The organism is Allomuricauda sp. TY007, from assembly GCF_010468565.1.
In the GTDB taxonomy this organism is placed as follows: Bacteria; Bacteroidota; Bacteroidia; order Flavobacteriales; family Flavobacteriaceae; genus Flagellimonas.
Genome location: NZ_WUEG01000005.1, coordinates 1 through 57,671, shown reverse-complemented (window position 1 = coordinate 57,671; position 57,671 = coordinate 1). Strand labels below are relative to the sequence as shown.

The window sequence follows — 57,671 nt, the reverse complement described above, 5'->3', positions numbered from 1 at the left end:
TAGCCTAAAGATGGATGTATCTGGTTTTCAGATGCTATCGGTCAATGGATTAGTTTTCTGGCAATAAAAATTTCCCTCCTGGTATTGCCAGCAACCAACCTAACACCCCTAGCTATGTATGTACCAACCTATGTGGCCGTATGCGTTTTTTCCTTTTTTGCGGTATTGCCACAACAACGGACTAAAAAAGGATCCGATACCATAATGCACAAGAGCTATGACGTGCTGTTTGATACCATCAGGACTACCAAGGACCCTACCCGTGAACAACGCTATCTCAAGGCGTTTTTATTAAAGGCCCAACAGGAAAACAATGTTGAGGAGATTGTCAATGGGTACAAGAATTACCTGCACCATTCCGAAGAACGGTTACGGCATACCTATGCGGACAGTATGATCCATGTGGCCCGTAAATCCGGGGATTCTGCATTGATCGGGTCCGCCTATCTCACGAAAGGTTTCGTCTATTACGGGGAAAAGGACCATACCAGTGCCCTGGACCATTATATCATGGCCTATGATTACCTGAAGCATACCGATGACGCCTACCAGAAACATAAGGTGCAGTACATGATAGGCCATATCAAGTATTATCTGGGCTATTATGAGGAAGCCATCCGGCTGTTCCAGGACTGCATTGCGTATTACCAGGATCGCAATACCCGTCCCTACCTGAACAGCCTGCATTCCCTTGGGCTGTGCTATAACCGGATGGGCAATTACGGGTTGTCCTCCGAGACCAATGCAAGGGGACTGGAAGAGGCCGACCGTTCGGGCAACCACAGCATGGATGTCTATTTCAAACATTCCGAAGGAGTCAACCATTATTTCAGGGAAAATTACAAACTGGCCATTGAGACCTTGGAAGAAGTGGTTCCCCAAATAGCGGACAAGGGCGACTTTGGCAACGAATCGGTCGGATATTTCTATTTGGGCCGGAGTTATTGGGCCCTGAAACAACCGGACCGGGCCATACCGTATTTCAAAAAGGTGGACAAGATCTTTAACGAACGGGACTATTTGCGGCCGGACCTCCGGGAAGGTTATGAGCTGCTCATTGACCACTATGAGGAATTGGGCAATAACGAAACCCAATTGTACTATATCAAACAGCTCCTAAAAGCCGACAAGTCCCTGGCCAAGACGTACCGTTACCTTTCCGGGCAGATCCATCGGGAATATACCGAGCGGGAACTCCTGCAAAAGGAAAGCAAAATAGAGGAACTCCTGGCCGAAAACGAGGCCAGTGACCTGCGTTGGGGCTTGGCCACGGGCTTGTTGGTCATTGCCGCCTTTGTTTTGGTCTATCGCCGGCGCATGGACAAACGGAAATTCAAAAAGTTAATGCAGGAGATCAAGGATGGAGTCCCCAGGGCAAAGGTAGTGGAGGCCAAACCAGAAGCACTGGAAATCAACCCAGTGGTTGCTGAGGACCTCTTAAAACAGCTCCAGAAGTTTGAAGAGGGCAGGGGCTTTTTAAAGGAAGACCTGAACCTGGTCAAACTGGCTGCCTCCTTCAACGCCAACAACAAATACCTGTCCAAGATCATTACCCATTACAAGGGCAAGGGAATCGTGGAGTACATCAATGACCTGAAAATCGATTACATAATCGAACTGTTCACGCACCAAAGGATATACCGTAAGTATAACTATAATTCCCTGTCCAAAGAAGCGGGGTTCAGCAGTGTGCAGCGTTTTGTACGGGCCTTTAAACACCGTACCGGCAGTTCCCCGGCAAATTTTTGCAGGGTCCTGGATGAGCAGGAAGCATACCAGGAAGGGGGCAGTGAGGCCCTGAGCAATGCTTAATCGTGGTTTTGGTGGGTTCGGGGAACCATTAAGGAAGTCCACCCGTCAAAAAGTTGAAAATACCAATATCAGATGATGTATTCTCTTTCCCTGTTACGTAAGAAAAAACAAATTCTAAACACATTCCACAAAAGTGGTGAAACTGGCAACCAGGTCGCCAAAACATTCTTTTGTATTGTGGGAATGGGATAACCATTTGTTTTACAGTGTACAAGGTTTTTGAAATTCACAATACCCCCTTGGATTTTATCCCTATTGTCATATAATATGCCATTAAATTTGATTAATATTCATAACTTTGGACTATTCCATACCATATTAATGATTTTGGGCCCCAAGGGTTGAAATCCATCGGAGTCCATGACCAAAACGTTTTTCCGGACCATCATTGGAACCGGGAAGAGGCCCTTCCCCAAAAGGGAAATCCGCGAACAGTGGATACAGTCATGGTCCCATGTATCTATATAAAGACGCTTCTTGTTTTTGCATTGTGAGGAACCGGAGTATGTCCTACTGGTACCTATCCAAATCCTTTCCCTTTGCAAAAAATGTGAACCGGCAGCAGCACTGCCGTACCAAGATGTGCCAACATTGATCAACACCGTTTCGCTTCCATCTTATTCCACCTACCGCTCTGTACCACGGCACACCTGGTCATTCCTGCGTTGAAAAACGCAGGGAACAATACTTGTTTCACCCATTAATAGGATAGCCATGGAAGACATTGTATGGAACAACAGTATGTCCGGTACCGGGAAACCCCGGGAGCACCACACGGACAGTGATGCGGAACTCTGGGCGGCATTCCTGTCCGGAAGTGCGACAGCCTTCGAGACCATTTATTCCCAAAACTTTGAGTCGTTGTATTACTATGGCCTGAAACTGGTGCCAGACGTGGCCCTTGTGGAAGACTGTATCCAGGAGCTTTTTATCCTGTTGTGGGACAAAAAGGAAAGATTGGGCAAAGCCAAGAGCATCCGTGGCTATCTGTATACTGTATTGCGCCGGAACATCTTTGAAGAAGCCCGGAAGCGGGGCAAGATGCTTTCCCTGGTGGATGGCGGTGAACGACAGTTGGCGGGGGAAACCCCTCCAGAGGAACCGATGGGGCAGGAGGAAGGCGAGGAACTTTCGAAAGCCTTGGACATGGTCATGAAAACCCTAAGCCTAAAACAACAGGAACTTCTCCACCTTAAATACCACGGTCAGATGAACAACAGGGAAATCGCCCGCATCACCAAAATGCCCTACAGTCAGGTGTGCTACCATCTGAAGACCGCGATAGAACAGCTTTATGGAAATTTAAAGCGATTTCGGCCGTGAGACCGACTACTACTAAACCCTTTCACATACTTCAGAGGACTTTGGAAGAGACAAAATAAAGTTTGTAATTCATTGATAAAAAGCGACTTAGGGATTATTTGTAAAAATAATGACATTTTTTTTCTAAACATTTAACGATTTCCCCTCTATATAGTTAAAGAGGCGTTCTTTTTATCAGAAGTAATATGGTTATGGAATATCAGCATTATAACGAAGAGGATTTTATCCGGGACGACTTCTTTTTACAATGGGTCCGGGAACCTGATGAGGACAGCAACTCATTTTGGAAAGAATTCCAGGAAAAATACCCAGAACAACGAGAGGTGATGGACAGGGCCAGGGAGATGGTCCTGTTGCTGACCACAAGGAAAAACGAGCCCAAGGTCCGAATGGCCAAGGGCAGGATATGGGACACCATACAGGAACAGACGGCGGTGACGGAGGCACAACAAGGTGTGCGCAGACTAAAGAAAGATACCGGGTTCCGGCCTTTGTATATGGTATCAGGGTTAATAGTTGTAATGGGCCTCGCCATACTGGGGATGTACACTTTTGGGGTATTTACAGACCATAAGGTGGCGGGCCCTCCCAAAATTACCCTGCAATTGCAGGACGGTAGCCAGCAAGTGATCGATGAAAGCGATACCCGCACCATCACCACCAAGGAAGGTCAGACACTGGGCAACCAGGATAAGCACATACTGAAATACAACAATACACAACAGGACGCAACAGAAGAGCTGGCATATAATGAGCTTAAGGTGCCTTATGGGAAAAACTTTGAATTAGTGTTATCCGACAGTTCTCATATATATTTGAATGCCGGCTCCACGTTGCGTTTTCCGGTACAGTTCCTGCCCGACCAACCCAGGGACGTGTACCTGGAAGGGGAAGCCTTTTTTGTTGTGGCATCGGATAAGGAAAGGCCTTTTACGGTAGTCACGGACAAAATGAACACCAGGGTGTACGGCACCCGCTTCAATGTCACCAGTTATAAGAACGAAGGCAATACCTATACCGTACTGGAAGAAGGGAGCGTGGGAGTGTACCCACCCGAAGCGGATGAATACGTACCTGTGAAAATAGTTCCCGGTCAAAGGGCCGTGATGGAAAACGGCAGGGTAGCCGTAGAGGAAGTACGAGTGGAAAAGTTTGTGGCCTGGACCCGGGGCGAGCTCTACTTTAAGAACGACCCTTTCCAGCTCATCCTCAAAAAACTGGAACGACACTATAATGTGGAAATCGAAAACCGATATCCCAAACTGAACCCTTTGGAATTTACCGCAACCTTTAAGGACAAGACCGCAGAAGTGGGAGAAGTTCTGGACGTTTACCGGAAACACACCCCATTCAACTATGTCAGGGAAGGAAACAAAATTACCATTACCCCGCCGCATTAGACACCGAGAAAAAACTCACTTCCCCCATATCGGAATACCCCAATAACCCTACTCAAAGGTAGGGTAGGGCAAACCCACCCCAAAACGGACCTGTCAACTATAAACAAACCGCTTTGGTACTGTAAACGATTGTTTAATAGTAAATCGATTGTATGAAAAATATCAGGTACATACTGTTCATGGTTCTAGTGTTTTCGCTCCGTATGGAAGCGCAAAACGGAGACCCTGTGGAATGGGAATTTTCTACCAAGGCAGTGGACAAGGATACCTATGAGGTAATTATGACGGCCATTATGGAGCACCCGTGGCATATCTATTCCCAGTATATGGAAGACGGAGGCCCTGTCCCCACAACCATCACTTTTACCGAGAACCCGGCCATCCAATTGGTAGGGGAAGCCAAAGAAGATGGTATTCCCATAGAAAAGTACGAAGATGTCTTTATGATTGATACCCGCTACTACGAGGGCGTGGTCCATTTTGTACAGACCGTAAAAGTAAATGCGGGTGCCAAAACTCCGGTAACCCTGAATGGAACGGTCTTGTTTATGGCCTGTTCGGATGAGCAGTGCCTGACACCGCAGGAAAGGCACTTTAAAGTGACCCTTGGCCAGAACCAAAAGCAAGGATGAACACTTGAGGTTGGATTCCCAAATTCAGCCACGGCAAAATGATTTAAGATTTAGGCATGCCCTTCTTGGCATAAAGCGGAAAGCACAACGGGAAGTGCGCTCACACTCCCCGAAGTTGTTGATTAAGATTTTAGCGTTAACCAAAACCACACAAATTTATGAAAATTTTTACCAAACCCTGGGACGGGCCTTTTCCTGTCCCCAAACCAGACTTGAAGATGAAACTCACAGTACTCCTTTTGGTCGTCACTTTGTTCCAGCTACGTGCAGCAACGGGCTATGCCCAGAAAACAAAGATCACTCTCAACATGCAGGGGGTGTCCGTATTGGAGGTGATTGAGGAAATAGAAGCGATCACCGAATTTGATTTCCTGTACCGAGAAAAGGAACTGGACCTGGAACGGAAAGTCAGCATCAAGGCCCGAAAGGAAAAAATTGAAGACATACTACGAACCGTTTTCCAGAATGCTTCGGTGGACTACCATATCAGTGGTAAACATATCATCCTGACCAAAAAGGGAAATACAGCTAGTCCTAATAGTGCCCCAACACCCAAGGAAAAAACTGAGGTAAAACAACAGCAGGTTGAAGTGAGTGGTACTATCACCGATCCTGAGGGAAATCCTTTGCCCGGAGTGAACATTATTATAAAAGGGACCAACCAAGGTACGATGTCCGACCCTGATGGGAAATACACCATCCGTGTCCAAACCAATGACATCCTTACCTTTTCCTATGTAGGGTTAAAAAGAGTGGAAATGCCAGTAAATAGCTCGGATACTTTAAATATCCAAATGGAGGAGGATGTGATGTCTTTGGAAGGTGTGGAATTGAACGCTGGCTACTGGAAGGTAAAAGATAGGGAGCGTACTGGAAACATAAGTCGTCTTAGCTCGGAAGAAATAGCCAACCAACCCGTGCCCAATGTAATGGCCGCGGCCATAGGTAGGATGCCTGGGGTAAATATTCGGCAAAATTCAGGTCTTCCCGGTGGAAACTTTAGAATAAGTATTCGTGGGCAAAATAGTTTGAGAAGTAATGCCAACGAACCTCTTTACGTGATAGATGGTATTCCTTTTACTTCTACTTCATTGGATGTTTTGGCATCTGCTACAGATGTATTTGGAACAGGCAATGCCATTAGTCCATTAAATGCAATTAATCCTACTGATATAGAAAGTATTGAGGTATTAAAAGATGCGGATGCTACGGCCATTTATGGATCCAGGGGAGCAAATGGGGTCGTTTTGATTACTACCAAAAAAGGGGGTGTGGGCGAGACAAGGGTAGATGTTAATTTTCAACACGGTATTGGGAAGGTTCCCCATTTTATGGATCTGTTGAACATTGACCAATATTTGGAGATGCGTCGAGAGGCCTTTGCTAATGATGGTGTTGAACCCCGCTCTACTGATTATGACGTCAATGGTATTTGGGATCCGAATCGGAATGTGGACTGGCAAAAGCGCTTGCTGGGAGGAACGGCGGAAACCACTAATGCCAATATATCTATATCCGGGGGAAGCCAGAATACACAATATGTATTCAATGGTGGATACTATCGGGAAACCACAGTGTTTCCAAGGGATTTTGCCTACCAACGGGGGTCGGGACAATTGAATGTCAACCATATTTCGGAAAACCAAAGGTTTAAAGCAAATTTCTCAGCTAATTTTTCGAAAGATGAAAACAATTTACCTGGTCAAAATTTTACTGATACAGCATTAACGTTACCCCCAAATGCTCCTGAGCCCTTTAACGAGGATGGAAGTATAAACTGGGCTAATGGAACCTGGGGATCTTCAGGGTCTCCATTTGCAGTGCTAAATCGCCCTTATAAGGGTAAAACAGATAATCTAATTTCTAATGTGACATTAAGTTATCGATTATTATCGGATTTACAATTTAAAACTAGCACGGGATACACATCGATCCAGTTTAATGAAAAGTTTTTATGGCCAATAAGTACCAATGATCCGACCACAGGTAGTACAACAGGGCAAGCGCGTCATTCTGATAGTAGTATTTATACCTGGATTGTGGAACCACAAATCACATATCAAAAACGGATTAGTAAAGGAAGTCTAAACTTATTGTTAGGAGCCACTTTTCAGAAAGACATAAGGGAGTCTCAAGAGGTTAGGACTTATGGAATAGGAAGTGATGCACTTTTGGAAGATATTAGTGCAGCAACTACTATTAGAGCTTTTAATAGCTTTAAGGAGTATAGGTATAATGCTTTTTTTGGGAGAGTTAATTTTAACTGGGATGAAAAATATATAATAAATCTTACTGGCAGGAGGGATGGTTCCTCCCGTTTTGGACCAGGTAAACGCTTTGGTAACTTTGGAGCAATTGGGATGGCCTGGGTGTTTTCCAACGAAGGTTTTGTCAAAAAAAACGTCCCATTCCTAAACTTTGGAAAGTTGCGTGTCAGTTATGGTACAACAGGGAATGACCAAATCCCGGATTATGGGTATCTGGAAACTTATAGTTCAGAACGTTCATATTTTAATGGGACTACATTGCTTCCCAGCCGTATTGCCAATAATAATTATAGTTGGGAGATCAACAAAAAATTTGAGACCGGATTAGAGCTTGGAATATTAAATAACCGAGTAAACTTAACGACAAGTTACTACCTAAATCGCTCTTCAAATCAGTTGGTGGGTTTTGCACTCCCCACTATAACAGGTTTTAATACGGTACAGGCCAATTTGCCCGCAACTGTTCAAAATATGGGGTGGGAACTAGGTCTGATCTCAAGAAACATAGAATCACATTCAGGTGATTTTAACTGGATTACTTCTATCAATTTTACAATTCCGCAAAACAAATTATTGAAATACCCCAACTTAGAAGGTTCCCCATATGCTAATACATATGTTGTAGGAAAGCCATTATCTATCCAAAAAAATTATAAATACCTCGGTATTGACCCAGAATCCGGGGTATATCAATTCCAAGATGTAGATAAAGATGGGGTTATTTCTTCTCCAAATGATGCACAAACAATTGTGGAATTGGGCCAACACTATTATGGTGGAGTTAATAATTCAGTTTCTTTCAAAGGCCTACAATTAGATTTCTTTTTCCAATTGGTAAAACAAACAAGTCATTCGCATAGGGGAGCTTTTTTATATCTCCCAGGTTTTGTTTTTCCAGGTCTAGGAAATCAACCGGTTGAAGTATTAGATCGATGGCAACAACCTGGTGATCAAACAGACATTCCTAAATTTTCAGCAACCGACTTTTCTCAATATTTAACACATGCCTTTAATTGGAATAGTAGTGATATGGCTAAAGTAGATGCTTCCTTTATCCGATTAAGTAATATTTCCTTGTCATGGAGCTTGCCGAAGAGTATAGTACACACATTAAGACTCCAACAAGCCCGTTTCTATATACAAGGGCAAAATTTATGGACCATAACCAATTATCGAGGTTTGGATCCAGAGACAGGTTCTTTGATGCCACCTTTAAGGAGAATTACTACAGGCGTACATGTAACCTTTTAATTAATTCAAAAACAATAAACAATGAAAAGTAAATTTAAATATTTGAAGAAAATCAAAATTCTTTTCTTTAGATTTTCATGGATTTCTTCATTTGTAGCAATAATACTTTATGCCTTTCCTTCCTGTGAAGGCTTTGTGAAAATAGAACCTCCCATAGATGAATTGGTCACTGAAACCGTGTTTACAAATGATGAAAATGCTACGGCTACTGCTCGAGGAATTTACCTAAAACTAATAGAGAGTTCTGTTTTTACAACTGGCGCTTCAAGCATTACTTTTCTAGGGGGGATGTCCGCAGATGAATTGATCGATTTTGAAGGAATAAATAATTTAGGTTTTTATCATAATGAATTGAATGCGGAAAATGATAAAGTTAATAGTAACTGGCAACTTTTATATGAAACTATTTATCGAGTAAATGCCATGTTGGAAGGTCTCTCCAATTCTACAGGAATCACTCCAGAAGTAAAGGATTTGTTGGAAGGTGAATCAAAATGTATAAGAGCTTTTTGTTATTTCTATCTGGTAAATTTATGGGGAGATGTGCCTTTGATTACTAAAACAGATTATGAAATGAACCGTCTAGCTTCTCGAAAGCCAGTTTCTGAGATTTATGAATTGATACTAAGCGACCTTAAACAGGCACAAGAACTACTCCCTGAGGACTATGCCCATGCAGATGGCGAAAGGATAAGAGTGAACGAAGGTACTGCAACAGCTTTGCTTGCCAGGGTCTATTTATACCTAAAGGATTGGATCAATGCTGAAGAACAGGCATCTAGAGTTATCGAAAATCCTAAGTATGCCTTGACGGAAGATTTGAATAATGTATTTCTAAAAAATAGTGTGGAGACCATTTGGCAATTAAAGCAGACGGTTGGACATACCCAAGATGGCAATATTTTTATTCTCATTGATTCTCCAAAATTTACTGCACTATCAGAATCCTTAATGACAACTTTTGAATTAGGTGATAAACGGAAGACAAATTGGATTGGAAATTTCTCAAATGATATTGGAACTTGGAATTATCCTTTTAAATATAAAGTTAAAACTGAACCCGACCCAGAAAAGGCTACTGAATACTTCATGGTAATGCGTTTGGCAGAACAATATTTGATTCGTGCTGAAGCAAGAGTTCAACAGGGTAATATTTCTGGTGCACAAGAGGACTTGAATATCATACGTTACCGAGCTGGGTTAAGTAATACTCTTGCTTTAACTCCGGAAGAACTTCTAACAGTTATTTACCATGAAAGGCAGGTTGAACTCTTTGCAGAATGGGGACATCGATGGCTGGACCTTAAACGCATAAATCTTTCGAACGAAGTACTTGGTCCTTTAAAATCAAGTTGGGGACCAACTGATGTACTATGGCCCATACCCCAATCTGAATTAGATAATAATCCAAATCTATTTCAAAATAGTGGGTACTAACATATTTTAATATTTGAAGAATGAAAACAGTCTATTTGATCGTCTTTGTCACAATATGTTGTCCTATCTTTTTGGTAGCGCAAGAAAGCACAGAGTTAGAGGTAGGGGAAATTGCCCCTAAGTTGGTTATTAGTGAATGGCTCCGAGGAAAGCCAATAACCGCATTTAAAAAAGAGGACAAGAAGATATATGTTGTTTACTTTACAGGAACATGGTGTCCACCCTGCGTAAAATCCATTCCACAATTAAATAATCTTCAAAAAAAGTATATAAACAATATTACAGTCATTAGTGTTTATATGGAAAATAGTACTTCAAAAAAAGAAAATATAAAGAGAGTAACAAATCTTATGGAAGCATTGGACAATAAAATGGAATTCACAATCGCTATCGACGAGCCAAGCAGCAGTAGGAAGGCATGGGGGCTTAAGGGACCAGCCATATATATGGTTCAATCAGGTAGAATATCATGGGCTGGTGATAATCTGGGCGAATTAGAACCCGCATTGGAACAAGTTGAGGCTGGAACCTTTAACTCGTTAGCGGTTCACCGTGAACAGCTAAGATATAGAGAACGTTTAAATAACATTAATGAGGCAAAAATAAATGGGAACTTTCAATTTGCTTTGGAAGGTATAGATCGATTGATTGATGAAAGCGAGAATTATCCTGCAAGGTTAGCTTCACTATACTATCAAAAATTAAGAATATTGGCAGGAGATGATGATAAAGAGGCATATAAATGGTTACAATGGTTATTGGAAAGGAGAGTGGAAGGCTTTGTTTGGCCCCGCATTGAAGCAATTTTTTATCAAATATCTCCAGAAAACCGTGACTATAGATTGGAATTAAGGGCAATGAACAGAATCATTGAAGAATCAGAAACAAAGGGTAAAACAGTTTATCCATTACGGCTTAAGGCAGAAATCTATGGTCGGATGGGTGATTATGAAAAAGCGGTTGAAATGATTCGTAAGGCAATAAAAGTTGCCGAAAATGAAGGAATAAACAATGAAAATAATGAAAAGTTGTTGAAAACATATTCAAACAAATTCCGAATAATGGATAATCCTTAATCAGATATTAATCATTGAAAACCAGTAAAATAGGTGTGTATCGCAAATCCTTTATAGGTTTTGAAGTTTTGTATCAAAGGCACCAATAAATAAAGAAAAGGAGGTAGCCCAAGTAACAAAGGTTACCTCCTTTAGTCTTACTTAATTTTACAAAATACAGGATTACTGATAACTAAGGTAATTCTGGTTTAGTTGACCTTAATAAGGTACAATCTTCTTCCACATCAGTATATGCATTTTGTGGGGCCATTGAGCATAGACAGGGTTGACCTGAGTTACTTACTTGGCAATCAGAGCCTCCACCCGGTTCAATAGCGACACCACAAGAATCGCATTGCAAATCATTGGCGCTTACAAACATAAGTTCTGATGCTTCGGAATCAGAATTTGAAGCAATTTCTGTAGGGACTGCAAATGCCAGGGTAATCGCCATAACAAATGCCAAAATGGGCAGAATAAATTTGAACTTTTTCATAATATTAGAATTAAAATTTTAATACCTACTCTGTTCCAGGTTTTCGGTGTTCCCCTGATTGTTGCAACAATATCTTTTTTGGCTTGCATTTATTTCTATTCAATTAAAGGGCGGTTAGTAAATTTTTTGTTTTAAAGGGTTTAGACATCTTAAAGGTGACCATTTCATGTTCGTACAAGCCCAATAGGGTGCTGTTTTCGACAATCCTAAACGCTTTAATTTTTTTCTTTTTAAGGGATGGTATATAGAAACTAAATTGATAACTCCCATCCTTGAGGTGATATACATCAATAACCGAGGCCTTTTCAAACAGGTCTGGGTCTTCATTTCCTGCCAGGAGGTTTGAATTGTTGAACAGGAAACCTTTATAAACACTGTTTTTAGGATTCACGGTTAAAGGAGGAGATGACATGGTCAGGCTGTTCTCCGAGGCAATTTTGTCCACTACAATTTTTACTTGGCTTATGGTGTCAATGGTATTTCCCCGGGAGAGTAGGTTGAAATTGGTGTCCATGGTAAAATATTCATTGCGGTATAGATAGACATAGACCAATTGGTCATTGGTTTTGTCATAATGTATAGTTCCATACGTGCTAAAAACCCCTTCCCCTCCCTGTTCTTCCAACAGGTCCGGAAAGATTTCCGGTTCTTTATTGCCTTTAATTATTTTGTGAAACGAGGTCTTGAAATTGGTGATTTTTGTGAGGGCAAATGTGCTATCTGAAAGGGGTAGCGCATTGACAAAATAAGTGCTGTCAATATAAGAGGTAGCCACCCAGTTCGTAGTGCTTCCGCGGTATATAAAGGGCATGATCCCATCCATTAGGAAAAAGTAAGGTGGGTTTACTTTTACGTCCAGAGCCTTGTATTTAAGGTTGTCCGCATTTATGATATGGTAGGTGGTGTCCCTGAGATTTTGGGTATTGATTTCCAGTACGTACCCTACGGCTGAGCGGTTGGCCAGGAATACCTTGCCTGCATCAGTTCCGGCAAAATAGTACCCATGACGACCAAGATCCAGAGTGTCTATGGGCTGTATAAACCCTTCCGGAGCAAACAACCGTTCAAAACCGGCATGCTTGTGATTTTCCTTTTTGGGTGCGGCTATATGTAGTGCCAGGACTATACAAATCCCAAATAGAAAGGTGATGAGCATTAAGATGGATGGGCGTTTCATGGGGCTATGGTTTCAGTTAGCATGTTATGAATTGCTGGTTTGTCCATTTTCGTTAAGATTTTCCACGAGAGAAATAAGTGGTCATTTTGTTCCTTTAGCAATTCAAAAATGCAATTGCTAATCTACTCCCGCGGATGGGGAGAGGGCTCAGTGTGAATATCCCTGTTCCCCGAGGGGTGTGAAGTCTTCCCGTTGATATCGGGGAGGGGTCAGTAAGAGGATGCCTATGGCCGCAAGGGCTATATATACTATATTAAAAATGAGATGTTCCGTCCAGCCCAGTTTTTCCAATACCCCGCCGCAAGAGCAGGGGATATGTTCGCTAAAACTGAGTATGGCAATAATGTAAGCAGTGAATATCACCATAAGGGCAAAGGCCCCGTACAACCCATAGAGTCGGAGCCTTGGCCATGCCAACAAAAGCGCTACCACAATTTCTATGATAGGGATAAACCAGGCCGTAAAGCCCGCTATGTTGGTGAGTAATGGAGATTGTCCTATTTGTACCTGGAATTTCTGTACATCGGCCAGCTTACTCACAGCTGCATACACGAAGAGCAGGATAAAAAGAAAACAGATGACCTCAATAACTATACCCTTGTGTCGTCTAAAGAAGTTGGGAAATGCTGTTAGGATCGGTTTCATCTGCTTTCTGTTTTTGGTCTTTATATCTTCATGTTGTCATCAAGTGTAACGGGGTTTTCAATTCGTATGGAAGTAAAATTCTGTAATTCAGTTGGAAGAATGTGTAGCCTATAGAGAGTATTTTGTACACAAAAACGGCTGTTTTTCATTAAATCCCGGCTATTTTGCCCCAAAATCCAGCTATTTCTGTCCTCATTACCGGAAAAATGTGACCTAAAATCTCCTTGGATTGTGTACGATGCATCCTAAAAACCAGCAAAATCGGCATTTTTATGTCCAAAATCCGATCTAATTAAACCTTTCGTACACTGGACTGTTTTTGGTTGAAAAATAATTTGAAGTAAAATGAGGCAATCTGCTTAAAATGACATCAAAAAACAACATCCTGTGACATTCCAAACCAAAAAAAAGCATTTGGAACAACAAAAAAGGGGCAGTTCGGATTTAGGACGTAGTTTGTACGGATTTAGGTAACAATCGGTCCATTACAATCCTTTAATTTAGCTTTTGTAATTACAGACAACCGACCCTCTTCAAGGAACTACCCGTTCCCGATGCCCTGTTTTATACCCAGATTGTATTACATAAAAAGCTACCCCATGAAATGGCTGACCAAACACCGTACTTCGGTCTTATATACTATTGCCGTATCGCTTTCCATGTTGTTTATGTACACGGGCCTTACCAAGATTTGGGAAGGTGACCTCTTTTATCATAATGTTATTGATTCTCCCATATTTGGTGGGGAGACCACGGCCCTTGTAGTTTCCTGGCTCTTTCCATTCCTGGAAATATTGACGGCAGTGGCCCTGTTATGGCCTAAGGCCAGAAGACTGGGCCTATTCATGGCCTTGGGCCTTTTTTTGGCCATTACCACTTATTTGACGGCCAATTTATATTTCAGTGAATACATACCCTGTACCTGTCGCACATTTTTCTCCATGTTGGATTGGCAGGGACATTTGTACCTGACCCTGGGATGCCTGGTGATCACTGTATTGACCATAATCCTATACCCGAAAAAGACGAAAAGAGCTTCTACATATAAAACCCGTTTTGTTGCGCAGCAAAGCCAGGAATAAGCTGAAAACCTGTATAAAAGAGTAGGCACCTTTCATTAACTTAAAACAATTTGATATGAAAACTAAATTTTTATTGCCTGTACTGGCACTGATATTTGCCACAGGAATGTCCTTTGCGACCGCTGATCTGAATGCGGATCCGGAAAATGATTACATCTTTAGGAATGATGATTGGGAACCTATTGACGAAGTGGAATGTGATCCTCAAGGAGGAGATTGTTTAGCGTATTCCGTCTCCGAAGATGAGACATATCCCATCTATGATTCAGAAAGTTTATCTGATCCTAAAGATGGTAATAATACTATCGTGATTAATGTTCCTTAAAGGTAGTTAGGAATAGGATGAACCTGAATTCAGGTTCATCCTATAGTTTTTATTACTTGCCCATAACGAATTCATATCGATGTTTTTCATTAAGAAACTTTTTTGCTGTATGGTTTATGTCCTTAAAAGTAAGAGATGAGAAGAACTTGTCAACCTCTTCCTGGGTTAACCATGGAACATTATATCTATACTTTTCATACAATCGATTTGGTAAGTTGGACTTATGGAAATACATCTTGGAAGAATACTTTGTCTGAACCTCCTCTAAAGCCGTGTTAAACATCAATGGTGAAAGAGAGTAATCTTGGATGGTTTCCCTAAATAATTGAAATTTCTGTTCTTTTTCAAGAGCGTTACCAGTGGGAGTAAATATTGTTGAAATGTAAATCTCGTACCTAGAGCAATCAAAATTATAAAGACCTGCAGCTTGTGGTGTATATACTGGAAATCCACCGTTTCGGAGGGTTTGAAAAATTTGGTGCCGAAGCATCTTCCCCAAAATGTCCACTTTAATAAATTCCTTCCATCCAAAAGTATCAGTTACAATGTACCTTTTTTTATATTCCATCCCTTTCATGTCGTATGGTGGTGGAACCTCATATAATAGAGGCCCGCTTTTCAATACCATGTTTTTATGAGTCTTGGGATTGATTTGAAATTCAAATGCCCTATTAGGTAAATTGCCCAAATATTTATTTATAATAGGTAGGATAAGTTCAATGTTGAAATCCCCGTTCACTATAAAAGTAAAATCTCCTGTTCTTCCAAAAAGAGCGTTGTAACATTCATAAGCCTTATCCAAATCTACCTTTGGTAAACCATTTATCATTTCTATAGTAGCTTGATTATTGATAGTGGGATCACCAGTCAATAATTTTATGGAGTTGTTTAAATCCCGGATAGCACTGTGCCAATCATTATATTCTTGATATTTGCTCTTCATCCAATCCAAAAATGCATCTTCATCCTTGCGAGGTTTGGTAAAATACATATGAATTAGTTGGAATAAAACTTCTAATTTTTTTGATGAAACTTGCCCTCGTATACCTGTTTCTACTGCATTGATGTATGGATGTACACTTAGATTGGAACTCTTAGATGTGATAAAACGAGTTAAATCAAATTTATCTAAAGCACCTACACCGGAATTTTTTATGATTTCCGCAGCATTGATTGCGGAATAGTATTCCGTTTCAGAAAAATTACGGGCACCATTTGAACTAAACCCGTGTACTCCAATTTTTCCCGTTTCCCCCGATTGGGGTAACAGGACTACCTTTATCCCGTTTCCCAGGACAATTTCCATTGCCCCAGTTTCTATCGCACTCATATCTGTATATGTCCCTTTACTATGAAGGGATAATGTTTCTTGCTCACTCATTAGTTGATTGGGAATTTCAGGAGGTAGATACGCTTGGACAGGTGCTTTCCATGCTTCCTTTACCCAAGAACGAATTTCACTTTCGTTTATAGTTAAAATCGGGCTTCCCTCTGGAGCAATGATACCAATATCCTCGGGCATCTCTGATATCAGGTTCTTAAATTCCTTATTTATTTCCTCCAAGGATAGCCCAGTCAGCCATTCGCTCAGAAAACTGTTCTTTTCATTGGGCAATGGTTCTTCTTCCACAAAATGCTTGCTGATTTCGTTGTTCCAATAATTGACACTTTTACTATAGTCCCTATTCATAAGCTGAAGTTGTTGCCTTTTCAGTTTACTCCATTCGTCTTTATTCAAGCCGTATGTTCTAAACTGAGCCAACAAATGGATAGTTTGCTTCACAGCCTTCTTTTCACTCCCATTTATACTATTGATATGGATACCAAATACATTAGCTATATGGCCCACGCTCTTAAATCCGCTGGAATAATTATCTATGTATTTATTGTATATTTCAAAAGCGGGATTATAACGTTGGTCCAAAATTCCAAAGCGTTCATCTATGGCGGTTGACACCAAATTCCATAGAAATTCACGTTTCATCCCTTCTTTAGTGTGCGATAGTACTCTTGTACGGAAATCCCGGTAAAGAAGATATATTTCAGTCTCATCTCTATTTAAAAGGCTATCACTATCTTCTTTCTTTTGAACCCTGGTTACCTTGGCAAATTGTGGAGGCTGGTTAAAATAAAGAGAGTCGGGGTCCACCCATTTCCTTGGTTGTCGTGGGGAGGCAATGTCGGAAAAAGTAGTTTTGATCCCGTTTTCCAAGCTATCCAAATTATCAATTTTTCCTACTACCATCAAGGCAGTCTGGTTTGGCCGATACCAATCCTGGTAAAACCTTCTGACTACTTCAGGGTTGACAGTTCTTATGTGGTCGAAATATTGCTGTGGATTTGAAGCCACACTGTGAGATCCTGGATCAATTTTTGAACGCAAAACATTATAAGGTGTTTTATTCCCCTTATCTCCACCTCTTAGTATATATTCAGAAAGCAACACGCCTCTTTCTGAATTGATTTCAGCTGTCGTCAGGTCAAGTGCTCCATTAACCAAATCTTTATACCAACGCAATCCCTTTTCAAAGGCATAGGGATTATTAATTGGAGCGTTAAAGTTGTATTTCGCAAAATATCTGGAAGTATTGGCACGAACATCTGTAAAGTTCATATCAAGACTGTCCATAAGTATGGAATCTTTCAGCCCCAATGGAAAATGTTTACTTGACCTGAAGGCCATATGTTCCACAAAATGCCCGATATCCAACTGGTCAGGGTCATGTTGTGAGTATCCACTTCTAACGATCAAGCGCATGCTCAATTTGGTGGAAGCTGTCTCTATTGGTTTTATATAATAGGTAAACCCATTAGATAGCTGGCCATAACGGATGCTTGGATCCAGCGGTATGGAATCCTCGGTTAATAGTTGCTGACCTGATGTGGTACAGGTATTTATAAGCAAGAATATCAATATATATATAGGATTATATTTCATCAGTATATGTATGGATTAATAGCATTAGAATTTAGGGGGAAGCTTTCCCTAAGCGTGGTATGAGGAGATCTTGGGATGGAATGGCATAGAAATTTGCCAATCTATGTCATTATAACTTTTGGATTAATAGCCCTCGTTTTGTCCGAGGTTGGTATTTTTCATTCTCTCCTGTTCTGGGATAGGAAAGAGCACATCCGTATCTTGCCATAAAGGATTGCCATTTCCGAGAATTTCAGAAGATTTACCGGTTCGTTTTAAATCAAACCATCGGTGTCCCCATTCGGTAAACAACTCCTTTTTGCGTTCATCGAGAATTTCCTCTATTAAACCGACCTGATCGATATCCGGATTGGTCTCCGATAACAAATCCACATCGGCCCGTCCTTTGATCTTATCCACATCGGAAATCCCTCCCAGTATATTCCCTTGTCTAGTTCTCGCTTCTGCACGGATAAGATATTGTTCGGCCAAACGGAACACCATGGAATATTCGGTGATATTGTTAGTACTTCTCCCATCCTTATATTTATAAGGATAATAGGCATTCCTTTCAGCGTCTAGACCAATCCAGTTTTCTGTTCTTTTGTCCCCTGGTTCAATGGATAAAGCAAGATCTTCTGCAATAGCAAATTTCGGATTGTTCGAAACGAATAGTGCTCCTTCCTTGGTATTGGTACTACTGCTGCCCAATCCGGTAGGAGAAATTTGCCAAATGGCCTCTTTGCTGTTCATAAGAAAAACCTGGTCCAAATCCTCCAGTAGGTCATAATGTGCTGATTGGTTGATGACATTTGTACTATGTACTTCTGCCAGAGCCCATTGCTGTCGATATAAATATATCCTTGCCAACAAAGCTTCTGCGACAAAACGGTTTACAATAGTCCGTTCCCCGTCCTTGTAAATTTCTTCTAAAAGAGCTATGGCCTCATGAAGATCCGTTAGAATTTGGTCATAAACTTCCTCGATAGATGTACGTCCCATTTGGGCATTTATCCTGTAGTCCGTACTTAAAATTAAAGGGACTTCACCGTACAGATTGACCAAATTAAAATAGGTAAAGGCCCTGATAAACCTGGCTTCACCTTCCAATTGGTCCCTGACCCCATCTGATATGTTTTTTGATACCAATACGCCTTCCAACATCGAATTGGTCATATAAATGAGGTTATAGGCACTATTCCAAAGGTTAAGATTATTGGGGTTGTTGGGGTTTATTTCATTTTCTTCAAACTCCCTATAAGTAAGGTCAGTTTCAAGTAATGTGAAGAGTTCCCCTGAACTTAAACCCACTAAAGCGGTTACACTATTGTTACCACCGCTACAGAACGAAATGGAGCGAAATAGCTCATTGTAAATGCCCTGCATAGCACTACGGGCCGTTTCATTACTTTCAAAAACTGTTGTAACTGTCAGTTTATCAGCGGGGACTTCTACCTCAATAAAATCGTCACAAGAAACCGTAATAAAAAGTAATAATCCTGTAACTATTAATTTATTCCTATTTATCTTTTTCATGGTCAAAACCTTTAAAAATTAAGTTGCAATCCTGCAGTAATCGTTCGTAGATTTCCAAATTGTATCCCGGTACTGTTGTTCATTTCCGGGTCCATTCCATCATAACCAGAGAAAGTAATTAGGTTCTGCCCATTGACAAAAATTTTACAGGCATCTATACCCATAGAACCAATGAGTTCTAAGGGGAGGGCATAGCTTAATGAAAGGGTTTTTAATCGAATAAAAGAAGCGTCAGTATAAGACAAACTTGAATTTTGGGCGTAAGTATAGGCTTGGATGGCATCTAGAGATCGTGAAATCGTCTGGAATGGACTATTTTCCTCCAACGCTAGGACTACCACTTCTCGTTGGTTACCCGTGGATCCTGCATTAAAAAGTGTGAGCATTCCTTCCTGTTTGACAAACTGCCATAAGAACTGAAGGGAAAAATTTCTGTAATTCACGGTATTGTTTATCCCTCCAAAAAATTTTCGGCTCCTATCTTTTATGATGACCCGGTCCTCGTAATCCAACCGCCCATCACCATTAATATCAATGAATTGATAAAATCCAGTTTCTGGATCAAGACCATCATATTGAAATAAAAGATTAATATTTAACGGATGTCCTATCCTATAGCTATTGGCATAGGCGGATTCTTCCAATCCGGGATAGCTTATGAGCCTATTTTGTGGGATACTTAAGTTGAAAGTGGTCTGCCAAGTAAAATTGTCATTCCGAAGATTAAACGAAGAAAACTCCAATTCCCATCCTGTGTTTTGCACGGTTGCCGGAAGATTGGCCTGGACAACATTAAAGCCAGTTGTACCGGGTAAGGGATAGCCCACCAACTGATTAGATGAGCGATTTCGGTACCAGCTCACTCCAAGGTTGATTCTATCCTGTAGGAATCCCAATTGTAAGCCTGTTTCCAGTTTTTTATTCACTTCCCAGGAGTAATCCGGATTGGCCAAATTGGTCGGATATAGTCCGCCCGGTGCCACTGTGGCCTCATAAGCATCGAGATACCCATAGTCCCCAATCTGATCGCTCCCTGTGGTGCCATAACTGCCTCTAAGTTTTCCGAAACTTAAAAATCTAATATGTTCTCGTACCCATTTTTCATTTGAAAAAATCCAGGCCGCTCCGATGGCCCCAAAATTTGCCCATTGTTTACCAGGGCCAAAACGAGAGGACCCGTCCCTTCTTCCCGTGAGGTTCAGATAATACTTCTGGTTCCAGTTAAGTCCTAATCGTCCAAAAATTGCATGGTACCTATAGTCGGTGGTTTGATTGATTCCCTGTGTCAGTGTTTCTGCAGCGGCCAAATTCCCGATAAGGGCTTCTGAAACATATCCGGTACCGGTTACTCCAGTTCGATTATTTTGATTTTGTTGGAATGTGGTCCCAATTAAAGCATCCATTCGGAATTTATTCAATTTAGTAGAATAATTTAATTGGGGCTCAATACTCCAAGATTTTCGATGCTGTTGTAAATGGGTGGATTGATGGTCCCTGAAATCCCAAGAGGAAGGGTTATATGATTTTTTAGGTATTTTCAATAAATCATTACTGTACAATTGGTTATAACCCAAATTTGTTCTTATGGTAAGTCCTTTTACTAATAAATAGGATAAGGAGAAGTTGGATATGAGATTATCGGACTCAGTTTTACTAGAATTATAATATCCTTCCACAGGATTGTTTCTTCCTGTAGCATCCCATTCCTCCCAATGTAAGCTTCCATCTTGGTTGAAAACCGGTGGAGCATTTGGGGCAAGACTGAACAACTGATTACCCGTAGATCTAATTCCCAGTATGGTATTTTTGTCTTTCCCATAATTTAATTTCAACCCAAGTGACAATCTTTGATTCTTGGATTGATGATTTAGGGTCAAGCTAGCCGTTGCCTTTTGATACTTGGAATCACCGGGCAAAACCGAGCCCTGTTCCTGATATCCCCCATTCAATTGGAATTGGGTATTGGCATTGCCGCCGGAAGCTGAAATATTGACATCAGTGGTCCAGGCACTGCCGCCAAAAAATTCTTCCTGCCAATCCGTATATCGATTTTGGTCCCAAAGCAATAAATCATATGCATTCCTTAAAGTGGGTTCGGTGCCGTCATTTTCAAAAACCTTTTTACGAATTTGAAGATATTGTTGCGTGTTTAGGAGATCTAATCGATTATAGACTGTGGACACACCACTATAGAGGCGAGCCTGAAATGCTGTTTTCCGTGCCATTCCTTGTTTTGTAGTAATCAGAATCACTCCATTAGCCCCCCTCGAACCATAAATGGCGGTCGCATCCGCATCCTTTAAGACCTCGATGCTTTCGATATTGGAAAGGTTCAGGGTACTTAAGGGGTCTATACCTATATTTGTTAGTGCACCATTGCTTTCCAAAGGAGTTGCATCTATGGGCATGCCATCAATGATGAATAATGGATAATTTCCCTCAGCTCGTAAGCTATTCTGACCCCGGATACGTATGGTGGGTGCCGCCCCGGGTAAATCTCCTCTTCCCGGAATAACTTCCATCCCAGCTATACGGCCCTGAAGGGCTTGTAATGGACTTATCAAGGGCTGGAGCTCAATCTCCTTGGCCGTTATTTTAGCAATGTTTCCTGTTCGTTCTTTCTCCGTGGTTGTGTAATATCCCGCATTAAGGACTACTTCATTTAATTCTGTTACAGCTTCCTTCAATTCCACACTAATGTGGTTCTGGTTTCGCACAACCCGTTCGACAGATTTATAACCGATGTAACTAAAGACTAAGGTATCCGTTGGCGTGGCAAAGAGCCGATATTTCCCGTTGATATCCGTAACGTCTCCCCTGGAAGTATCGGATTTGAAGTAAATAGCTACTCCGGGTATTGGTCCCAGTGCATCACTCACTATTCCGGTTACAGCATGTTGTTCCTGCACCGGATTGGTTGTGTGGGCACCCGGTCCCGAAGGAATGTCATTGTTCGGGGTCAACACAATTTGCTTTTGTTCAATTTTATAGGTCATACCACTGTTCCCGAATACCTTTTGCAGTACCCGTTCCAGTTTCTCGTTCTTGGCGCGGATGTCCATTTTTCGGGAGGTATCGAGCTGGTCCTTGCGGTAGAGGAACCTGTATTCTGTGGTTGTTTCAATTTCACGAATGACATCTAGGACCGTGGCCGATTTCAGGTCGAGGGTTATTTTTTGGCTGCGGGTCCCCTCCAGACCTGCATTGATCTGTAACAAGGTAGCAAAGAAAAGAGAGAGCAGCAGTTTCATCCGTAGGGTGATTTTAAGGCGGGAACTGTCCCGGTGCCTTACGGCATTCCTGATAATTTTCATACTTTTGAGTTGATTATTAGTTATTTTGTTTGGCTTGTAATCAATCGTATCGGAGGGTGTTGCGAGCACCCTTCGATTTTTTGATCTTATCTGAGTTTCATTCTGTCATAGGCTGTGGCTTTTGGATGGTTATGGTTTTCTTTTTCATGTCGTATTCAAAAGGAGTCTGATACTGGAACAACTTCAAGATCTGGTCCAGCGGTTCCCGGGTAAAAGTCCCTGTGAACTTCACGTCGTTCAGTTCCTCATATCGGTTATCGATCTTTACATCAAAACGCCGTTCCAGTTCTTTCAGGATGAGTTCAAACCGGTCATCCAGAAAATAGAGTTCGCCGTCTATCCATGCCGTGTATTTCCGGATGTCCACGGTCTCCACCTGAATGCTGCCATTCTCAAAGACTGCCCGCTGTCCGGGTACGATCTTCACGGGTTCTTCCTTTTTGGGGCTATTGGGTTGGTAAACCCCCACGCTCCCTTCTTCCAGTACGGTAAAGGTGTTGTTTTCGTCCCTGTAACTCGAAACATTGAACCTGGTACCGTACACCTCGGTATTTAGCATGTCAGTCACTACAGTGAAGGAGCGTGTGGAGTCCCGTGCCACGTCAAAGAACGCTTCGCCATCCAGGAAAACGTTCCGGGGTTTACCATGGGGGAACTGTACGGGATAACGCAACTTGGAGCCGGCATTGAGATAAATATGAGAACCATCGGATAAGACTAATTCAAAATTTTTACCATAGGGTACTGTCAGCTCATTATACACCAGCTCCGTTACGTTGTCCTGTAATTTTTGGTAGGTCAATATGTTTTTGTCCTGTTTCCCCAATGCCTTTCCATCCCCGGTAGTGATCAACCCAGAGGCCTTTTCGTCCATCACCTTGATGGTCCCGTCCTGTAATTCCAGGGTAATCCGGTTGGGATCAAGGGTCATTGGCCCTTTGCTTCCCAAAAAGTCCAATCGGTAGGCGCCATAGGCCAATGCCACCAGGGGAATAATTACAGCGGCCACTTTCAAAAATCTTTTTCCCGTCTTACCGAAGATGGATTTCGGACTGTTCATCCTGCCCCTTTCCCGGATGTTGCGCTTTTCGATGATTTTCATCCATATCCGACCCTTTTCAAGCGGAGTCGGGTCGTCCTCATCACGGGCAAGCAGGCGGACCATATCCCTGGCTGTTTCCACCACCTCTTTTTTCTCCGGGTGTTGGGCTAGCCAGTTATTCCAGAAATTGGCGGTAATGGCATCCTTTTCCAAGACCCATTTCTGGAAATAATGGTCCTTTGCGAAATCTTCCGAACTGTAATCCTTGTAGGTCACTGTTGTTTGTTTTGAGGGGAAGGAAACAAGCCCCTTTATAGAGTGGAGTGGATTTTTTTCCGGATCACTTCAAAAAAATGAAGAAAAATGAAAAAAAATTATGTCAAGCATTTGTCAAAGGCTGTCGAAGGGCAGGGGAAACCCGCTTCCGGAAAGTTTTTTCGGTACTTTTGTCCATAATGGCAACCTATGCAAAAAAGATGGGGAAGGGGCTATGACCCAAAATGGTCCCGTAACCGTTTCATAGTTCGGGCCATGAGATTGTACACTGACTTGGTATCGGTATCCATGATCTCGGCAATTTCGGGGTAGTCGATCCGGCAGTGGAATTTCAGGAATATGATTTCCTGCTGGTTGGTATTGAGTTGGGATACCGCATGCCTGACCTCCTTTCGGCGCTGGTCAAAGGCCTGTCGTTCCACCAAGAGGTGTTCCAGGGACGGAACAGGTTCTCCCTCCAGCAATTCATCCACGGGAACCGAGCTTCTTTTTCCGGCCTTTATGGCACGGGCCACCACTTTTCTACGGATACAGGTCAACAGGTAATGGGTGATGATTCGTACATCCCCAAGCCTTTCCCTGGTCTCCCAAAGTTCCACAAAAAGGTCCTGTATGGCATCGCCCACCAGTTCCCGGTCCCTGACCTGTTTGAGGCCATATTTGAACAGGACATTGAAATTGCGATCATAGATGGAGGCAAAGGCAAATTCACTGCCTTCCCGGAATGCCTGCCAGAGCTCGGCATCGGTTTGATTTTGGCCTATGGATTCCCCGTTCCCGGGAATTTCTCGGGGCTCCCTGTCTGGTACGGATGATTTTCGCCTGAGGGAAAAAGCCAAAATAGTTGTTTAATAAAAGATTGTTAATCAACGGTTAACAGGGGGTTAAATTAGAAATTAAATTTTAACCTGTACACAAAATGATCGTTAATTACACAATTCATGTATTTCTAAAAACCAAGTCCTGCATACTTTCGGAAGTGCGAAAAGTGCCGTCATCACTGGATAATCCAGGGCAGTAAAAGGAGTTTCAAAGGCCATTTATGATAACCAATATGAGTGGTGTTCTTGGCCATCCCAGTTTGCTAAAAATTGGATACAGACCTTTACTAGTAAAGAATATTCTTTTATATACGTACTATTCATAAGTGTTAAAATACAGAATATACCTACTAATTGTCAGGAGGAAAAGTGCAGATTTTCGATTATTTGATCTATTTTTAGCGGGTAGGGCACCCCTTAACAGGGTTGTTGGCCCTATAATAATTTCGTGCGGCTCCCCCCGACCGGGGCAACCCAATTCTTCGAGCCCGGTCGTGCACTTGAGATAGTCTGTGGACATGGCCGTGGGACGCCGTCCATATACAGGAAACGAGCCCTATCAAAACTACGGTTACCAAGTAATGGCAGGTTTGATGTACCAATAGGGGATACCCAATCGGTTCCTTGAAGAACACCTATTGGATCAGCGACCCAACTGATACCCTTGTGGAAAGGATACCCTAAAAAGCCCGGGGGCCTCCCTATATGTGGTGAAACGGATACGGACCATTGTACTATTGAGAAAGGGGCTTCACCAATTTGCTGTTACCAATGCTTGTCTTCAAAAAGAAATATATAGAGAACATCTGTCATTTGCTCCAGGCAAGGACGGAGGGGATTTGGGGCTACCGATTACGGCTTTCAAAGCGCAATGACTACTACAATCTGGTGGCCAGGTATCTGAACCTGGAAGGGGAGCTGCATAGAGCGAGACTTAGCAAGCAAAAGGCCAGGGATTTCGATTCGTCCTTACCACCCCTTTTGGAAATCCACCTGTCCAAGTCCCTGCTGATCAAAAGTGTGGGGGCGCAGGTCCCCGGCCTGTTGCATAAGGATCCGGATTATTTCAAAGGGCTTACCCTGGGGGAGCTGTTGACCAAAAAATCCGTGGAGACCTGGGAGGAACTGCGCAGGAACTTTCTGCGGCGGGCCCCGTTCGAACTGGGCACGGCATTGGAATACAAGGTCAATGGTTGGCTGTATTACAGTTGTTTCTGTTATGTGGCCCAGCTGGCCGATGGTACCATTCGGATCAGGAGTTTCGAAAAGGACCGCTCCCATGAGGCCCGTGAGCTGATGCGGGAAATGGGGGTTTCCCCGCAGCCTGAGGTTTTCCGGTCCCTGTTTCCGGTCCCGGGTGAATTGGGACAAAAGGAGTACCAGGAAAAGATACGCATGGATAAGATCGTCCGGTTTATCGAGGACCATGCCTCCCAACCCTTGCCCGGGATCAAGGAACTGGCGCACCGGTTCAACATCAATGAAAAAAAGCTGAATAAAAGATTCAAGAAACTGGTAGGGCGGACCCCGTATGCTTTCTATATGGATTGCAAGCTGGACCGGGCCATGCACCTGTTGCGCACGACCGCCCTGGATATTGATGGGGTCTGTGAATCCGTCGGCTACCATAGCCGCTCCGGGTTTTACAGGGCCTTTAAGCGCAAGTTTGGCATGAACCCCGGGGAAGTCAAGCGGGAGGACGGGCCCGACACGGCATGAACCATTCAGCCAAGCAGCGTTTTTGCTTCCCGGTGGATGCGCTCAAAGTTCACTTGCAGGTCGGCGGTAGTTACGGGAGCCTTGGGTTGTGGCCGTTCCTTTACCATGTCCTGGAGGATGAACCGTACCTTTTTGTCCCTGCCGTCCGCAAAGGCGATGAATTCCCCGGTCCTTAACCGGAAGAACTGGTCCGCCCTTCGTTTGGCCACTTCCTTTTCCCCCTTGGTGACCCGGCTCTCAAAACTCATCCCGCTGCTCTTGCTGATGCTCCGGGTGGGCTTGGTGATGATCTCGAAAAAGCGTTCGTAGTACTTGGCGGTGTCCGGATCGTTGGCCTTTCCGAAGAACTGATAGGAGAGGTTGCTCAGGATGGCCTTACTGGCCCTGTCGCCATAGAGCAGGTCGTTCTGCACCTTGTCCTGCATCACATAGACCGTACTGATGTCATAGCTTCTCAGGGTGGCCGGGATCCTGTGCATGTTGGGCAGTTTCAGGGTAGGGGCCTCCTCCATGAGGAGAAAGGAGGAATCCCGTCCCCGCACGCTCATCTGTTTGATCAGGGTGTGCATGACCATGGCAATGACAGGGGAGTAGGACGTATCGTATTTGGGGTTGTTGACCAGCGAGACCACGGCCCGGTGCTTCGGGTGGTTGATGTCCAGGGGCACTTCGTCCTTGGAGAGGACATAGTACAGTTTGCGGGACCCGATCTTCTTGAAGGCATTGGCCAGGGTACTTTTGATGCCCGCAGTCTGTTTTTCCGATTCTATCCCGTTGATAAAGGCGCTGGCCAGCCCAAGGGCGGTCAGGTCGGATTTGAGGAAGGCCACCAGCCTTTTGGTGCTCATGGCCTGGAACAGGGCCATGATATGGGGCAGGGTACAGAAGTGGGGAAAGGAACACCTCATTTTCCAGATCAGCCCGCTGAGCAGGCCTTCCACGGCATCGGAAAAGAACCTGTTGCTCCCGCTGTGCTCTGAAAAGTTCTGTTCCAGCAGGTTTTCCATGAGGACCCGGGATAGGGCATTGACGCTTTCCTCGTTGGGCAGGTATTTGGGGGCGATGGGATTTACCCGGTAATGGATCTCATCAAAGGCAATGGTGTAGAATTTGGTGTGCTGTTCCCTGAAGAGGGGAGCGGCGATCTCGGTGAGCTCAAAATCCTTGTAGTCGTGGATGACCCCACAAAAGCCATATTGGCTAAAGTGGTGCAAATAGTTGTAGATGACGCTCTCCGTTTTTCCACTGCCGGCCGAACCGATCACGGAGGTTCCCCTGCGGATGTTCTCCGCCCGGAAGCTGCCGTTGTCCAGGGAAAAGCGCAGTCTGTATTTCTTGTCGATGCGACCCTTTTTGTCCCCGCCCAGCAGCCCATAGAGCAGGGTGCCCACAACGAGCAGGGGCAATATCCCGTAGAGGATGATATGTTCGACGGGCCAGTTCATATGCCGATGGATCCGGATTCGATGGCCCTGCCGATGCCCCTTTTCAGGGCATTGATGGCCTTGAGGGTGAGCTGGACCTTGTTGGTCGGGATGCGGAGCAGGGTGGTATCCGCCCCGGACTGTTGCAGCAATTTGAAGGCGAGTGCCTTTTCATTGGTCGGGAGTTGGGTAATGGTGGCAAAGTACAGTCTGGGGTCCTTCAAAAAGGTCTTCCTGGCGGTATAGGTCTCCACGTAATTGCGCCTGTAGTGGAACAGGTCATCGAAGGTCTTTTCCGAGTTTTTGACAAAGGCATCCCGGTCGAAGCCCCGCTTGACGGTCTTGCCCTGCATTTCCACGGTGGAGGCCTTGTATTTGCTCCCCGGGGACAGGCTGTAGCGATTGGAGGCATCCTTGCGGCTGACAATGATATGGATATGGCTTTGCGGTCCCGGTTTGGCCATCCCCCGGACGATGCGTTTTCCGTCCAGTTGGTGTGGTGCTTCCCTTTCCAGGCGCCGGATCTCCTGTTGCAGTTTTTTGTGGTCCCCGGACCGTTCCCCGGTTTCGATGCTCCGGACCTGCTGCCGGAGTTCCAGGATCTCGGTGGCATAAGGCTGGTTCTCCCGGATCTGCCGGTCCGTGCCCTTAAAGGTGCGCTGGCGTTCCACCTTGGCGTAATATTTAATATCATCCACGGTCACGGGGCGTCCGTCGATCTCCCGGTGGAAGGCCCTGGCATATTCCTTCATTGCCTCCTGGGTGTAGCGTTTGAGGGCTTCCGGCGAATCCCCTATGGCCCTGAGTTCCCTTTGGCTCGGGTTCAGGGTAATGGAGTAGAACTTGGGTTCCTTCTTTTTGAGTTTGGCCGTGTTCCCGTCGATTTGGGTAATGACTTCCTTGGCGGAGATTTCGTCCCCGTACTGGTCAAAGAAATGTTCCAGTTCCGGAAGGGGCTTGCCCTCGTTCTCCTTTTCCAGGTAATCCACAAAATCGGCGGCGCTCTGGGCGTAATTGCCCTCAACCTTCTGGGCGGTGATCGTGATGTACATCGTGTAATTGTTTTTTGAATTGTTCCAGTTCGTTTTTGTCCATGTCCAGTTTGTAGTGCCCCTTGCCGAATGTGCCCTTTACATAGGTCAGTTGGGCCAGGAGCTGCCGGACCTGATTGTTCTGATGGCCCAGTTGTTGTTGCATTGCCTCGTAGCGTTCCCGGTACTGTTCCAGTTCCCGGTCCCGGGTAAAGGTATCGGGCGGCCCGAAGTCCACGGCTTCTTCCGCCTCCTTTTCCTCTACCTGTGACATTTCGTGAAAGAGGGTATCGAGCATGGCCTTGGTGGGCAGGGTCTGGTATTTTTCGATATTCTTCAGGATGGCGATCACGGCATTGATGCGTTTGTTGGTGCGGTTGTTCTTCAGGCCCAGGTCGTCGTGCGGATGGAGGTCGTTCCATTCAAAGAAGTTCATGATAGCCTCCAGGGTTTGGGTGTGGGAATCCGACACCAGGCGGGAAAAGGCCCGGAAGCGAACGGCCACTTCCTTCTTGATGCTGATGGCCGAAAACCGATATTTTTGATAGGCATCCCCCATGATTTACTGTAAAAATCTCTCTGTTTATGGGTGTTCCGGCGGTTTTTACTGTAAACCCCGGAATCCCCGGTTTGTAATAGCAACTGTAAATAACTGACACGCAATTAGTTAAAATAGGGCCTTTGGCCCCAACACCGCAACGCGTGTTGTCCTCTTGCTCTTCCATTTTGTCCCGCAGGGACAAAATCATATCGCCCCGGTCTTTACAGGCCGGTTGTCTTGGGATGGTACGGCAAAAAGGAAAGTCAAACCAAAAGGGGCTGCCGTACATTGGGGCTGTGATGCCCTTTCCTAAAGATAGGCACAATCCCGGTGAGGAAAAAATACGGATTCGATGCAATTGGGTGCAATTGCAGGGAAATGGTATGGAAGTACCGTTTTGGCCTTCCCAAAACGTCAGATGTTCGGGGCAACGACCAAAAAAAGGCCCTCGGAAAAAGGCCTTTTTCGGTTACTGTTCCTTCGTTGCCGTACCCGACTGTTCCCGGTAATATTCATAGCGGAATATCCACAGGTTGACCACCAGGGAGAAGGTTTTGTCCACCGTGGTGTCGGGGACTTTTTTGATGACACTTTCCTTTGGGTGTTTCTTGGCCGGGATTTCCAGCGACTTTCTGACTGTTGCTTTCATAGGACATGAATTTAAATTATCGATTATTTGCCGGTGTGCCAGTCCTTCCCAAAAATTTCAGCTCAAAAGGAAAACGGAATAAGTCCCGAAGGGTGGGTTTGTGAGGAACGAGCAAAGCCATTATGCCGTAGTCTTTTGATGGGAATATTTTTGAAGGGCTATTTTGCGGTCAAATAAGGGATAGGGTTTCCTTTGGTAATGCCACGGCCTTGGCAGGCAGGCGTGACCCCGGTTGATTTTTGGGCGTTCGATCCTCCCAAAAATCAAATAGGAACAAAAAAAGACCCTTGGGATGGCAAGGGTCTTGGGTGGTGTCCGTCGTGTTCACATATTGAATACGTAATCGTAGGTGTACAGGTTGCGGATTGCTTCCTGTTCCACGAGTTCGTCATAATCGAGATAGTGGCATTCGGCATAGTTGCGCAATTGCTCCCCGTAACGGCTCTCCACTTCCTCTCTGGAAATGGAAAGCAAATGGTTTTGGGTCTCGGCATCGAGATTGCTAAAATTGAGATAGACCATTTTTTAAGGATTAAGGTGTTTTACAGGTCGTACAGGTCGGGGTCAAAACCCTCGGGGTAGTCCCGGGGGTCTTGCTGTTCTTCCAACCAGATTTCAAATTCCGTCATTTCGGTATTGTCATCCATGATGTCAACATTTTGCATTGAAAAAAATGGAAAAGGGGAGAAGCTCCCCTTTCCGGGTTTAGTATTCCGTGGGCAGCATCAGCGTATCGTCCGTGAAATACAGGCGCAATTCATCCAGTGGAAAATCGGTCACGCCATAACGGTGGGTCTCCAATATGTTGCCGTTCCCATCCCCGTAGGTGATGGTGGCCTCACATTGTTGCGCTTCCCGTTCCTCTGGGGAAAGCCGTTTAAAGTCCACGGTGACAAAATAGCTTTTGGCCATCAGGCTCTTGGCAATCACCGATACATCGGTGATGAGCCAGTAACATTCCGCCTTGTCCGCAAGGTATTTGAGCCCATCCGTAAAACGGGTCTGAATCAATGGGATACTGTAAAGGGTCTGTGTACCGCAAAACTGTTGCAAACCTGCCTTGATTTGGTTACCTTTAGAATTCATATTGATTTCGTATTTAGAAGTTAAACATGAAGAGAGGGCGCCCCGTTGCGCCCTCTTTGCTTTCTAGTCGTTACTACCCAAAAGGAGGATTTCATTGGCCACCACTTCGGTCACGTAACGTTTTACGCCCTCCTTGTCGTCATAGGAACGGGAGGTGAGTTTGCCCTCAATGGCAATCTCCTTGCCCTTGTCCACGTACTTTTCGATAATGTCGGCGGTCTTGCCCCAGGCAACAATGGTGTGCCATTCGGTACTGGTCACTTTCTCGCCCTTGGCGTTTTTGTAGGTCTCGTTTGTCGCCAACGAAAGCCGTGCCACTTTCCTGTCGTTCTCAAGGTTGGTAATGGTGGGTTCCTGCCCCACGTTTCCAATCAGCTGTACTTTGTTTCTCAACGTACTCATAATAAAAGGATTTAAAGGTCTGCACTCATGGCAGACGGGTTAATAATGCCCCTGTATCTCTGTGCAATTGTGTCCAGATTTTAAGGGGGTGTTTGTTTGCTTCTTCCGTGCGCAGCACAATAAAATAAGTGGGTTCGGTCAAGGCTTTTGGGAGGAAATCAGGAGTGTCTGCGACGTGGTTTTTGCCGAAGGGCCAAAAACGAGGAAGTAGAGCCCTTATTTGTGAGCAAAACAGGGCCAGGCCTTGACGGGTTCCATAAGGGCCTTAGGAATTCCATCTGACCCATTTGTGTCCGAGTGTACGGGAAGTTAAACGAGGAAAGCAAATGGTGTCCTGATTGGAAGTCCTTGGGCACTGCCCTGTTTTTCGAGGCCCCGAAAAACTCCAAGGGCTTCTTTTATTATGAACCCCTTAAAATCGCCGGGCCAAGGACGGGGTTTCAGACAGCCCCGGCAAGGCCCCAAGAAGGGCTTGCCAGAGGGATGGCGTAAAGAAACCCTGCCCTTGGACTTCCTTATTGGATTTTTGATACCCTTTTTATGGGACGGCTGTACCATACCTATAAAAAACTCCCGAAACCGAAGTTCCGGGAGCCATAACGTAGCTTATTGTCCTACTGGAGTTCCACCTGTTTTACCAGGGCCGTGGGAGCCTGTTCCTTGATGTCTTCAGGGCATGTGGCAAAAATGCGTTCCTCGATATGCGGATTTTGTTCAAAGGTGACCGCGTACAGTCCCATGCCCGTGAGTTCCAACAGTTGTTTGAGCAATTTGGGACGGTCGGGTTCGGCGACACATTGGTACAGTCGCATTTGCCCCAGTTGAGATACCGTGGTCATTTCGCTGGTCTCGATTCGGCATTGCAGTTCCAAGGTAGCCTCGTGAAGGAAGCTTTCGTAATCGAGAAAGGCCATGTATTGCCAATAATTGCCCTGGAAAATGATATTGGTCCCCTTATAGTCGATTTCCAACCTGCCGCCGAAGCACATCCCGAGTTCCTCAAAGTCCATGGTGATGTGCAGTGAGGGATAGGTCTTGGCGAGACTCTCGAACAGGGGTACGGGCGGTGACCAGGCACTGTCCCCGGTAAGTTTCAGCACTTTGTCCTGAAATGTAATGTCCGGGGTGAACCATTTGGTGCCAACGACCTCATAGATGTCTTTAAATGGAATCTCCCTGTCGAGAACATGCTCAAAATCGATATAGCCGTCCTCTTTGGTCAGGAGCCGATGGAGGGTGTCGAGCTCCGTTTCATTTCCGGTGATGCTGATGGAATTGTAACATGAATTTGCCATGATATAAAGGATTTAAAAGGTTACATAACCTGGAGGTTTCATGCAACCGGGAAGACGGGCCGCAAAGGCCGATAAAGCCATGAGTTTGGCGAAATGGTGCATCGGTGCGGGCCGTAGGTTTGCCATGAAACCTCCAGGTGGCCTTTCAAAATGCGTTCATGGTACAGCGGTCAGGAAATGGAAACAGGAAGGAGAAGGAAAGGGCCACCCCGGAGTACAGGGTACCGGAGCGGCCCTCGGCCTTTAGGCCATTTCATGGATTTCCTGGAAGAGTTGCCTGTCAAGGCGTTCCTGTCGTGAAAAGCTGCGTTTCAGGGTACGGTGCAGCACGGCGTTGAAGGCATTGTAGCCCAGCCATAGGTTCGGGGTGACCCCCAGGGCCATGGATTCGTTGTGCAGGACATCAAGGACCTCCCTGGCCTTTTTGGACGGGGCATCGTTCTTATCGCTGCACTCAAAGCGGAAGAGTTTGGTACGCTCCAGCACTTCCCTGACGAATTGATGGGTGTCCATGAGTTCCACGGCCATCATACGGCCAAAGCTACCGGAGACGGTATAAAACTCGTTGTCGAGGAACCTGCGGAAGAGCCCTTCCAGTTCCGGCATGATAAGGTGCACGCCATTGGTACTGTGCTTGATGGAAAAGGCAATCTCCGACTGTACGACGTGCAGGCCGTTGGAGCATACCATACGGTAGAAGCCGAAGTGGCCAGAGGTACGCTCACTGCCATCATAGGAATTGGTGAACCGGAGCAATGGTAGAATGGTGTCCGCCTTATTGCCCACGGAGAACTGGGTACTGTCGGAAAGGATAAAGTCCATACTGAAGCTGCGGTCCGAACGGTTGATGGTCTGGCGGTGATAGGTCAGTTTGGCATCGATGAGCATTTGTTCCGCTTTGGCGAAGAACAGCTCATTGGGGATGTGCCCATAGCTTTTGGACACGATGTTCACAATCTTGCCATTGGATACAATGACATTTTCAAGCCCTTTACGGGGTTCCATTTCGGTGAGCTCCCTGAGGGGCCTTACCTCGGACGGTACAAAGACCTCGTCCTGTTGCAATTTGTCTAAATACATAACGCATGGATTTAAGGTTAAACAATATTTGCAGGACCCCCAAACGGAAGGCAGGCCGTGGAGTGGCAAGGAAACGGAATAAAAAGAGAGGAAGGAACGGCTTTATGCCGTCTCTTGTCCGGATACGGGCTGCGACGTTTAACTTGATGCAAATGATTGGTTGAATGATGTGTGCAACGGCATTTTTCACTATCTTATGGGTGCCGAACACAAAACCAATTAACGATGTCAAAATTTGAGATGTACAAAGACAGGGGCGGAGAATTCAGGTTCCGCCTAAAGGCCGCCAACGGCCAGAACATCCTTGCCAGCGAGGGGTACAAAGCCAAATCGGGATGTACCAATGGTATCGAGTCCGTCCGAGCCAACTCCCAGGATGATGACAGGTACGAACGTTTGGAATCCTCCAACGGAAGTCCGTATTTCAACTTAAAGGCTACCAATGGCCAGGTCATCGGGACCAGTGAGATGTACTCCTCCTTCAGCGCCATGGAGAACGGCATTGCTTCCGTAAAGAACAATGCCCCGGGCGCAACCGTGGAGGATCTGACCTGATAAGGTCCGATAGCAATTTGCATTATGCGGCCCACATAAAATTCAAGCTGTCGATGCGCACATAAAAACAAAAAGCCTCAGAAAAGGACTTGTGCACCTGTCTTCCAAAGGAGGAATGGTTACCATCTTTGTTGAGTACCGTTTTATTGCTTTTTGATAAATTTCTTGTGTCATTATACTTTATCTCCAGGTGAATGATTCAAATTCGATATTATTCTCTTTCATAAAGGCACCAAACTTCGAATAAGCATCATTTTGATTAAAGCGATTTTTAATTTCTTTTAGAAGAACTGTTTTTTTATGTAGATCAATATTAAAAATAGCTGCTATTTTTTTTACTTCCTTAAACCTGACAGTATATTGATATTCATAATCTGAATCTCCCATTAATTCGCTTACTGTTTTCCCAATATCATGGCCATCGAAAATCAAGTCGTTCTTTTCATTAAAATACACTTTCATCGAAATTTTAATATTAGGACTTTCAAATTCGTAAAGGGTGATTTTATCCATATGAGTGTTTTAATTGTCTACCTATCGGATAATGGTAGTTTTCCATATATCCCTTTTGGGTAGCCATAAATATAGGGCTTTTCCGTTGGCTGAAGGTATGTTCATCCCCATTGTTTTCATACATCATTTTGTGAATATGTGGAAGGTTAAAAAGGTAATGGCAGGATGGTGTCCGCTACGGCATTTTTTTACTATCTAATGGGTGCCGAACACAAAACCATTTAACTATTATGTCAAAATTTGAGATGTACGAAGACCGGGGCTGAGAATTCAGGTTCCGATAAAAGGCTGGTAATGGGCAGAACATCCTCGCCAGTGAGGGGTACAAGGCGAAATAGGGACGTACCAACGGTATCGAGTCCGTCCGAATGAATTCCCAGGACGATGATAGGTACGAACAATTGGAATCCCCAAGCGGCAGTTCGTACTCCGTTCTAAGCCCGGAAGCTTTTGAAGAATGTCCTCTAATCGGAAAGCCTGGCCATTACACCCCATCCGCCCATGCGCTCGGTGACAGCAAAGGTTATCTCATTGTCCCCTTTTCGTAGATTTAATGAAATGGCGTCAAAGAGCCCCATACTGCCCAGATACCGATAGTCACGACTTCGAAAACTGTTGTCGCCAGCGTAAACAAGTTTGCCATTGACAAATACTTTTACCTTATCGCTATAACCAAATTCCAGCCCTTTTGTTTCATCACGCGAATTCGACGAAATGTTGAATTTCGCAAGCACGGTATTGGTATTCTCACTAACGGGAGAAACTCTTGAAAGGTTGAGTATGCCGGAAGCTTCTGCTTTCATTTTCTTCCCCACTGGAATCTTCAGGTCTTTCAATGCGGTGATACCCTCCATTTTTATGGAAGGAAAGGCTTCGGATACCTCATAGGAGGAAATCACCCCATTTGGGATTTCCGATCTATTTTCAATTTTTTCATTTTTCACGAAAACCACATCATCTGTATTATGATAGGTCAGATTGGCGTAATGGGAGGATCCCAGGAATGAACCAAAGCCAAGACCGCCTGACCTTTCGCCCAATTTCAGGTCGGTAACGTGCAATATGGGATTTTCCATATCATTGATATAGACCTGCATCCTGTTTCCCCGAATCTCCAACTTGACGTGCATCCATTCATCGAAAGTGAATTGAAAGGGGGACCAATAGCCCTCCCCATGGTACAATTGCCATGCTGCATTTCCATTGATGACCGGGGAATATTGCATGGCATCTGGATTACCGGATTGATGGGGCCTCAGGTAATATTCTTCGTAGTTGTTGGCATCCTGGATGTGAAAATGGATTCCTGCGAAATTCCTTTCATTGCCAAATGCGATGTCATACTCGATGGTTCCATTTTTAAAAGAAGCATCTTTTAACCAGGCCCTCCCATTTTTAAGATAAAGTGCCGTCTTTCCTTTATACGCTTCAAAACGATGTTCATTGGCGTCTATTTCCAAGGTTTTTGGGTCAAGGGGAACACTGATTTCTTTCTGGGCCTGGCCCTTTGTAGCAAATACCAAGATGAGGACCATCGTAATTTTAAAAGTTGTTTTCATTTCCATTGTTTTGATTTATTGATACAGTTGATTTTTAATTGACTTTTCCTTTCGCTGTTACAGGATTTTGGAGGCCAATGGTGGTTCCAATAGAGAACCCCTTTACAATAGAGTTAAGGGATTTACACTCATCCAAATACTTTTTGTGATACTGGTTTTTGATCAGTATATTTATGGTTTGTCAAAATTAAAAGGGGTCGGTATTTCTGCCCGTACAAAGTGCTGACAAGTACATACAATCCCAAACAAGATTAAAACACGCCATTGGAAAAGGATAGCGATCGATACGTGCATTCCCTGTTGAGATCCATAGAAGATGGACTTCAATGGGGCAGTTCATCCCAATGGTCATCCTCTGATTTTGATAAATTGAGGGACCTCATATATGAACGCACCAATGTGGTCATCAGTAGCAATACCCTGAAAAGGGTTTGGGGCCGAATAAAATATGATTCCAGACCCAGTGAAACGACGTTGAACACGCTTGCCCAGTTTCAGGGATTTGGTGATTTTAGGGAATATAAGAATTCCATCAGGGAAGAAGAGGACAGTACAGAAATGGAAGAAGTTTTGGGGAAACGTTCCCGGTTAAACTGGTTTCCCTTCAAATCAAGGCCTTCCATTATTTTCGCTTCGGGGGCTGTTTTTATGCTGGTTGCCTTGGTAGTTCTGTCCTATACCTCTTCGGAAGGAAGGTTAAATCCCGATGATTTTTACTTTACGAGTAGAAAAGTGACCAAGGGACTTCCGAATTCTGTCGTGTTCGAGTATCGTGCACAAAACGCACCCTCGGATGCCAAAATCGAGATCCAACAGAGCTGGGACAAAAGTAAAAGACAGACGGTTTCAAGAATGGATACCGTGGCTACTTCAATCTATTATGATCCCGGTTATTTTAATGCCAAATTGGTCGTGGATGGCCAGGTGGTCAAGGAACATGGTATATTGATACCCTCAGAGGGCTGGAAAGCCAAATTGGAAAGTTCCGAAGGCAGTGCGTATTTTAATGATCCATCAGTAACCGGTTCAGGGAAGGTAGCCATCGATTCCGTACTGTTCAAAGAGAATGGCATAGATAAAAACAACCCGGCATTGCAAACGACCTATCGATATGTGGATGACTTTAAGGATCTACGCGCCAATGACCTCATAATTGAAACAGCATTTCGAAATACCACGGACACCGACCGAAACCAGTGTCAACATTCATCCATCACATTGTTGATGGAGGGGGAGGTCATCAAAGTTCCCTTTTCAAAATTGGGCTGTATTTCAGAGTTGGAGCTATTGCATCCGGACCGAAATATTAGTGGGAAGAAATATGATTTTTCAAAATTCGGGGTTGATTTTAGCAATTGGGTACAGTTAAGTTTGGTCATAAAAAAGGATATGCTGACCATTGGAATCAATGACAACAAAGCACTGGAACTGCCGATGGACGGTAGGATCAATAAGGTACATGGTTTGATCTACCGCTTTACCGGTACAGGGGAAGTCAGGTCTTTGGTGCTGAAAAACAGCAATAGAAGCTATCTCGAATGGCCTCCGCTGCCATAGGAAGAAATTGTGCAGAGGAAGGACGACCAATGGAAACGTCCCTTATCCGGATACGGGTTCTGACGTTTACCTTTTCTACATATTGGTTAAGGTTTCATTCCCCATCTGGCGGGTCGAAAAGGTTTTGCTGTGTAGCCGAGATCTTCCTTCCGGATTTTGTAGTATCTGCCTTCAAGCGCTCTTTCAAGGCCTTACGCCGTTTGTCATAAATCCATATACGGAGCCGTTTCAATAAGGTCTCCTCATAGGAAGAAAGCTTTTCGGGGGCTATTTCGACCATGGCCTCTAATTGCCCTGCATGCTTAAAGGTCTTGGCGTATTGCAGTCCACACCAGGTATAGATGTTGACCCATTCGGTTGGCACGGGCGCTTCGAGGGTACGGGGCATCATGTAGGCTAGGCCACGACCTCGGTCAGGGAGGCTATCGGTTGTCCCTGCATCTGGGTCAACAGGCGGGCCAGGGTGATGTCGTTGAGCAGGTGTTTGGGCACGGCATCCCGCCAGGAGCTCGGATAGACGATGATGGGACTGGTCAGGCAATCCATGAAATCGAAGACAAAATCGGACTGGGCCTGTTGAGGGGGGCTTTGTTTGGGTCTGGGTTGTGCCAAGGGCTCTAAATCAAAGCCGAAATCGAGTTGTTGCATTTCCGGATGTTCCATGATGATAACTTTTAGGTTCAACATTATTTTCAGGACCAACCAAACGGAAGCGAAAATTTTGGCGTGGCAAGGAAACGGAATAAATTGGCCTGCCGATAGGCAGGTGGTGGGAGGGGAGTGGCTTTATGCCGTCCCTTGTCCGGTAAACATTTTCCGGGTTTATCTTGTGGAAATAATGGTTGATTCTTCTTAACTACTATTGTTCCATTGGAAGCAGGGGCAAAGCGGACTTAACCCCTTCCTTTTCGTGGCCCGATTGGGATCGGGTAGTGAAGTGTCCCCATTTCAGGCGTTTCCGGAATGTGAGGAAAAAGAAGTGCAATACCAAATGTCTTGAGTCTTTCCAATATTTCTACAAAATTAATTGCTTCTTTTGTTCTTATGATGAAACTATTAATAGTAGAGGACGAACCGGAATTGCTCCACAGTCTAAAGGAATACGCCTCCCAGGAAGGATTTATCTATGATGCGGAAGCAGATTATGCGTCCGCCCTGGAGCGTATATCCCTCTATGACTACGATTGTATTATTTTAGATATCAACCTTCCGGACGGCAGTGGATTTGACCTATTGGAAGTGCTTCACCAAAAGGACAAGACCGATGGGGTCATCATCCTTTCTGCCCGCCATTCCCTGGATGACAAGCTAAAGGGCCTGGACCTGGGGGCGGACGATTACCTCACGAAGCCCTTTTACTTTTCCGAACTCCATGCCCGGATCAAAGCTATTATCCGCAGAAAACAGTTTAAGACCAACAAATGGGTGCAATTTAGCAACCTGCTCATTGATCCTGACCAATATCTGGTAGGTGTAAATGATCTTCAACACCCAATAACCCTGACCAAAAAGGAATATGCTATTCTCACCCATCTCATTAACAACCACAAGCGGGTCATCACCAAAGTTGCCTTAGCCGAATATATCTGGGGCGATTATGTGGACGAAGCCCAGAGTTTTGATTTTTTGTTCTCGCAGATCCGGAACATTAAACAGAAACTGAAAAAGGCAGGGGCACAGGTGGAGATCCATAACATCTACGGGGTAGGCTACCAAATTAAACCGATATGAAATGCCCATTAACAAAATTTTCAAACCAACCGAACCTGCCTGCCGGCAAAGGCAGGAATGTTCTTAGGGCATTACTCACGACAAAGTTAATTATATGATGGAGTTCGTGAATCTTCGATTTCCATCTGACCTATTTAAAACAAATAAAAAAGAACAGATGAAACTTCTTACCTATACTTCCCGTATTCAATTATTCTTTTTCCTGCTGCTCTTTGGAGGGTTTTCCATCTTGTTCTACCTGGTATTGAGCTGGAATGTCCTTCAAAATGTGGACGAGGTGTTGTATAACCGGAAAATGAACCTCCTGGCCTATCTCAAGGAAAACCCCCGGGCGCCGTTTACGGAAGATAATCCATTGGACGATTTTACTTTTTATCTTATAGACGAGGAAGCCTTTCAAAAAGGAAGGGAGATCTACGCCGATACCCTGGTCTACGAACCGGTGGACGATGAACTCGACGAATACCGGAAACTCACTACCCATGCGGAATTGCACGGCAACTATTACCGGCTGGAGATTGTAAAGCCCCACTTGGAAGTAACCGAGATCGTTGGTACCATTGCCATTACCCTCGGAGGATTGTTCCTGGGAATGACCTTGTGTTACTACCTGTCGCAGCGTTTTATATCCAGAAAAATATGGAACCCTTTCTATGAAATGCTGGAGAAGTTGCGGCATTATCGCCTGGACAAACAAATACCGGTATTATCCCATTCCCGGATCGATGAATTCCAGACGCTCCGGGATGCGATCACGGAACTGATGCAAAAGAACAAGGAAGTGTTTGACAGTCAAAAACAATTTATCGAAAATGCTTCCCATGAAATGCAGACACCGCTGTCCGTTATCCAGTCGCGTTTGGAAGCCCTGATCAGCCAGGAAGAACTTACATCGGAGCAGGCGGCCATCATAGAAGGTATCATCGGATCGACACAACGGTTAAAAAAGTTAAACAAGACCCTCTTACTGTTGTCCAAAATTGAAAACCGGCAATTTCTCCTTTCTGAAAAAATTCCTGTAAACGGGATCATCGACAGGTCCCTGGCTTATTACGAAGAACAGAAAGTTGCACAGCACATAGAGATCATCATAAAAAAAGAGGATGAACTGATCGTTCAGGGAAATATAATGCTTACCGAAATATTGGTCCAAAACCTGCTTAAAAATGCCTTCCTACACAACATCCGGGAAGGGAAGGTGATCATTTCCATAATGAAAAACAGGCTTTCCATTGCTAACACCGGCTATAAAGAAACCCTGGACAAAGAAAAACTGTTTCACCGTTTTTATAAACAATCCGGTAACCCGGACACCTGGGGACTGGGATTGGCCATTGTCCACAAAATAGCAGAGGTAAGCGGTTGGAATGTCAGCTATCACCAGCGGGAGGAATTTTATGTATTTACGGTGCTTTTTGAATAATGTCATTTCAGGGGCCAAAAACCTGAGATTTTCAAATTCAATTATCCGGTGATCTTTTCCTCCAGGATTTCTACAGAATTGGTTTATACATTTGTTTCTACAAAAAACAAAATAGAATGTTGACCAATTTCAAGGGATTGTTTTGGGCCTTCCTGTTATTCGGGACCGGAAGTTTTGCCCAGGAAAGTATTCCTTTAAAAAAGCTGTTGGAAATAGCCCGGGATAATTATCCTTCCATCCGGGCAGCTAAGCTCCGGACACAATCGGCCATAAGTAATGCAAGTGCCGCGAAACAAACACTCATTCCGGATATTACCGCATCATACCAGGCCAATTATTCCACATACAACAATCTGACCGGAATGTTCTATCCCGAATATGTATTGCCCGTAAGCGGACCCCCTTCGATAGATAACAGTAGTGAAATGGTATTTGGCAGCGCGGCCAGTTTATTACTTAAATGGGAAGCCTTTACTTTCGGGCGTAGAGCCAATGCTATAAAAGCCGCGAAAAACCAGGTACAGGAAAAGACAGGCGAGCTTGATCTTACCACCTTTAGACATCAGGTCAAACTCACTGATACGTATTTGGACTTTCTTCTGGCGAATGAGGTATTAAAGAGCCTGCAGAGTAACCTTGAACGGTCCAAAATAAACTACGGGCAATCTGTCCGGCTGGCCCAAAGCGGTTTAATTGCCGGGGTGGATACCGTACGTTTTCAATCGGCCTTCTCCAATGCAAAGATCCAGACGCTAAATCAAAAAAAACGCTTGTTTGAATTGAAGAATCAGCTGCAATTATATATCGCATCCGAATTACCGGAAGACCTGTCGGATGAAACTTTCTTCAACGATCTTCCCGGTTTTGATACGGATACCCCGGTATCCGACCATCCAAAGGCACGACTGGCACAATCTGAATGGCAGACGGCACAGTATCAATATAAAACCTCGCAAAAAAGGGGGATGCCCTCTTTAAGTTTATGGGGCACGGCATATGGCAGGGGGTCTGGGGTACAGACCGATGCAAATGGCTCCCTGTTTGTTGAAGACGCTGCCTGGGGTTTTGACATCAACCGGTTTAATTACGGCATCGGTCTTCAACTGTCCGTCCCTATTGCACAGCAGTTTCGCTACCATTCGATAAGTAAAGCATTAAAATACCGGGCAGATGCCCTGGAGGAAGAATTCAAGGAAACCCGTTTAGAATTAAAGCAACAACAGAATACCGCAGACTCCACATTGCAAACGGCCATCCTCGTGGCGAGGGAATTGCCTGCCCAATATGAAAATGCAGAGTTTTCATACACCGCATTAAAAACACAATACGCATCGGGACTGGTCAATTTTACGGAACTGGCCGAAGCGCAGCACGAATTAGTCGCCACAGAGATCAATTATCGAAAGGCCTTTTTGGAAGTATGGAAGGCCTTGCTTTACAAAGCAGCAGTGTATGGTGATCTGGAAATATTTTTAAATGAATTGAACAAATGATACGACTCATTATAAGTGCTTTACGCAAACCCATTACCGTTGTTGTAGCCCTTTTGGCTGTCGTTTTCTTTTCGGTTCTGGCCATTCGGAATATGGCGGTGGACATTTTCCCAAGGCTGGGAACTCCCACCATTTATGTGGCACAGACCTATGGCGGACTGGCACCCGACCAGATCGAAGGGTTTATGACCTCATATTACGAATATCATTTCCTTTATATCAACGGTATCAAGGAGGTGGAAAGTAAGACCATCCAGGGTGTTTCGCTGATGAAGCTTACGTTTCACGAAGGAGCGGATATGTCACAGGCACTGGCAGAAACGGTAGCCCAGGTAAACCGGTCCCGTGCCTTTATGCCGCCGGGCACGGTACCTCCCTTCATCACCCGTTTTGATGGCGGGGGCGCCCCTGTGGGGCAGCTGGTCTTCAGCAGTGAGACCCGGTCCAATGCCGAGATCCAGGATCTGGCGCTTTTTAAAGTACGTCCCAAGTTTGCCTCTATACCCGGTGTATCGGCGCCCCCTCCGTTTGGTGGAAATCAACGTACAATACTGATCAAAGCCGACCCGGAAAAGCTCCGCAGTTACCGTATCAGCCCGGACGAACTGGTTACAGCCCTGGCCAAGGGAAATACCATTGCACCTTCGGGAAATATCCGTACGGAGGACCAACTGCTTATTGCCAATCAGAATACCGTGGTAACCGATATTAAGGAATTAGGGGACATCCCACTGACTTCGGGTTCAGGAGCTGCTGTATATGTGCGCGATGTGGCCGAGGTGCAAAATGGTGCAGACGTCACTACCGGCTATGCTTTGGTAAACGGCAAGCGTTCGGTATATATCCCGGTAACCAAACGTTCCAGCGCATCCACGTGGGATGTGGTGAAGCGCATCAAAGCCGCACTCCCCGAAATGCAGGCGGCTGTTCCGGACGATATTAAAGTAAGCTATGAGTTCGATCAATCGGGCTATGTCATCAATTCCCTTAAAAACCTCTCATTTGAAGGCTTTTTGGGAGCTTTGCTGACAGGGATCATGGTATTGCTTTTTCTCTCGGACAAGAGAAGCGCCCTGATCGTAGTCCTTACCATCCCACTGGCCATTTTATCGGCAGTTGTATGCCTGTACCTCTCCGGCCAAACACTGAATATTATGACTTTGGGCGGTTTGGCCCTTGCCATAGGTATTTTGGTGGATGAATCCACGGTAACGATAGAAAACATACATCGGCATCTGGAAATGGGAAAACCCAAATCCCGGGCCATACTGGATGCCTGTAAGGAAATTGCGCTTCCAAAACTGCTTATCCTTATCAGCATTCTGGCTGTTTTTGTCCCATCCTTCTTTATGTCCGGTACCCCACGGGCCATGTTTTTGCCCCTTACCCTTGCGGTGGGCTTTTCCATGATCGCTTCCTTTATTTTGTCGCAGACCCTGGTCCCCGTACTGGCCAACTGGTGGTTGAAAGACGAGCCCTTAAACCATCGGGATGCCCACGGAAGGTTCGATCGGTTCAAGGACAGATTGCTGGGGTATACCAAACGTATCTTTCATTGGCGCAAGATTGTTGTTCCCGCTTATATAGTCGGCCTGGCCGGTATACTGTTGCTGTTGTTCTCTATAATCGGGACCGAAATATTCCCTAAGATCAATTCAGGGCAGTTGCAGGTACGTGTACGGATGCCGGATGGAACACGGGTCGAAACTACGGAAGAAAAAACCAAGGAATTTTTAAGTATCGTCGAAGAGGTCACTGGGAAGGAAAATATTGAGATCACATCTGCCTTTGTGGGTATACAGCCCCCAAGCTACCCGGTCAACACCATTTTTCTCTGGACGAGCGGGCCGCATGAAGGGGTGGTCAAGATCAAATTAAAAGATACCAAGACAGACCTGGACAGGCTCAAAGAAACCCTCCGGAAGAAAGTTGGCGAACGCATTCCCAAAATGAACCTTTCGTTTGAACCGGCCGATCTGGTGGACCAGGTAATGAGCCAGGGGGCCAATACCTCCATTGAAATCGCCGTACAGGGCAAAAATCTGGAAGAATCAAAACGGTTTGCCCAACAGGCCAAGGATAAAGTGGATGAGCTATCCTTCGTTAGGGATGTGCAGTTTGGCATCCCGTTGAATTACCCATCCATTGACATAGAGTACGATCGCGTACGAGGAGGACAATTGGGCCTGACCATTGAAGACATCAGCCGTTCGGTGACGGCCTCCACATCATCCAGCCGTTTCACACAACCGAATTATTGGTTGGATGCAAGTTCTGGAAATGCTTATCAGGTACAGGTAGAGTTCCCCCAATTCCTAATGAATGAACCTGAAGACATAACCCGCATACCGTTAAAATCCGACAACGGCAACACGGTATATGTCGGAGATGTGAGCCAATGGGAATCTTCCACCATGATCGGGGAATACGATCGTCTTAACCAACAGCGTTTTATCACAGTTACAGGGAATATTCATGCCATGGACCTGGGCACAGCCATTAAGCAGGTAAAACAGCAAGTAGCTACATTGGGAGATCCCCCCGCCGGGATGAGCATAAAATACCGCGGGCTGGCGGAAACACTCTCAAAAACATTTGACGAATTAAGCACAGGACTGCTTTTAGCCGTAGTAGTGATCTTCCTGTTGCTCGCTGCCAGTTTTCAGTCTTTCAGGCTGTCTTTGGCCGTGCTTTCAACGGTTCCCGCCGTAGTTGCCGGTTCATTCCTGTTGCTTTGGTTAAGTGGGAACACCCTGAATATTCAATCCTTCATGGGAAGTATTATGGCCATTGGTGTGGCCGTTGCCAATGCCATTCTGTTTGTGACCATTGCAGAACAGTACAGGAAAGAAAACACCCCTGAAATACAGGTCCATATCCTCGGGATCAAGGATCGTATCCGCCCGATCATCATGACAAGTCTGGCCATGATAGCAGGGATGACACCCATGGCCCTGGGTATGGGAGAAGGCGGAGAGCAAACCGCCCCCCTGGGAATTGCTGTCATTGGCGGACTGTTGTTTTCCGTATTCGCTACCATCCTGGTATTACCCTCCATCTATTGGCTATTGGTGGGCAAAAAACCCTATAAAAACATATCGCTTGATCCGGATGATGAAAATCATGTTAAGCGTAATTAAAATAACCGAAAAATGAAACATAGCTTTTTTTATATCGCTATTCTGGCTTTTACCGCTGTATCATGCCACAATAAAAGTAAAGGGACTGCATCAAATACTGCAGAAGAAGCCTCCCAGACTATGGAGGTCATCAAGGTGCAAAATAGGCCGATTCAGCAAACGCTGAAACTGCCCGGTGAACTACACCCTTTTGAAAGCGCAAATATTTTTGCCAAAGTGAAAGGCTATGTCAAAGAAGTGCGGGTTGATATCGGGGATAAGGTGGATAAGGGACAGGTATTGATGCGTATAGAAGCTCCGGAAATGCAATCGGAATATGCGGAAGCGGTGAGCGAAGCTGCTGCTGCTAAAGCGAACTACATCACAAGCAAAGACCACTATGAAAGAATAAGGAATGCTGCAGAAACGCCGGGTACCGTGGCAGCCTCAGATCTGGTACGGGCCAAAAATAAAATGGATGCCGACAGCACCCGTATGCTGGCCCAAAATGCCAGGGTTTCGGCAAAAAGGAATCTGTTGGGTTATCTCACCATTACTGCTCCGTTTTCCGGAATGATCTCCGTCCGCAATGTGGATGCAGGGGATTTTGTGGGGGATAACACGGACAAGGCTGTATTTGTAATAGAAAACAATGCCAGGCTCCGGCTGAAAATTCCTTTACCGGAAGCCTCGACAGGGAATGCGGCCCGGGATAGTATTACATTCACCGTAGAGTCCCATCCCGGGAAAACCTTTCACGGTACATTCTACAAAAGAGCGCATAGCATCACGCCTGAGACAAGGACGGAATTATGGGAGTTCCTGGTGGACAATGAAAACGGAAAACTACAGGCCGGGCTTTTTGCGCAAACCCATGTTCAACTGAATAGAAAAGAAAACGGTATCTTTATTCCCAATAGCGCGGTCCTGACTACTTTAAAACGAAAAGCCGTTGCAAAGGTGCTCGAAGGCAAAATACAATGGGTCGATGTGACTACCGGGATCAAGGATGCGTCACATACCGAAGTTTTCGGAGAGGTCAAACCCGGCGACCTTTTACTTATCAATCCCAACGAAGAACTCAAAGAAGGTTTAACCATAAAAACAGTAATGAAATGAATCGAAAAGAATTTCTGAGAAACTCGGCTATTCTTGGCGGCGCAGCCATCCTGCCCGGCAATAGCGTTTTTTCACAGAACGTTACCGGAAATGGCATCGACAAACTGGTAGATGACCAAGGGAATTTCATTTTGCAGCCCCTTCCGTACAACAAAAATTTCCTGGAACCCCATATGGATGAGGAAACCCTCCATCTTCACTATGAGTTTCACCACGGCGGAGCGGTAAAAGGGGCCAATAAGGATTTGGAAAACATCAAAAAGCATCTCCAAACGGGGGATATGGACATGTCGGACCTGTGGACCAGGAAACTGGCCTTTCATTTCTCCAGCCATGTCCTGCACAGTATTTTCTGGACCAACCTGACCAATAAAAAAACGGAGCCCAAAACAGAGCTGCTCCGGCAGATTGAAAAGGATTTCGGATCGTTCGACCGCCTTCAGGCCTATATCGCCAAAGTTTCCAAATCCGTGGAAGGCAGCGGTTGGGGCATATTGGGGTATCAGCCCTATTCCCGATCGTTGACCTTATTGCAATGTGAAAACCACCAGAAACTCACGCAATGGGGAGTAATACCTCTTTTGGTGATTGACGTTTGGGAACACGCCTATTACCTGAAGTACAAAAACAAAAGGGCAGATTTTGTAGATACCTTACTGGAGATCATTAATTGGGACAATGTGGCAGAACGGTTTGTGACCGCAAAAAAACTCCATGGATAACTTTTTGTTAAGATATTAAAACCATATGGCCTGCCTATCTTATCCCGACATATATGATTGAAGAAAAAGTCCCCTTTAAAGAAGCCCTCCGGGTATGGATTCGGGTAGCTATATATAGCTTTGGCGGACCTGCCGGACAGATTGCCGTGATCCATAAAATTCTGGTCGAGGAAAAAAAGTGGATCAGTGAGAACCGCTTTCTGCATGCCCTTAATTATTGTATGCTGTTACCGGGGCCGGAAGCTCAGCAACTGGCCACCTATATCGGTTGGCTATTGCACAGGACCAAAGGAGGATTGGTTGCGGGGATATTGTTTATCCTGCCCGGTTTTATCTCCATATTGATACTTAGTATCCTCTATGCGGCATACCGGGATATGGGCATTGTAGAGGCCATCTTTTTTGGTATCAAACCCGCTGTTCTGGCCATCGTTATTGGAGCGGTCATCAAAATAGGGAAAAGGGCATTAAAGAATGAGGTCATGGTGATCATGGCGGCACTGGCCTTTATCGCCATTTTTTTCTTCCAGGTCGATTTTCCCTATATTGTTATAGCAGCCGGTTTAACGGGTTTTATCGGCGGAAGACTTTGGGAAGAAAAATTTCATGTGATCAGGGGTCATGGAGAAAAAAGCGGAGAAGAAGAAAATGCCTATGTTATAGACAGCTACATCCGGCCGGTAAAACCGTCCCTGGTAAAAACCCTGAAAACCGTGTCCCTCTTTTTAAGTTTATGGGCACTGCCGCTAATACTGATCGCCCTGTGGATCGGAATGGAAAACATTTTCTTTTCGGAAGGCCTGTTTTTCAGCAAAACGGCCGTGGTCACCTTTGGTGGTGCCTATGCGGTGCTGGCCTATATAGCCCAGAAAGCCGTGGAGGATTACGGCTGGCTGCAAAGCGGCGAAATGCTGGACGGGTTGGGCATGGCAGAAACCACCCCCGGTCCGTTGATCCAGGTCGTACAATTTGTCGGGTTTATGGGGGCATACCGATTCTCCGGTACCATGGATCCGCTCACTGCCGGGATCTTGGCTTCCCTGCTGGTGACCTGGACCACTTTTATCCCCTGCTTCCTGTTCATCTTCAGCGGGGCACCCTACATAGAATATCTAAGGGGAAATAAAAACCTGACCACGGCATTATCCGGGATTACAGCTGCGGTGGTCGGTGTGGTATTAAATCTCGGCGTGTGGTTTACCATTCATACGCTTTTTGGCCAGGTCCATGAAAGCCGGTCCCTCGGGGTAAGGTGGTTGATCCCGGAATGGGGTACCCTTGACGCAGCCTCCCTGCTCATAGCCCTTATAGCTTCTTTTGTGTATTTTATCTTAAAGTGGGATATGCTAAAAACCATTTTGACCTGTATTGTTCTGGGGATATTTTATCACTTTGTATTTAAGGGTTAGCCAAGGCTCCGTCCGTTCCAAAATTTCTACAGAATCCCTCCTTACATTTAACGGTAAAAGCACAAAATGAAAAGGCTGCTCAGTATAAGCATGCTGATCACGGTATCCCATGCCACCGTCCAGACCAGCCAACCAGCCACCATCCACCATCCATGCGTATTATACACAAGATACCATACATCTGGATGGAAAGCTGGAGGAAGGGGCCTGTCCGAGAAACATTTTGCGGGTTTATCTTGTGGAAATAATGTTGGGATACTTCATTATTACTATTGTTCCATTGGAAGTAGGGGCAAAGCGGACTTAACCCCTTCCTTTCTGTGGCCCGATGCCGACCGGGAAGTGTAGTGTCCCATTCCAGGTTTTTCCGGAATGGGAAGCGGTTCCGATAGCTATTGGAAGGGAGTAAAAAGGAAGGGGTTGTGTCCAAGACTATTTTGACGATGCGCATTTCCCGGAGTGCCTGCCGCAGGCAGGCAGGGAGTGTAACGGAAAGCAGGGGAATGGGCTGAGGAATTGGTTTCTTCTAAATTATTTCCATAGGTAATGGAACCGTAAAATTATTTAGATTTTTTTAAGAGTTTTTTATTAACTTGGGAACTGTTTTTTCAACAGCCATATTCTTATTAAATGTAAAACCGGCCTTGCCTTGTACCAAGGCAAAAGTCCCCTCTTCTCACGGTTTGGATAAGGAATTGGATTCATTATAAATATTGGCTTTATGCCATGACCGATTATTTAAGGCTATTGTGAATATAGATCATATGATTAATATTCCAAAGTTGTACCTAATTTGAGAAATCGAAAATGTTACAGCAATTACGGCGGATTCAACTACGTTTGAATCCACTCGGAATTGCTACCTTGCCTTATCGAAAAAACCGAAACTGACGGTTGTAATAGACCATTATGGGGTATTAAAGAAAAACTATATGGGAGCTGGACAAATGTTACCAAGCATACATCGAGATGGAGGTTGGATTGGACAGTTTGACCGTATGACTCGATGGTACTATAGGTTTGAGAAAACTCAGCCTTGGAAATTTGATGCACCTGACATCGACTATCAACACGACATTTTGTTTACTTGCTTTCAGAATATATTTCATCTTAAAGATTGGTTAATTAATGATGCTAAAATTGACAGTAAGACTGTATATGATTTCATTAATAGAAATATTGAATTAAAAATCTGCCGTGATATTTGTAATGGTACCAAACACTTCGATATCACTCAAGCTAGTGTAGATACTGATTTCACAATCATGAGAGAATACCAACCATTTCATAAAATGACTAAAAGCGATGAGTATCGCATAATTGTAATAGCAGAATTTAAGAAATATGAATTGAAAGAATTAGCACGAAAAAGCATCAATCTTTGGGTATCATTTGTCACCAAACATTTAGACTTGAATGAATAAAAATACACACCTTATATTTGGTAACCGTTCCTCCTTTGGCGGACAGGTGTACAAGTCTTTGAATAGGGAAAACAGGAAATTGTGAGTTTTAAGCCTTTTTCGGAACTTATTGTTTTTACGTGCGCAACAATAGTTTGAATTCCAGGTGGGCCATACCTATAATTATTGGTCAACAAATATGTTTTAGATAATTATGCATCATATTACTTTCATTAGCACTATCCACAAGGAAATTGGAAAATGCAATGCTATTGAGTTATATAAGATAATCGATAAATTAAGTCCTGAAGTAATTTTTTTGGAGGCGGTTGACGAAACCTATTCGGAATATGAGAAATATTTGTATTCCACATGGGGAGTTTACCATAAAAAATTGGAAATATCCGCGATTCAGAGATACAACCACAATACTTCTTTTCAATATGTGCCTGTATGTGACAATGGACTATCAGATGCCTTTCAAGAAAAAATCAAATTAGTTTGTCAAAATAGAGAACTACAAAAATTGATTGATAATTTTAATTATTTAGCTGCCGAGCATGGATTTGAATTTCTCAATAGTTTAGAATGCATATATCTTCAAGAAGAGATGCGAGTGTTGGAAAGTCGAATTTTGAATAATGACGAGATGGATAAAACAGTTATGGCAGATATTCAAGCCTATGAAGAACCAATGATTGAGAATATATATTCATATAGCAAAAACAACCATTTCAGTTCTGGAATTTTTATGTGCGGTGCTGCACATAGAAAATCAATTATAGAAAAAATAGAGAGCACTAAGGCAGAAGGGCAGGATAATCTGTCATGGACTATTTTTGGAAATTGAATCAGCACCACCTGCACGACGACCCGGGCGAGTAAAAAAGAGGCCGGTTTTTCGGATTCCTTTTTGCAAACGGATTGGATAAATGGGAAAGCAAAACAAGACATATCCGGAGATAACAATCGGCCAGTTCTTTAAGGTGGACGGGGAATTTTATGAGATTATCGATATCAAGGTCACCTCGGTGGAGTCGCCGACAAAGTTCATGACCATGCTATATTTCCGGGGTAAAGATCCGGACTGTAAGAAGCCATTCTTCAGTGAACAGATCGAAACAGTTCTTTCAGGCCCTGCTTTCGAACGGGCTGTCATCTGGAACCACTCGAAACTCAATCAATGGTGCCAACAGGTACCGGGAGGGGTAAGCACCCGCCTCCACAATATTCTCTGGAGTATTTGCAAGGAGGATGAAGAATCTCCCTTTATGTTGACCAAAGAAGAGTTTTTGGCCATAAATAACGCTGGGGAAAAAACATGGAAGGAATTTGAAAGGGCCAAAAGGCTCTGTCCGGAAGCTTCTGTTAAATGATATAAGATGGATTAAGGTTTCCCTGGACGATTGAATTAAAGTCCCATACTTCCCCATTGCGTATTAAGAAAAGAGCCCCCATGTGAATAAATAAAAAAGAGTCCGGTTTCCCGAACCCTTTATATATTGCAGTATTAAAGCGTTAAGCTGACAGAGTAAATTGGGAAACAGAATAAGGTTTGCCAGCAATATTTAAATTACGTCCCCTTCGGTACCATAAACAAACCGATATGGGCAACCTTAAAAGTCCGTCAAGGAATTTTTTTTGAAAAAAATGTCCAAGACCCGTGACCTGAAATGTCTTTAGGGTGAACCAAAAAAAATACAATGAAAAAATTTTTATTACTACTACACGAGGACATTGAAAAAATGAGCGAACTGTCCCCAAAGGAAATGGGCGAATTGGCGGACGCCCATATCGCCTGGGCCACCAAATTGGCGGAATCCGGACATTTAATATCAGGCGACGGCCTGCACGAGAAAGGAGTACTCATCACGGGAAAGGATTGCGTGATAAAAGACGGACCCTATATGGAATCCAAAGAATTGATCGGGGGATATTACCTTTTACAAGCGGACGATCTCGATACCATCGTACAGATCGCCAAAGCATGTCCTTGCCACATTTGGGGAGGGACCACCGAGATCCGTCCCATTATGGAAATGGACGAATATGGGCAATAAAGAGTATTCGGCCATTGAGTCCAACTATAGGGCCTTATATGGAAAGCTGTTTTCTGCGCTTATCAACCAGTTTGGGACGAACCATGTCAACGAAATCGAGGATGCCCTTCAAAACACCTTCTTGAAGTCTTTGAAAACCTGGCGTGCTGACAACATACCCGATAACAAAGAAAATTGGCTTTTCATTGTTGCCCGAAACGATGTTTTGAACCAGATCAAAAGAAAAAACAAGGAAAGGCCGGAACCCATTCTGGCCGAAACCGACGAATACGGAACGGCAAAACATGACCTACGACTTGAAACCATTTTGTTCCTGTCCTCCTCAAATAAAGTTTCCAACCGGGCGAAAGTAATGTTCATCCTCAAAAATATTTTCGGGCTCCATGTCCGTGAAATAAGTGAGAGTACACTGTTGGGCCAAGAAGCCGTATATAAAAGTATCAACAGGGCAAAAACAAACCTACAGCATGAATTTAAGGACATGCCTATACATAGCATCACCAAAAAAGCGGACAAACTGCAAATCGCGACCGTTGAGGAAATCCTGTATGCGGTGTTCAACATTGGCTTTGACTCTTTCAATGACAAAATCCAGTCCATTGTAAACGAAGACTTATGTTTGGAGGCCTTGGCACTTGCAAAGGAACTGTTCAAAAATCATCAAAAGGGTTCAACGAAAAACCTACTCGCCCTATTCTGTTTTCACTTGGCGAGAATACCTGCAAAGGCTGCCAAGGGGACACTTGTTCCATTTTTCAAACAAGATCAGGCCCAATGGGATAAGAAGCTGATGGGATTAGGGTTCAGTTATTTGCACAAGCCTGAAAAATTGAACCGGTTTTACATCGAGGCTTTGATAGCAAGTAAATATATGACCGCAAATTCGTATAACACGGAACATTGGAACGAAATAATAAAACTCTACGAATTGTTGACGGAGTACCATAATTCCCCTATCGTAAAATTAAACCTTTGCTACGGGTTGCAACAGGCCAACCGCCCGGAAGAAGCTTTGATTATTTTGGCGGACATCGAAAAAGAATTGCCCAATGGACACCTATATTTTTCACTGGTCAAAGCAGAACTTTTGAAAGCGACAAGCCCGAAGGCATCGGAAACAATCTTGGCTTCTGTAATGGATAATATGGGGCAAGCCATTAGAAAAGAGTATTTATTGCAAAATGGATTTATCACAGTATGAAAGCTATCAAAATAGTAACGGGAACGGCACTTATTTTTTTCCTTATAACCATTTCGTGCAGTACCAAGACCACGTCCAACGAAAAACCCGAACACTTTGATTGGCTTTTGGGACGTTGGCAACGAACAAACGAAGCACAGGGAAAAGCGACTTTTGAAAATTGGGTAAAAACAACCGAGTTCAGTTATTTGGGCATTGGGTTTATCCTGCAAGATGGGGATACCATAAAGCAGGAAAGGATGGAACTGGTTAAACATTACGATGCCTGGCATTTGAAAGTAAAAGTCCCCGAAGAAACAGAAACCGTAACATTTAAAATGACTGGATCCAACCAAAATTCATTCATTTGCATGAATGATTCCATCGACTTCCCCAACCGGATAAAATATTGGAAAGAAAACAAAAAATTAAAAGCAACAGTATCGGGAACTGGCTTAAATATACCGTTTGAATTTGAAAAAATAGAATAAAGGATATGAAATCATATTGCCTACGTATTTCAGACAGGGGGCATTTTTTACCCTTGTATTCAAGACAAGAGTACTATTTCCCGGGAATTACACTCATTTTAATGTCTGGGTGTTTATTGCACCTTCATTAAGAATGGGAATAAAAAAAGAGTCCGGTTTCCCGAACCCTTTCGCTAGTTCCACTTTGAATGGCTATCCTTTTAAGGCCTTGACCTGTTGCTGGAGTTCCTTGATCCGTTCCTTCATTCTTTTCTCACGCTTCTTCCTGTCCTTGTCGAACCTTGTCTCAATGGCTTCGATGTCCGCCTTATGGTACTCCTTCATGGCCGAATAAAAGCTGATATTGGTCCAGTCATTGGTATGGTTGCTTTCCCCGAAATGTACCTGTCTGGTGAGCAGAAAGCGGATGAGCCTGTTGAGGGTTGCCTCTTTAAAGTCCTTCCTGAAATGGGCCACGATCTCTTCCCTGGACATATTGCCCGTATCCCCGAAGAAGTTTTGGAAATGCTGGCTTTGGTCGTGGTGCCCGATATTGTTCTGGTACAGGGAGATGGCAAAGGCGGCCATTTCGTCCGTGGACAGGGGTTTGTCCATATCGATGTATTCGGTTTCGCGTACCATCTGTACCACTTCCTCGAAGAGTTTGTTGTTCTCGATTTCCTTTTTGCGTTCCTCCCGACCATTGATTTTTACAATCTGTTCCTCCGGGGTGCATTCGTCCATCTTACGTTTTTCCAGGGGTAGGGCATGGTCATCTTCCTCATCGGCAGTTTCCCTGACCTTTACGAAGATTTCCTCTGTGTGGTAGGAATCGGTGTGGACAAAGAACCCATTTTCAAATCCATGGTCTGAGGCGGTATCGAAACGTTCCTGTGCCAGCATGTGTTCCTGCATTGCCTGGTCAAACTCCTGTTGTAGTTCTTCTTCGTTGAGATCACGGTAGTGGTATTTTTCCTTGATGCTCTCCAGGGTCGGTTCCATGGGTTTTTCGATAATTTCCAGTTCATCGGGAAGGTGGACGGTAAACCCCTGTTCTTCCAAATGGGCGATGAACAACTGGTTGCGTTCCTCGTCCTTCCAATAATACCTGATCTTGGGAACCAACCGGAACCCTTCCTTTTTTGCCCTTTCGATGAGGTTCATCAAGGTCTTGGTCTTCTTGTTCTCGAAACAGGCCGTTCGGGTACAGACCATGTGGCCTTCCCCGAAGAGGTTGCCCTGGTTGGCGGCGTTAAAAGGACAAAGGGTACAGGCCCCGGCCTTGGGGAGCAGTTTATCGTCAGAGAGGTCGAAGGGTGCCTTGGACAGGTCAAAGGTCTGGTTGTCCACCATCCGCTTGACCTGGTTGGCATTGAACTTCCCTTCGAGGCTTTCCAGCATCATCTGTTGTTCCCCGGGTTCAAAAAGCGCCACGGCCACCCCGAGGCCCAGGGACATTTCACCATTCTTGACGAATGCCTTGAACCCTTCGATCAGGCCTGCCAGTTTGAGTCGTTGCCTAACGAAGTTTTCCGAGCGACCCAATCTTTTGGCGATTTCCGTGGGGTCGTACCGATCCGTAAGGAAGGCAATGGCCTCCGCTTCCTCCGTGGGTTCGACATCCTTGCGTTGTAGGTTCTCGATGATCTGTACCTCCAGGACATCGTTGTCGGCATATTCCCTGACAATGGCAGGGATGGTCTTTAGTCCCGCCAGCTTACTGGCCCGGAACCGGCGTTCCCCCATCACGATGATGAAGTTCTTTCCTGTCTTCCGGACGGTGATGGGCTGAAGTACGCCATACTCCTTAATGCTCTGGGCAAGCTGTTTCAGACTCTCACCGTTGAGGGTTTTCCTAGGCTGGTCGGGATCGATGGCGATTGATGCCAGATCCAGGTCCTGGACCTGAAGGGGAGTGTCCTTCCTCACATTTGTTTTGGTGTTGACCGGGCTGGCCTTTTTCCTAGCTGCGGTTTTCCGGGTTGCCTTTTGTTTTGTCTTAGTTTCCATGATACATGAATTTATGGTTAAACAATATTTGAGGATTGCACCAAGCGGAAGACAAATTTTTGGAGAGGGAAGGAAACGGAATAAAAAGTGAGGGAGGAACGGCTTTATGCCGTCCCTTGTCCGAGAAAAGTTTGCGAGCTTAACTTTCGGGAATATTGTATGAGCATATATTTATAGTACTGTTTTTACTTCTGGAATTCTGCTAAAGCAGGCATTGTATCCCCTTTTATTTTATGGAATAAAACTCCGGTTTCCATTTTGGATCTTTTTGGGAATATTTAGTAAATTGGGTGTTTGTTTTTAATAGCCTTATTCTTGTTAAAGGAAAACGGGCTTCAGGGGAATACTTCGTAAAAAATGAAAAGTTTACGTAGGGATTGGCCTAGTATTTTATTAGGATAAAATCCTAATATTTGTTCTAACTATTCGGAGGGCGATACGAAATGGATTTGCTTTAAACACAGTCTTTTTAATTCTAACTTTTTAAATATTGTTTTATTAACCAACAAGTTTAAATTATGGATGAAAAGGAGTTTAATTCTACTGAAAAACCTACTAAGGAGCTCGTAGAATCTATTGAGGAAATTACCAAGCAATTTACGCTTAACACGTTTTTGGGACAGATTAACGCGAATTGGAAAATAGGTACTTTTAGAGGCAGACCCTCTATTTATAACTTATCAAACTTTAGGGGTGATGTAATCTTTTTTGACAGAAGTTGGACAATCGCTGGTGATGTAGATTGGAGAAATAATAATTTTGGAAATTCTGGAACGGCTCCATTCTTTGTAGAATATAACCAGAGTGATGATACCTTGAAAGTACAATTTTTCGATTTCAAAATCAATGTTCCCAATTGCCAGACAAGTGCTTTGATTCAAATGCGATATGATATTCCTTCAAAAAAGGTGATGTTCGTTTATCGACAAAATGTTGCGATACCTCAAAACCCAAGTTTTGGTATGTTCTCGAACTCTTATATGGTGATTGACAGTTAAGTACCTTTTGGTAATATAATTAGAGGGGTGTTAGACAGTTTAATTCATTTTTTTATAAATAATACTTCGGAGTTCATCCACTGTGGGATAATTTCCTTCAAAGGTTTTTCGATGTAACATACGATGGCAATTGGAACAAACTATAGCCAAATCTTCATATTTGGTAGTCTGGAAACGCCGGACATAGTATACCACCCTCGCCGGGTTAAAGTGACCATAGCTGGCCGGACGAAAGTGACCCACCCCCGCCGGGCCAAAGTGACCCACCTTTAGATTAGATCTATCTGTAAAAAGTCTAAGTGCTTTTTTTGTTAA

The 57,671-nt window shown here is 44.4% G+C and carries 51 protein-coding genes and 1 pseudogene; 29 read left to right on the top strand and 23 right to left on the bottom strand.

Annotated elements, in window-relative coordinates; all coding sequences use genetic code 11:
* Nucleotides 1–114: 114 nt before the first annotated feature.
* The 7 genes from GO009_RS07005 to GO009_RS06975 all read left to right on the top strand — a co-directional run bounded on the left by GO009_RS07005 (nt 115) and on the right by GO009_RS06975 (nt 11,198).
* Nucleotides 115–1,812, top strand: coding sequence for a helix-turn-helix domain-containing protein (locus GO009_RS07005; protein ID WP_163625501.1), 1,698 nt, complete (start codon nt 115–117; stop codon nt 1,810–1,812).
* A 714-nt stretch (nt 1,813–2,526) separates the two neighbouring features.
* Nucleotides 2,527–3,135, top strand: a complete 609-nt coding sequence (locus tag GO009_RS07000) for an RNA polymerase sigma factor (RefSeq protein ID WP_163625500.1) — start codon at nt 2,527–2,529, stop codon at nt 3,133–3,135.
* A gap of 191 nt (nt 3,136–3,326) precedes the next feature.
* Nucleotides 3,327–4,535 carry a FecR family protein gene (locus GO009_RS06995; RefSeq protein ID WP_163625499.1) on the top strand — a complete coding sequence of 403 codons (1,209 nt, stop codon included), beginning with the start codon at nt 3,327–3,329 and terminating at the stop codon, nt 4,533–4,535.
* A 152-nt stretch (nt 4,536–4,687) separates the two neighbouring features.
* Nucleotides 4,688–5,167, top strand: coding sequence for a protein-disulfide reductase DsbD domain-containing protein (locus GO009_RS06990; RefSeq protein ID WP_163625498.1), 480 nt, complete (start codon nt 4,688–4,690; stop codon nt 5,165–5,167).
* Nucleotides 5,168–5,325: 158 nt separating this feature from the next.
* Nucleotides 5,326–8,685, top strand: coding sequence for a SusC/RagA family TonB-linked outer membrane protein (locus tag GO009_RS06985; RefSeq protein ID WP_306770393.1), 3,360 nt, complete (start codon nt 5,326–5,328; stop codon nt 8,683–8,685).
* Between the two features lie 21 nt (nt 8,686–8,706).
* Complete coding sequence (locus GO009_RS06980; protein WP_163625496.1) at nt 8,707–10,122, top strand: RagB/SusD family nutrient uptake outer membrane protein; 1,416 nt, start codon at nt 8,707–8,709, stop codon at nt 10,120–10,122.
* A gap of 20 nt (nt 10,123–10,142) precedes the next feature.
* Nucleotides 10,143–11,198 carry a redoxin family protein gene (locus tag GO009_RS06975; protein WP_163625495.1) on the top strand — a complete coding sequence of 352 codons (1,056 nt, stop codon included), beginning with the start codon at nt 10,143–10,145 and terminating at the stop codon, nt 11,196–11,198.
* A gap of 172 nt (nt 11,199–11,370) precedes the next feature.
* On the opposite strand, the gene GO009_RS06970 is transcribed toward GO009_RS06975, so the two are convergent.
* From GO009_RS06970 to GO009_RS06960, 3 genes are all read right to left on the bottom strand, one after another.
* Nucleotides 11,371–11,673: a DUF6520 family protein gene (locus GO009_RS06970; RefSeq protein WP_163625494.1), complete on the bottom strand. Its 303-nt coding sequence runs from the start codon at nt 11,671–11,673 to the stop codon at nt 11,371–11,373.
* 103 nt (nt 11,674–11,776) lie between these two features.
* Nucleotides 11,777–12,850: a hypothetical protein gene (locus tag GO009_RS06965; RefSeq protein WP_163625493.1), complete on the bottom strand. Its 1,074-nt coding sequence runs from the start codon at nt 12,848–12,850 to the stop codon at nt 11,777–11,779.
* A 147-nt stretch (nt 12,851–12,997) separates the two neighbouring features.
* Nucleotides 12,998–13,495 (bottom strand): MauE/DoxX family redox-associated membrane protein, encoded by a 498-nt coding sequence (locus tag GO009_RS06960; RefSeq protein ID WP_163625492.1) that lies wholly within the window; start codon nt 13,493–13,495, stop codon nt 12,998–13,000.
* Nucleotides 13,496–14,094: 599 nt separating this feature from the next.
* Here GO009_RS06960 and GO009_RS06955 point away from each other — a divergent pair.
* Together GO009_RS06955 and GO009_RS06950 are read left to right on the top strand one after the other, a co-directional pair.
* Complete coding sequence (locus GO009_RS06955; protein ID WP_163625491.1) at nt 14,095–14,577, top strand: MauE/DoxX family redox-associated membrane protein; 483 nt, start codon at nt 14,095–14,097, stop codon at nt 14,575–14,577.
* Between the two features lie 55 nt (nt 14,578–14,632).
* Nucleotides 14,633–14,902: a DUF6520 family protein gene (locus tag GO009_RS06950; RefSeq protein ID WP_163625490.1), complete on the top strand. Its 270-nt coding sequence runs from the start codon at nt 14,633–14,635 to the stop codon at nt 14,900–14,902.
* A gap of 52 nt (nt 14,903–14,954) precedes the next feature.
* On the opposite strand, the gene GO009_RS06945 is transcribed toward GO009_RS06950, so the two are convergent.
* The 5 genes from GO009_RS06945 to GO009_RS06925 form a co-directional block, all read right to left on the bottom strand.
* A complete protein-coding gene (locus tag GO009_RS06945; protein ID WP_239057414.1) occupies nt 14,955–17,660 on the bottom strand; it encodes a M16 family metallopeptidase in 2,706 nt (901 codons plus the stop codon).
* 303 nt (nt 17,661–17,963) lie between these two features.
* Nucleotides 17,964–19,355, bottom strand: coding sequence for a RagB/SusD family nutrient uptake outer membrane protein (locus tag GO009_RS06940; RefSeq protein ID WP_163625488.1), 1,392 nt, complete (start codon nt 19,353–19,355; stop codon nt 17,964–17,966).
* An 11-nt stretch (nt 19,356–19,366) separates the two neighbouring features.
* Nucleotides 19,367–22,669 (bottom strand): SusC/RagA family TonB-linked outer membrane protein, encoded by a 3,303-nt coding sequence (locus tag GO009_RS06935; protein WP_239057407.1) that lies wholly within the window; start codon nt 22,667–22,669, stop codon nt 19,367–19,369.
* 97 nt (nt 22,670–22,766) lie between these two features.
* Nucleotides 22,767–23,987 carry a FecR family protein gene (locus GO009_RS17900; protein ID WP_163625487.1) on the bottom strand — a complete coding sequence of 407 codons (1,221 nt, stop codon included), beginning with the start codon at nt 23,985–23,987 and terminating at the stop codon, nt 22,767–22,769.
* A gap of 212 nt (nt 23,988–24,199) precedes the next feature.
* The gene (locus tag GO009_RS06925) at nt 24,200–24,826 is read right to left on the bottom strand and encodes an RNA polymerase sigma factor (RefSeq protein WP_163625486.1); all 627 of its coding nucleotides are present in this window, start codon (nt 24,824–24,826) and stop codon (nt 24,200–24,202) included.
* 753 nt (nt 24,827–25,579) lie between these two features.
* Between GO009_RS06925 and GO009_RS06920 the strand changes: the two genes are divergently transcribed.
* Entirely contained in the window at nt 25,580–26,527 is a 948-nt protein-coding gene (locus GO009_RS06920; protein ID WP_163625485.1) for a helix-turn-helix domain-containing protein, read from the top strand.
* 5 nt (nt 26,528–26,532) lie between these two features.
* On the opposite strand, the gene GO009_RS06915 is transcribed toward GO009_RS06920, so the two are convergent.
* From GO009_RS06915 to GO009_RS06880, 8 genes are all read right to left on the bottom strand, one after another.
* Entirely contained in the window at nt 26,533–27,972 is a 1,440-nt protein-coding gene (locus tag GO009_RS06915; protein WP_163625484.1) for a type IV secretory system conjugative DNA transfer family protein, read from the bottom strand.
* Nucleotides 27,969–29,003 carry a MobB family relaxase gene (mobB, locus tag GO009_RS06910; protein ID WP_163625483.1) on the bottom strand — a complete coding sequence of 345 codons (1,035 nt, stop codon included), beginning with the start codon at nt 29,001–29,003 and terminating at the stop codon, nt 27,969–27,971. Before mobB ends, GO009_RS06915 begins: the two co-directional genes overlap by 4 nt.
* The gene (locus tag GO009_RS06905) at nt 28,972–29,541 is read right to left on the bottom strand and encodes a BfmA/BtgA family mobilization protein (protein WP_163625482.1); all 570 of its coding nucleotides are present in this window, start codon (nt 29,539–29,541) and stop codon (nt 28,972–28,974) included. Before GO009_RS06905 ends, mobB begins: the two co-directional genes overlap by 32 nt.
* Nucleotides 29,542–29,992: 451 nt before the next feature.
* Nucleotides 29,993–30,172 carry a hypothetical protein gene (locus GO009_RS06900; RefSeq protein WP_123215901.1) on the bottom strand — a complete coding sequence of 60 codons (180 nt, stop codon included), beginning with the start codon at nt 30,170–30,172 and terminating at the stop codon, nt 29,993–29,995.
* Nucleotides 30,173–30,496: 324 nt separating this feature from the next.
* Nucleotides 30,497–30,694 (bottom strand): hypothetical protein, encoded by a 198-nt coding sequence (locus tag GO009_RS06895; RefSeq protein WP_163625481.1) that lies wholly within the window; start codon nt 30,692–30,694, stop codon nt 30,497–30,499.
* A gap of 183 nt (nt 30,695–30,877) precedes the next feature.
* A complete protein-coding gene (locus tag GO009_RS06890) occupies nt 30,878–31,258 on the bottom strand; it encodes a DUF6876 family protein (protein WP_163625480.1) in 381 nt (126 codons plus the stop codon).
* Nucleotides 31,259–31,321: 63 nt separating this feature from the next.
* Complete coding sequence (locus tag GO009_RS06885; RefSeq protein WP_072319337.1) at nt 31,322–31,660, bottom strand: single-stranded DNA-binding protein; 339 nt, start codon at nt 31,658–31,660, stop codon at nt 31,322–31,324.
* A 614-nt stretch (nt 31,661–32,274) separates the two neighbouring features.
* Nucleotides 32,275–32,955, bottom strand: a complete 681-nt coding sequence (locus tag GO009_RS06880) for a hypothetical protein (protein ID WP_163625479.1) — start codon at nt 32,953–32,955, stop codon at nt 32,275–32,277.
* Nucleotides 32,956–32,995: 40 nt separating this feature from the next.
* Between GO009_RS06880 and GO009_RS06875 the strand changes: the two genes are divergently transcribed.
* Entirely contained in the window at nt 32,996–33,202 is a 207-nt protein-coding gene (locus GO009_RS06875; protein WP_163625478.1) for a hypothetical protein, read from the top strand.
* Here the strand turns inward: GO009_RS06875 and GO009_RS06870 are convergent.
* Nucleotides 33,199–34,035: a DUF932 domain-containing protein gene (locus GO009_RS06870; protein ID WP_163625649.1), complete on the bottom strand. Its 837-nt coding sequence runs from the start codon at nt 34,033–34,035 to the stop codon at nt 33,199–33,201. The two genes, GO009_RS06875 and GO009_RS06870, sit on opposite strands and share 4 nt — an antisense overlap.
* A gap of 225 nt (nt 34,036–34,260) precedes the next feature.
* On the opposite strand from GO009_RS06870, the gene GO009_RS06865 reads away from it, so the two are divergent.
* Nucleotides 34,261–34,590, top strand: a complete 330-nt coding sequence (locus tag GO009_RS06865) for a YegP family protein (RefSeq protein ID WP_163625477.1) — start codon at nt 34,261–34,263, stop codon at nt 34,588–34,590.
* A 180-nt stretch (nt 34,591–34,770) separates the two neighbouring features.
* Here GO009_RS06865 and GO009_RS06860 read toward each other — a convergent pair whose 3' ends face one another.
* On the bottom strand, nt 34,771–35,103 hold the full coding sequence (locus GO009_RS06860) for a hypothetical protein (protein ID WP_163625476.1): 333 nt from the start codon (nt 35,101–35,103) through the stop codon (nt 34,771–34,773).
* Nucleotides 35,104–35,387: 284 nt separating this feature from the next.
* Between GO009_RS06860 and GO009_RS17830 the strand changes: the two are divergent.
* Nucleotides 35,388–35,441: pseudogene (locus GO009_RS17830) on the top strand (DUF1508 domain-containing protein); the annotation flags it as partial.
* Between the two features lie 126 nt (nt 35,442–35,567).
* Here the strand turns inward: GO009_RS17830 and GO009_RS06855 are convergent.
* Complete coding sequence (locus tag GO009_RS06855; RefSeq protein ID WP_163625475.1) at nt 35,568–36,662, bottom strand: hypothetical protein; 1,095 nt, start codon at nt 36,660–36,662, stop codon at nt 35,568–35,570.
* Nucleotides 36,663–36,926: 264 nt separating this feature from the next.
* Here GO009_RS06855 and GO009_RS06850 point away from each other — a divergent pair, with 264 nt between their 5' ends.
* Nucleotides 36,927–38,219 carry a hypothetical protein gene (locus GO009_RS06850; protein WP_163625474.1) on the top strand — a complete coding sequence of 431 codons (1,293 nt, stop codon included), beginning with the start codon at nt 36,927–36,929 and terminating at the stop codon, nt 38,217–38,219.
* A gap of 94 nt (nt 38,220–38,313) precedes the next feature.
* Here the strand turns inward: GO009_RS06850 and GO009_RS06845 are convergent, their stop codons facing one another.
* Nucleotides 38,314–38,607 (bottom strand): hypothetical protein, encoded by a 294-nt coding sequence (locus GO009_RS06845; protein WP_163625473.1) that lies wholly within the window; start codon nt 38,605–38,607, stop codon nt 38,314–38,316.
* An 8-nt stretch (nt 38,608–38,615) separates the two neighbouring features.
* The gene (locus GO009_RS06840; RefSeq protein WP_163625472.1) at nt 38,616–38,882 is read right to left on the bottom strand and encodes a hypothetical protein; all 267 of its coding nucleotides are present in this window, start codon (nt 38,880–38,882) and stop codon (nt 38,616–38,618) included.
* A 381-nt stretch (nt 38,883–39,263) separates the two neighbouring features.
* Here GO009_RS06840 and GO009_RS06835 point away from each other — a divergent pair, with 381 nt between their 5' ends.
* The 14 genes from GO009_RS06835 (at nt 39,264) to GO009_RS06770 (ending at nt 54,369) form a co-directional block, all read left to right on the top strand.
* The gene (locus GO009_RS06835) at nt 39,264–39,950 is read left to right on the top strand and encodes a response regulator transcription factor (RefSeq protein WP_239057406.1); all 687 of its coding nucleotides are present in this window, start codon (nt 39,264–39,266) and stop codon (nt 39,948–39,950) included.
* Between the two features lie 157 nt (nt 39,951–40,107).
* Nucleotides 40,108–41,373 (top strand): HAMP domain-containing sensor histidine kinase, encoded by a 1,266-nt coding sequence (locus GO009_RS06830; protein WP_163625471.1) that lies wholly within the window; start codon nt 40,108–40,110, stop codon nt 41,371–41,373.
* Nucleotides 41,374–41,489: 116 nt separating this feature from the next.
* A complete protein-coding gene (locus tag GO009_RS06825; RefSeq protein WP_163625470.1) occupies nt 41,490–42,866 on the top strand; it encodes a TolC family protein in 1,377 nt (458 codons plus the stop codon).
* Complete coding sequence (locus GO009_RS06820; protein WP_163625469.1) at nt 42,863–46,006, top strand: efflux RND transporter permease subunit; 3,144 nt, start codon at nt 42,863–42,865, stop codon at nt 46,004–46,006. Before GO009_RS06825 ends, GO009_RS06820 begins: the two co-directional genes overlap by 4 nt.
* 12 nt (nt 46,007–46,018) lie before the next feature.
* Entirely contained in the window at nt 46,019–47,104 is a 1,086-nt protein-coding gene (locus GO009_RS06815; protein WP_163625468.1) for an efflux RND transporter periplasmic adaptor subunit, read from the top strand.
* A complete protein-coding gene (locus tag GO009_RS06810) occupies nt 47,101–47,826 on the top strand; it encodes a superoxide dismutase (protein ID WP_163625467.1) in 726 nt (241 codons plus the stop codon). Before GO009_RS06815 ends, GO009_RS06810 begins: the two co-directional genes overlap by 4 nt.
* Nucleotides 47,827–47,879: 53 nt before the next feature.
* Nucleotides 47,880–49,235, top strand: coding sequence for a chromate efflux transporter (chrA, locus tag GO009_RS06805; RefSeq protein WP_163625466.1), 1,356 nt, complete (start codon nt 47,880–47,882; stop codon nt 49,233–49,235).
* Between the two features lie 66 nt (nt 49,236–49,301).
* Nucleotides 49,302–49,583, top strand: coding sequence for a hypothetical protein (locus tag GO009_RS06800; RefSeq protein ID WP_163625465.1), 282 nt, complete (start codon nt 49,302–49,304; stop codon nt 49,581–49,583).
* 584 nt (nt 49,584–50,167) lie between these two features.
* On the top strand, nt 50,168–50,659 hold the full coding sequence (locus GO009_RS06795; protein WP_163625464.1) for a hypothetical protein: 492 nt from the start codon (nt 50,168–50,170) through the stop codon (nt 50,657–50,659).
* Between the two features lie 193 nt (nt 50,660–50,852).
* Nucleotides 50,853–51,488, top strand: a complete 636-nt coding sequence (locus tag GO009_RS06790; protein WP_163625463.1) for a hypothetical protein — start codon at nt 50,853–50,855, stop codon at nt 51,486–51,488.
* An 82-nt stretch (nt 51,489–51,570) separates the two neighbouring features.
* Nucleotides 51,571–52,014, top strand: a complete 444-nt coding sequence (locus GO009_RS06785) for a hypothetical protein (protein ID WP_163625462.1) — start codon at nt 51,571–51,573, stop codon at nt 52,012–52,014.
* A 327-nt stretch (nt 52,015–52,341) separates the two neighbouring features.
* Nucleotides 52,342–52,698 (top strand): YciI family protein, encoded by a 357-nt coding sequence (locus GO009_RS06780; RefSeq protein ID WP_163625461.1) that lies wholly within the window; start codon nt 52,342–52,344, stop codon nt 52,696–52,698.
* Entirely contained in the window at nt 52,688–53,899 is a 1,212-nt protein-coding gene (locus tag GO009_RS06775; RefSeq protein WP_163625460.1) for a DUF6596 domain-containing protein, read from the top strand. Before GO009_RS06780 ends, GO009_RS06775 begins: the two co-directional genes overlap by 11 nt.
* Nucleotides 53,896–54,369 (top strand): DUF6265 family protein, encoded by a 474-nt coding sequence (locus GO009_RS06770; RefSeq protein WP_203532403.1) that lies wholly within the window; start codon nt 53,896–53,898, stop codon nt 54,367–54,369. Before GO009_RS06775 ends, GO009_RS06770 begins: the two co-directional genes overlap by 4 nt.
* A gap of 192 nt (nt 54,370–54,561) precedes the next feature.
* Here the strand turns inward: GO009_RS06770 and GO009_RS06765 are convergent, their stop codons facing one another.
* Complete coding sequence (locus tag GO009_RS06765) at nt 54,562–56,358, bottom strand: ParB/RepB/Spo0J family partition protein (RefSeq protein WP_163625459.1); 1,797 nt, start codon at nt 56,356–56,358, stop codon at nt 54,562–54,564.
* Between the two features lie 518 nt (nt 56,359–56,876).
* Between GO009_RS06765 and GO009_RS06760 the strand changes: the two genes are divergently transcribed.
* Nucleotides 56,877–57,356: a hypothetical protein gene (locus tag GO009_RS06760; RefSeq protein WP_163625458.1), complete on the top strand. Its 480-nt coding sequence runs from the start codon at nt 56,877–56,879 to the stop codon at nt 57,354–57,356.
* 39 nt (nt 57,357–57,395) lie between these two features.
* Here GO009_RS06760 and GO009_RS17510 read toward each other — a convergent pair.
* The coding region (locus GO009_RS17510; protein ID WP_203532401.1) for a hypothetical protein at nt 57,396–57,671 on the bottom strand (276 nt) is incomplete at its 5' end.

What these genes read in the sequence shown, in the direction of transcription:
- GO009_RS06770 (WP_203532403.1), top strand. Translation starts at nt 53,896, where the DNA reads ATGAAAGCTATCAAAATAGTAACGGGAACGGCACTTATTTTTTTCCTT.
- GO009_RS06965 (WP_163625493.1), bottom strand. Translation starts at nt 12,850, where the DNA reads ATGAAACGCCCATCCATCTTAATGCTCATCACCTTTCTATTTGGGATT.
- GO009_RS06855 (WP_163625475.1), bottom strand. Translation starts at nt 36,662, where the DNA reads ATGAAAACAACTTTTAAAATTACGATGGTCCTCATCTTGGTATTTGCT.
- GO009_RS06880 (WP_163625479.1), bottom strand. Translation starts at nt 32,955, where the DNA reads ATGGCAAATTCATGTTACAATTCCATCAGCATCACCGGAAATGAAACG.
- GO009_RS06955 (WP_163625491.1), top strand. Translation starts at nt 14,095, where the DNA reads ATGAAATGGCTGACCAAACACCGTACTTCGGTCTTATATACTATTGCC.
- GO009_RS06810 (WP_163625467.1), top strand. Translation starts at nt 47,101, where the DNA reads ATGAATCGAAAAGAATTTCTGAGAAACTCGGCTATTCTTGGCGGCGCA.
- GO009_RS06835 (WP_239057406.1), top strand. Translation starts at nt 39,264, where the DNA reads ATGATGAAACTATTAATAGTAGAGGACGAACCGGAATTGCTCCACAGT.
- GO009_RS06825 (WP_163625470.1), top strand. Translation starts at nt 41,490, where the DNA reads ATGTTGACCAATTTCAAGGGATTGTTTTGGGCCTTCCTGTTATTCGGG.
- GO009_RS06940 (WP_163625488.1), bottom strand. Translation starts at nt 19,355, where the DNA reads ATGAAAAAGATAAATAGGAATAAATTAATAGTTACAGGATTATTACTT.
- GO009_RS06865 (WP_163625477.1), top strand. Translation starts at nt 34,261, where the DNA reads ATGTCAAAATTTGAGATGTACAAAGACAGGGGCGGAGAATTCAGGTTC.
- GO009_RS06840 (WP_163625472.1), bottom strand. Translation starts at nt 38,882, where the DNA reads ATGGAACATCCGGAAATGCAACAACTCGATTTCGGCTTTGATTTAGAG.
- GO009_RS06870 (WP_163625649.1), bottom strand. Translation starts at nt 34,035, where the DNA reads ATGTATTTAGACAAATTGCAACAGGACGAGGTCTTTGTACCGTCCGAG.
- GO009_RS06830 (WP_163625471.1), top strand. Translation starts at nt 40,108, where the DNA reads ATGAAACTTCTTACCTATACTTCCCGTATTCAATTATTCTTTTTCCTG.
- GO009_RS06890 (WP_163625480.1), bottom strand. Translation starts at nt 31,258, where the DNA reads ATGAATTCTAAAGGTAACCAAATCAAGGCAGGTTTGCAACAGTTTTGC.
- GO009_RS06900 (WP_123215901.1), bottom strand. Translation starts at nt 30,172, where the DNA reads ATGAAAGCAACAGTCAGAAAGTCGCTGGAAATCCCGGCCAAGAAACAC.
- GO009_RS06895 (WP_163625481.1), bottom strand. Translation starts at nt 30,694, where the DNA reads ATGGTCTATCTCAATTTTAGCAATCTCGATGCCGAGACCCAAAACCAT.
- GO009_RS06945 (WP_239057414.1), bottom strand. Translation starts at nt 17,660, where the DNA reads ATGCGCTTGATCGTTAGAAGTGGATACTCACAACATGACCCTGACCAG.
- GO009_RS06795 (WP_163625464.1), top strand. Translation starts at nt 50,168, where the DNA reads ATGGGAGCTGGACAAATGTTACCAAGCATACATCGAGATGGAGGTTGG.
- GO009_RS06790 (WP_163625463.1), top strand. Translation starts at nt 50,853, where the DNA reads ATGCATCATATTACTTTCATTAGCACTATCCACAAGGAAATTGGAAAA.
- GO009_RS06845 (WP_163625473.1), bottom strand. Translation starts at nt 38,607, where the DNA reads ATGCCCCGTACCCTCGAAGCGCCCGTGCCAACCGAATGGGTCAACATC.
- GO009_RS06915 (WP_163625484.1), bottom strand. Translation starts at nt 27,972, where the DNA reads ATGAACTGGCCCGTCGAACATATCATCCTCTACGGGATATTGCCCCTG.
- GO009_RS07005 (WP_163625501.1), top strand. Translation starts at nt 115, where the DNA reads ATGTATGTACCAACCTATGTGGCCGTATGCGTTTTTTCCTTTTTTGCG.
- GO009_RS06905 (WP_163625482.1), bottom strand. Translation starts at nt 29,541, where the DNA reads ATGGGGGATGCCTATCAAAAATATCGGTTTTCGGCCATCAGCATCAAG.
- GO009_RS06920 (WP_163625485.1), top strand. Translation starts at nt 25,580, where the DNA reads ATGCTTGTCTTCAAAAAGAAATATATAGAGAACATCTGTCATTTGCTC.
- GO009_RS06985 (WP_306770393.1), top strand. Translation starts at nt 5,326, where the DNA reads ATGAAAATTTTTACCAAACCCTGGGACGGGCCTTTTCCTGTCCCCAAA.
- GO009_RS06820 (WP_163625469.1), top strand. Translation starts at nt 42,863, where the DNA reads ATGATACGACTCATTATAAGTGCTTTACGCAAACCCATTACCGTTGTT.
- GO009_RS06815 (WP_163625468.1), top strand. Translation starts at nt 46,019, where the DNA reads ATGAAACATAGCTTTTTTTATATCGCTATTCTGGCTTTTACCGCTGTA.
- GO009_RS06860 (WP_163625476.1), bottom strand. Translation starts at nt 35,103, where the DNA reads ATGGATAAAATCACCCTTTACGAATTTGAAAGTCCTAATATTAAAATT.
- chrA (WP_163625466.1), top strand. Translation starts at nt 47,880, where the DNA reads ATGATTGAAGAAAAAGTCCCCTTTAAAGAAGCCCTCCGGGTATGGATT.
- GO009_RS06935 (WP_239057407.1), bottom strand. Translation starts at nt 22,669, where the DNA reads ATGAAAATTATCAGGAATGCCGTAAGGCACCGGGACAGTTCCCGCCTT.
- GO009_RS06875 (WP_163625478.1), top strand. Translation starts at nt 32,996, where the DNA reads ATGCAACCGGGAAGACGGGCCGCAAAGGCCGATAAAGCCATGAGTTTG.
- GO009_RS06975 (WP_163625495.1), top strand. Translation starts at nt 10,143, where the DNA reads ATGAAAACAGTCTATTTGATCGTCTTTGTCACAATATGTTGTCCTATC.
- GO009_RS06960 (WP_163625492.1), bottom strand. Translation starts at nt 13,495, where the DNA reads ATGAAACCGATCCTAACAGCATTTCCCAACTTCTTTAGACGACACAAG.
- GO009_RS06980 (WP_163625496.1), top strand. Translation starts at nt 8,707, where the DNA reads ATGAAAAGTAAATTTAAATATTTGAAGAAAATCAAAATTCTTTTCTTT.
- GO009_RS06885 (WP_072319337.1), bottom strand. Translation starts at nt 31,660, where the DNA reads ATGAGTACGTTGAGAAACAAAGTACAGCTGATTGGAAACGTGGGGCAG.
- GO009_RS06775 (WP_163625460.1), top strand. Translation starts at nt 52,688, where the DNA reads ATGGGCAATAAAGAGTATTCGGCCATTGAGTCCAACTATAGGGCCTTA.
- GO009_RS06765 (WP_163625459.1), bottom strand. Translation starts at nt 56,358, where the DNA reads ATGGAAACTAAGACAAAACAAAAGGCAACCCGGAAAACCGCAGCTAGG.
- GO009_RS06950 (WP_163625490.1), top strand. Translation starts at nt 14,633, where the DNA reads ATGAAAACTAAATTTTTATTGCCTGTACTGGCACTGATATTTGCCACA.
- GO009_RS06780 (WP_163625461.1), top strand. Translation starts at nt 52,342, where the DNA reads ATGAAAAAATTTTTATTACTACTACACGAGGACATTGAAAAAATGAGC.
- GO009_RS06970 (WP_163625494.1), bottom strand. Translation starts at nt 11,673, where the DNA reads ATGAAAAAGTTCAAATTTATTCTGCCCATTTTGGCATTTGTTATGGCG.
- GO009_RS06995 (WP_163625499.1), top strand. Translation starts at nt 3,327, where the DNA reads ATGGAATATCAGCATTATAACGAAGAGGATTTTATCCGGGACGACTTC.
- GO009_RS06785 (WP_163625462.1), top strand. Translation starts at nt 51,571, where the DNA reads ATGGGAAAGCAAAACAAGACATATCCGGAGATAACAATCGGCCAGTTC.
- GO009_RS07000 (WP_163625500.1), top strand. Translation starts at nt 2,527, where the DNA reads ATGGAAGACATTGTATGGAACAACAGTATGTCCGGTACCGGGAAACCC.
- mobB (WP_163625483.1), bottom strand. Translation starts at nt 29,003, where the DNA reads ATGTACATCACGATCACCGCCCAGAAGGTTGAGGGCAATTACGCCCAG.
- GO009_RS06760 (WP_163625458.1), top strand. Translation starts at nt 56,877, where the DNA reads ATGGATGAAAAGGAGTTTAATTCTACTGAAAAACCTACTAAGGAGCTC.
- GO009_RS06990 (WP_163625498.1), top strand. Translation starts at nt 4,688, where the DNA reads ATGAAAAATATCAGGTACATACTGTTCATGGTTCTAGTGTTTTCGCTC.
- GO009_RS06800 (WP_163625465.1), top strand. Translation starts at nt 49,302, where the DNA reads ATGAAAAGGCTGCTCAGTATAAGCATGCTGATCACGGTATCCCATGCC.